This window comes from Halobacillus sp. Marseille-P3879, from assembly GCF_900240285.1.
In the GTDB taxonomy this organism is placed as follows: Bacteria; Bacillota; Bacilli; order Bacillales; family Halobacillaceae; genus Halobacillus_A.
In genome coordinates, this window is the sequence record NZ_OESS01000001.1 from 458023 (window position 1) to 515693 (window position 57671).

General features: G+C 41.8%; 51 protein-coding genes and 1 riboswitch (1 of these 52 running past the window's edge). Of the genes, 37 read left to right on the forward strand and 14 right to left on the reverse strand.

What is annotated here, in order from left to right; all coding sequences use genetic code 11:
• The 5 genes from treP to C1A12_RS02355 all read left to right on the forward strand — a co-directional run.
• A protein-coding gene (gene treP, locus C1A12_RS02335; RefSeq protein WP_101842240.1) for a PTS system trehalose-specific EIIBC component crosses the window boundary here: on the forward strand, nucleotides 1–1405 show its 3' portion. Its footprint begins 5 nt before the window's first position; 1405 of the gene's 1410 nt are visible here — the last part of the coding sequence; its start codon lies beyond the left edge, outside the window; the stop codon is at nucleotides 1403–1405.
• A 28-nt stretch (nucleotides 1406–1433) separates the two neighbouring features.
• Entirely contained in the window at nucleotides 1434–3119 is a 1686-nt protein-coding gene (treC, locus tag C1A12_RS02340) for an alpha,alpha-phosphotrehalase (RefSeq protein ID WP_101842241.1), read from the forward strand.
• Nucleotides 3120–3143: 24 nt separating this feature from the next.
• Nucleotides 3144–3857 carry a trehalose operon repressor gene (treR, locus tag C1A12_RS02345; RefSeq protein ID WP_101842242.1) on the forward strand — a complete coding sequence of 238 codons (714 nt, stop codon included), beginning with the start codon at nucleotides 3144–3146 and terminating at the stop codon, nucleotides 3855–3857.
• Nucleotides 3858–3975: 118 nt separating this feature from the next.
• Nucleotides 3976–4476, forward strand: a complete 501-nt coding sequence (locus C1A12_RS02350) for a hypothetical protein (protein ID WP_101842243.1) — start codon at nucleotides 3976–3978, stop codon at nucleotides 4474–4476.
• Nucleotides 4477–4733: 257 nt separating this feature from the next.
• Complete coding sequence (locus C1A12_RS02355) at nucleotides 4734–6137, forward strand: rhodanese-like domain-containing protein (RefSeq protein WP_101842244.1); 1404 nt, start codon at nucleotides 4734–4736, stop codon at nucleotides 6135–6137.
• Nucleotides 6138–6421: 284 nt separating this feature from the next.
• On the opposite strand, the gene C1A12_RS02360 is transcribed toward C1A12_RS02355, so the two are convergent.
• On the reverse strand, nucleotides 6422–7705 hold the full coding sequence (locus tag C1A12_RS02360; RefSeq protein ID WP_101842245.1) for a helix-turn-helix transcriptional regulator: 1284 nt from the start codon (nucleotides 7703–7705) through the stop codon (nucleotides 6422–6424).
• A gap of 337 nt (nucleotides 7706–8042) precedes the next feature.
• Between C1A12_RS02360 and C1A12_RS02365 the strand changes: the two genes are divergently transcribed.
• Nucleotides 8043–9992, forward strand: a complete 1950-nt coding sequence (locus tag C1A12_RS02365) for an aconitate hydratase (RefSeq protein WP_101842246.1) — start codon at nucleotides 8043–8045, stop codon at nucleotides 9990–9992.
• A 46-nt stretch (nucleotides 9993–10038) separates the two neighbouring features.
• On the opposite strand, the gene C1A12_RS02370 is transcribed toward C1A12_RS02365, so the two are convergent.
• From C1A12_RS02370 to C1A12_RS02380, 3 genes are all read right to left on the reverse strand, one after another.
• Nucleotides 10039–10992 (reverse strand): ring-cleaving dioxygenase, encoded by a 954-nt coding sequence (locus tag C1A12_RS02370; RefSeq protein ID WP_101842247.1) that lies wholly within the window; start codon nucleotides 10990–10992, stop codon nucleotides 10039–10041.
• 343 nt (nucleotides 10993–11335) lie between these two features.
• Nucleotides 11336–11491 (reverse strand): sporulation histidine kinase inhibitor Sda, encoded by a 156-nt coding sequence (sda, locus tag C1A12_RS02375; protein ID WP_101842248.1) that lies wholly within the window; start codon nucleotides 11489–11491, stop codon nucleotides 11336–11338.
• Nucleotides 11492–11509: 18 nt separating this feature from the next.
• Nucleotides 11510–12037 (reverse strand): helix-turn-helix domain-containing protein, encoded by a 528-nt coding sequence (locus C1A12_RS02380; protein WP_101842249.1) that lies wholly within the window; start codon nucleotides 12035–12037, stop codon nucleotides 11510–11512.
• Between the two features lie 276 nt (nucleotides 12038–12313).
• Here C1A12_RS02380 and C1A12_RS02385 point away from each other — a divergent pair, with 276 nt between their 5' ends.
• A complete protein-coding gene (locus C1A12_RS02385) occupies nucleotides 12314–12925 on the forward strand; it encodes a trimeric intracellular cation channel family protein (RefSeq protein ID WP_101842250.1) in 612 nt (203 codons plus the stop codon).
• A gap of 36 nt (nucleotides 12926–12961) precedes the next feature.
• On the opposite strand, the gene cysK is transcribed toward C1A12_RS02385, so the two are convergent.
• The 3 genes from cysK to C1A12_RS02400 all read right to left on the reverse strand — a co-directional run bounded on the left by cysK (nucleotide 12962) and on the right by C1A12_RS02400 (nucleotide 15591).
• The gene (gene cysK, locus C1A12_RS02390) at nucleotides 12962–13891 is read right to left on the reverse strand and encodes a cysteine synthase A (protein WP_101842251.1); all 930 of its coding nucleotides are present in this window, start codon (nucleotides 13889–13891) and stop codon (nucleotides 12962–12964) included.
• Between the two features lie 94 nt (nucleotides 13892–13985).
• Complete coding sequence (locus tag C1A12_RS02395) at nucleotides 13986–14639, reverse strand: YpmS family protein (protein WP_101842252.1); 654 nt, start codon at nucleotides 14637–14639, stop codon at nucleotides 13986–13988.
• A gap of 19 nt (nucleotides 14640–14658) precedes the next feature.
• Entirely contained in the window at nucleotides 14659–15591 is a 933-nt protein-coding gene (locus tag C1A12_RS02400; RefSeq protein WP_101842253.1) for an SGNH/GDSL hydrolase family protein, read from the reverse strand.
• Between the two features lie 231 nt (nucleotides 15592–15822).
• Here C1A12_RS02400 and C1A12_RS02405 point away from each other — a divergent pair, with 231 nt between their 5' ends.
• From C1A12_RS02405 to C1A12_RS02415, 3 genes are all read left to right on the forward strand, one after another.
• A complete protein-coding gene (locus tag C1A12_RS02405; protein WP_101842254.1) occupies nucleotides 15823–18081 on the forward strand; it encodes an ATP-dependent DNA helicase in 2259 nt (752 codons plus the stop codon).
• 460 nt (nucleotides 18082–18541) lie between these two features.
• A complete protein-coding gene (locus tag C1A12_RS02410; protein ID WP_101843258.1) occupies nucleotides 18542–19795 on the forward strand; it encodes an OFA family MFS transporter in 1254 nt (417 codons plus the stop codon).
• Nucleotides 19796–19890: 95 nt separating this feature from the next.
• Nucleotides 19891–20946 carry a sorbosone dehydrogenase family protein gene (locus tag C1A12_RS02415; RefSeq protein ID WP_101842255.1) on the forward strand — a complete coding sequence of 352 codons (1056 nt, stop codon included), beginning with the start codon at nucleotides 19891–19893 and terminating at the stop codon, nucleotides 20944–20946.
• 37 nt (nucleotides 20947–20983) lie between these two features.
• Here the strand turns inward: C1A12_RS02415 and C1A12_RS02420 are convergent, their stop codons facing one another.
• Nucleotides 20984–21382 (reverse strand): hypothetical protein, encoded by a 399-nt coding sequence (locus tag C1A12_RS02420; protein WP_101843259.1) that lies wholly within the window; start codon nucleotides 21380–21382, stop codon nucleotides 20984–20986.
• Nucleotides 21383–21545: 163 nt separating this feature from the next.
• On the opposite strand from C1A12_RS02420, the gene C1A12_RS02425 reads away from it, so the two are divergent.
• From C1A12_RS02425 to C1A12_RS02475, 11 genes are all read left to right on the forward strand, one after another.
• The gene (locus C1A12_RS02425) at nucleotides 21546–22646 is read left to right on the forward strand and encodes a Xaa-Pro peptidase family protein (protein WP_101842256.1); all 1101 of its coding nucleotides are present in this window, start codon (nucleotides 21546–21548) and stop codon (nucleotides 22644–22646) included.
• 236 nt (nucleotides 22647–22882) lie between these two features.
• Nucleotides 22883–23236: a flagellar basal body rod protein gene (locus C1A12_RS02430; protein WP_101842257.1), complete on the forward strand. Its 354-nt coding sequence runs from the start codon at nucleotides 22883–22885 to the stop codon at nucleotides 23234–23236.
• A 14-nt stretch (nucleotides 23237–23250) separates the two neighbouring features.
• Nucleotides 23251–23895, forward strand: coding sequence for a PspA/IM30 family protein (locus C1A12_RS02435; protein WP_101842258.1), 645 nt, complete (start codon nucleotides 23251–23253; stop codon nucleotides 23893–23895).
• Nucleotides 23896–23971: 76 nt separating this feature from the next.
• Nucleotides 23972–24688, forward strand: coding sequence for a cell wall-active antibiotics response protein LiaF (gene liaF, locus C1A12_RS02440; RefSeq protein ID WP_101842259.1), 717 nt, complete (start codon nucleotides 23972–23974; stop codon nucleotides 24686–24688).
• Entirely contained in the window at nucleotides 24685–25728 is a 1044-nt protein-coding gene (locus C1A12_RS02445) for a sensor histidine kinase (RefSeq protein WP_101842260.1), read from the forward strand. The genes liaF and C1A12_RS02445 overlap by 4 nt, the downstream gene beginning before the upstream one ends.
• The gene (locus C1A12_RS02450; RefSeq protein WP_101842261.1) at nucleotides 25725–26357 is read left to right on the forward strand and encodes a response regulator transcription factor; all 633 of its coding nucleotides are present in this window, start codon (nucleotides 25725–25727) and stop codon (nucleotides 26355–26357) included. The genes C1A12_RS02445 and C1A12_RS02450 overlap by 4 nt, the downstream gene beginning before the upstream one ends.
• A gap of 487 nt (nucleotides 26358–26844) precedes the next feature.
• Nucleotides 26845–27546 carry a ribose 5-phosphate isomerase A gene (rpiA, locus tag C1A12_RS02455; protein WP_101842262.1) on the forward strand — a complete coding sequence of 234 codons (702 nt, stop codon included), beginning with the start codon at nucleotides 26845–26847 and terminating at the stop codon, nucleotides 27544–27546.
• 84 nt (nucleotides 27547–27630) lie between these two features.
• Complete coding sequence (locus C1A12_RS02460) at nucleotides 27631–29157, forward strand: RQC-minor-2 family DNA-binding protein (RefSeq protein ID WP_101842263.1); 1527 nt, start codon at nucleotides 27631–27633, stop codon at nucleotides 29155–29157.
• A gap of 87 nt (nucleotides 29158–29244) precedes the next feature.
• Nucleotides 29245–29889 carry a DUF4166 domain-containing protein gene (locus C1A12_RS02465; protein ID WP_101842264.1) on the forward strand — a complete coding sequence of 215 codons (645 nt, stop codon included), beginning with the start codon at nucleotides 29245–29247 and terminating at the stop codon, nucleotides 29887–29889.
• A gap of 16 nt (nucleotides 29890–29905) precedes the next feature.
• A complete protein-coding gene (kynA, locus tag C1A12_RS02470; RefSeq protein ID WP_373420417.1) occupies nucleotides 29906–30742 on the forward strand; it encodes a tryptophan 2,3-dioxygenase in 837 nt (278 codons plus the stop codon).
• Nucleotides 30743–30834: 92 nt separating this feature from the next.
• On the forward strand, nucleotides 30835–31548 hold the full coding sequence (locus C1A12_RS02475) for a hypothetical protein (RefSeq protein WP_101842266.1): 714 nt from the start codon (nucleotides 30835–30837) through the stop codon (nucleotides 31546–31548).
• Nucleotides 31549–31638: 90 nt separating this feature from the next.
• On the opposite strand, the gene C1A12_RS02480 is transcribed toward C1A12_RS02475, so the two are convergent.
• Both C1A12_RS02480 and C1A12_RS02485 read right to left on the reverse strand, forming a co-directional pair.
• Nucleotides 31639–32616, reverse strand: coding sequence for a homoserine dehydrogenase (locus tag C1A12_RS02480; RefSeq protein WP_235001510.1), 978 nt, complete (start codon nucleotides 32614–32616; stop codon nucleotides 31639–31641).
• On the reverse strand, nucleotides 32606–33679 hold the full coding sequence (locus C1A12_RS02485) for a homoserine O-acetyltransferase (RefSeq protein ID WP_101842268.1): 1074 nt from the start codon (nucleotides 33677–33679) through the stop codon (nucleotides 32606–32608). Before C1A12_RS02485 ends, C1A12_RS02480 begins: the two co-directional genes overlap by 11 nt.
• Nucleotides 33680–33835: 156 nt before the next feature.
• Nucleotides 33836–33947, reverse strand: a riboswitch (SAM riboswitch).
• Nucleotides 33948–34102: 155 nt separating this feature from the next.
• On the opposite strand from C1A12_RS02485, the gene C1A12_RS02490 reads away from it, so the two are divergent.
• The 3 genes from C1A12_RS02490 (at nucleotide 34103) to C1A12_RS02500 (ending at nucleotide 36335) form a co-directional block, all read left to right on the forward strand.
• Nucleotides 34103–34300 (forward strand): DUF2188 domain-containing protein, encoded by a 198-nt coding sequence (locus tag C1A12_RS02490; RefSeq protein WP_101842269.1) that lies wholly within the window; start codon nucleotides 34103–34105, stop codon nucleotides 34298–34300.
• 330 nt (nucleotides 34301–34630) lie between these two features.
• Nucleotides 34631–35848, forward strand: coding sequence for an NAD(P)/FAD-dependent oxidoreductase (locus C1A12_RS02495; RefSeq protein ID WP_101842270.1), 1218 nt, complete (start codon nucleotides 34631–34633; stop codon nucleotides 35846–35848).
• Between the two features lie 16 nt (nucleotides 35849–35864).
• A complete protein-coding gene (locus C1A12_RS02500; protein WP_101843260.1) occupies nucleotides 35865–36335 on the forward strand; it encodes a hypothetical protein in 471 nt (156 codons plus the stop codon).
• A 10-nt stretch (nucleotides 36336–36345) separates the two neighbouring features.
• Here C1A12_RS02500 and C1A12_RS02505 read toward each other — a convergent pair whose 3' ends face one another.
• Nucleotides 36346–37191, reverse strand: coding sequence for a TetR/AcrR family transcriptional regulator (locus tag C1A12_RS02505; RefSeq protein ID WP_101842271.1), 846 nt, complete (start codon nucleotides 37189–37191; stop codon nucleotides 36346–36348).
• 115 nt (nucleotides 37192–37306) lie between these two features.
• On the opposite strand from C1A12_RS02505, the gene C1A12_RS02510 reads away from it, so the two are divergent.
• Together C1A12_RS02510 and C1A12_RS02515 are read left to right on the forward strand one after the other, a co-directional pair.
• Nucleotides 37307–40450 (forward strand): efflux RND transporter permease subunit, encoded by a 3144-nt coding sequence (locus tag C1A12_RS02510; protein ID WP_101842272.1) that lies wholly within the window; start codon nucleotides 37307–37309, stop codon nucleotides 40448–40450.
• A 210-nt stretch (nucleotides 40451–40660) separates the two neighbouring features.
• The gene (locus C1A12_RS02515) at nucleotides 40661–41602 is read left to right on the forward strand and encodes an NAD(P)/FAD-dependent oxidoreductase (RefSeq protein WP_101842273.1); all 942 of its coding nucleotides are present in this window, start codon (nucleotides 40661–40663) and stop codon (nucleotides 41600–41602) included.
• A gap of 108 nt (nucleotides 41603–41710) precedes the next feature.
• Here the strand turns inward: C1A12_RS02515 and rarD are convergent, their stop codons facing one another.
• Nucleotides 41711–42613: an EamA family transporter RarD gene (gene rarD, locus C1A12_RS02520; protein WP_101842274.1), complete on the reverse strand. Its 903-nt coding sequence runs from the start codon at nucleotides 42611–42613 to the stop codon at nucleotides 41711–41713.
• A 108-nt stretch (nucleotides 42614–42721) separates the two neighbouring features.
• Nucleotides 42722–44314, reverse strand: a complete 1593-nt coding sequence (locus C1A12_RS02525; protein ID WP_101842275.1) for an FAD-dependent oxidoreductase — start codon at nucleotides 44312–44314, stop codon at nucleotides 42722–42724.
• 321 nt (nucleotides 44315–44635) lie between these two features.
• Between C1A12_RS02525 and C1A12_RS21480 the strand changes: the two genes are divergently transcribed.
• The 7 genes from C1A12_RS21480 (at nucleotide 44636) to cls (ending at nucleotide 51836) form a co-directional block, all read left to right on the forward strand.
• Nucleotides 44636–44950, forward strand: a complete 315-nt coding sequence (locus C1A12_RS21480) for a MarR family winged helix-turn-helix transcriptional regulator (RefSeq protein ID WP_255408397.1) — start codon at nucleotides 44636–44638, stop codon at nucleotides 44948–44950.
• A complete protein-coding gene (locus C1A12_RS02535; RefSeq protein WP_101842277.1) occupies nucleotides 44947–46149 on the forward strand; it encodes an MFS transporter in 1203 nt (400 codons plus the stop codon). The genes C1A12_RS21480 and C1A12_RS02535 overlap by 4 nt, the downstream gene beginning before the upstream one ends.
• Nucleotides 46150–46271: 122 nt before the next feature.
• The gene (gene megL / locus C1A12_RS02540; protein ID WP_101842278.1) at nucleotides 46272–47447 is read left to right on the forward strand and encodes a methionine gamma-lyase; all 1176 of its coding nucleotides are present in this window, start codon (nucleotides 46272–46274) and stop codon (nucleotides 47445–47447) included.
• Nucleotides 47448–47567: 120 nt separating this feature from the next.
• The gene (locus tag C1A12_RS02545) at nucleotides 47568–48062 is read left to right on the forward strand and encodes a PTS glucose transporter subunit IIA (RefSeq protein ID WP_101842279.1); all 495 of its coding nucleotides are present in this window, start codon (nucleotides 47568–47570) and stop codon (nucleotides 48060–48062) included.
• Nucleotides 48063–48234: 172 nt separating this feature from the next.
• Nucleotides 48235–49701 (forward strand): sucrose-6-phosphate hydrolase, encoded by a 1467-nt coding sequence (locus C1A12_RS02550; RefSeq protein WP_101842280.1) that lies wholly within the window; start codon nucleotides 48235–48237, stop codon nucleotides 49699–49701.
• A gap of 46 nt (nucleotides 49702–49747) precedes the next feature.
• Nucleotides 49748–50287, forward strand: coding sequence for a transcription repressor NadR (locus C1A12_RS02555; RefSeq protein ID WP_306416992.1), 540 nt, complete (start codon nucleotides 49748–49750; stop codon nucleotides 50285–50287).
• A 106-nt stretch (nucleotides 50288–50393) separates the two neighbouring features.
• On the forward strand, nucleotides 50394–51836 hold the full coding sequence (cls, locus tag C1A12_RS02560; RefSeq protein WP_101842282.1) for a cardiolipin synthase: 1443 nt from the start codon (nucleotides 50394–50396) through the stop codon (nucleotides 51834–51836).
• Nucleotides 51837–52043: 207 nt separating this feature from the next.
• Here cls and C1A12_RS02565 read toward each other — a convergent pair whose 3' ends face one another.
• Entirely contained in the window at nucleotides 52044–53198 is a 1155-nt protein-coding gene (locus C1A12_RS02565) for a S1C family serine protease (protein WP_235001512.1), read from the reverse strand.
• Between the two features lie 183 nt (nucleotides 53199–53381).
• Between C1A12_RS02565 and C1A12_RS02570 the strand changes: the two genes are divergently transcribed.
• The 4 genes from C1A12_RS02570 to C1A12_RS02585 all read left to right on the forward strand — a co-directional run bounded on the left by C1A12_RS02570 (nucleotide 53382) and on the right by C1A12_RS02585 (nucleotide 57660).
• Nucleotides 53382–54077, forward strand: coding sequence for a response regulator transcription factor (locus C1A12_RS02570; RefSeq protein WP_101842284.1), 696 nt, complete (start codon nucleotides 53382–53384; stop codon nucleotides 54075–54077).
• Entirely contained in the window at nucleotides 54074–55420 is a 1347-nt protein-coding gene (locus tag C1A12_RS02575; protein WP_101842285.1) for a cell wall metabolism sensor histidine kinase WalK, read from the forward strand. Before C1A12_RS02570 ends, C1A12_RS02575 begins: the two co-directional genes overlap by 4 nt.
• Nucleotides 55421–55467: 47 nt before the next feature.
• Nucleotides 55468–55980 (forward strand): acyl-CoA thioesterase, encoded by a 513-nt coding sequence (locus C1A12_RS02580; protein ID WP_101842286.1) that lies wholly within the window; start codon nucleotides 55468–55470, stop codon nucleotides 55978–55980.
• A 264-nt stretch (nucleotides 55981–56244) separates the two neighbouring features.
• A complete protein-coding gene (locus C1A12_RS02585; RefSeq protein WP_101842287.1) occupies nucleotides 56245–57660 on the forward strand; it encodes a sodium:alanine symporter family protein in 1416 nt (471 codons plus the stop codon).
• Nucleotides 57661–57671: the final 11 nt, after the last annotated feature.

Consider the following 57671-nt stretch of genomic DNA (forward strand, 5'->3'; position numbering starts at 1 on the left):
TCACAAAAAACAAGCCGAGTTAATTTTAGAGGCAATTGGCGGCAAAGAAAATATCAATGCTGCAACTCACTGTGTAACACGACTACGGTTAGCATTGAACGATGAAGGGATCGTGGATGATCAAAAATTAAATGATATAGAAGCGGTCAAAGGATCTTTTTCCACAAATGGACAGTTTCAAATTGTGATCGGACAAGGAACTGTAGATAAAGTATATAAGGAATTAGTAGCCATTGCGGGGATTGGAGAGTCTTCTAAAGAGGAAGTAAAAGAAGCCTCTGCTAAAAAAATGAACCCGCTGCAACGAGGCATAAAAACGTTAGCTGACATTTTTATTCCAATATTACCTGCCATCGTTACAGCTGGTTTATTATTAGGTATTAACAACATTTTAACGGGACCGGGAATCTTCTTTGATGAAGAATCCATTATTGATGTTTACCCTCAGTGGGAAGGTATAGCCAATATGATCTTCATTATTGCCAATACCGCCTTTGCATTTCTTCCCGGGTTAATTGGCTGGTCAGCAGTTAAGCGTTTTGGTGGTAATCCGCTTCTTGGTATAGTGCTGGGTCTTGCTCTAGTTCACCCTGAACTCTTAAGTGCCTGGGAGTATGGTTCAGCCGTTGAAGAAGGCTCCGTCCCAGTTTGGAACTTATTTGGATGGGAAATTGATAAGATCGGCTATCAAGGTCAGGTGTTACCTGTCCTCGTCGCTGCCTGGGTGATGACGAAGATTGAACTCTTTATGCAGAAGCGTACCCCTGATGCCATTCAGCTCTTAGTCGTCGCTCCTGTAGCACTGCTTGTCACTGGTTTCCTAACGTTTATTCTAATTGGACCTGTCACCTTTGCAATTGGTAACTTTATAACAGATGGCTTAGTCGGTATCTTTGAGGCAGCTTCAGCTCTTGGAGGCTTCATTTACGGCGGTTTGTATGGAGTTATGGTTATTACAGGTATGCACCATACGTTCCTGGCTGTAGATATTCAGTTAATCGGAAGTACTGAAACAACTTTCTTATGGCCAATGCTGGCGTTATCAAATATTGCACAAGGTTCAGCCGCGTTTGCCATTATGCTTGCTTCACGTGATGAAAAGCTTAAAGGGCTGGGGCTGTCCTCTGGTATATCTGCCTGGTTAGGTGTAACGGAACCGGCATTATTCGGTGTGAACCTGCGATTTAAATATCCATTTGTAATTGCAATCTCTTCCTCAGCGATCGCCGGACTGTACATTTCCTCTCAAGGCGTACTGGCTAACTCAATTGGAGTCGGCGGTGTACCTGGAATATTTTCTATTGTAACGCAGTATTGGTTTGACTTTATTATTGGTATGGTTATCGTTATTGTTGTTCCAATTATAGCGACTTACCTTTATGCCAAACGTAAACGTGATGTATAAAGACTGATTAGAAATGGAGGAAGCTCATATGACCGCACAACCATGGTGGAAAAAAGCTGTCGTTTATCAGATTTATCCAAAAAGCTTTAATGATACAACAGGAAATGGTGTGGGCGACATCCAGGGTATCATTGAAAAATTAGATTATTTAAATACACTCGGGGTCGATGTGCTGTGGCTGACCCCGATGTATAAATCCCCTCAGAACGACAACGGGTATGACATTAGCGACTACTACGACATTCATGATGAATATGGAACGATGCAGGATTTCGAACGGCTTCTAGAAGAAACGCACAAGCGCGGAATGAAGTTGATTATGGATATTGTAATCAACCATACTTCTACAGAACATGAATGGTTCCAGGAATCAAGGAAATCAAAAGACAACCCTTACCGCGACTACTATATCTGGAAAGACCCTGTTAATGGAGGCCCTCCAAGCAACTGGCAGTCCAAGTTCGGAGGTAATGCCTGGGAGTATGATGAGAAAACAGACCAGTATTATTTACACTTATTCGATGTTACTCAAGCAGATCTCAATTGGGAAAATAAAGAAGTAAGAGAGAAGCTTTACGAAATGATGCGGTTCTGGGGAGAGAAAGGAGTAGACGGCTTCCGCCTGGATGTGATTAACCTTATCTCCAAGGATCAGGACTTTCCTGACGATGATGGTGCTGTGGCGCCGGGAGACGGACGTAAATTTTATACGGACGGACCCAAAGTTCATGATTATATGCAGGAGATGAATCGGGAAGTCTTCACTCCTTATGACTTAATGACGGTAGGGGAGATGTCATCTACAACCATCGAGCATTGTATCCGCTATACGGCTCCTGAACGTAATGAATTGAGCATGACTTTCAATTTTCATCATCTGAAAGTGGACTACCCCAATGGCGAAAAGTGGACAAAAGCGCCATTTGATTTTCAGGAACTCAAACAAATCCTATCAACGTGGCAGGAGAGAATGCATGAAGGAAGCGGATGGAATGCTTTGTTCTGGTGCAACCACGACCAGCCTCGTGTATTATCTAGGTTTGGGGATGATGAGAACTACCCTGAAGAATCAGGGAAAATGCTTGCCACTACCATTCATATGATGCAGGGGACTCCGTATATTTACCAGGGTGAAGAGTTCGGTATGACGAATCCTAAGTTTGAATCCATTTCTCAGTATCGGGACGTTGAATCTCTGAATGCCTTTCAGATAATGAAGGAAAAAGGTATGACTGAAGAGGAGATTATTGATATTTTAAAACAGAAGTCGCGCGATAATTCACGTACACCTGTCCAGTGGAGCGATGAGGAACAAGCCGGGTTTACAACGGGTATTCCATGGATCCCTGTTGCAAGCAACTACCCAGAAGTAAATGCGGAGAAAGTCATGAACGAGGAAAATTCAATTTTTACCCATTATCAGAAGCTGAATAGACTGCGTAAAACGCATGATATTATTACTCATGGAAACTACAAGTGGGTGGATCAAAGCGACGAGCGCGTCTTCGCTTATACAAGGGAATGGAACGGAGAAGCCCTGCTTGTCGTGAACAACTTCTACGGAGAAGAAACCACCTTTACTCTTCCTTCAGAAGTTGAGTTTCAAGGAGAGCCCGAAATTCTTATTAGTAACTACGATCAGCCAGAAGCCAATTATCAGAAACTGAACCTGCGGCCTTACGAATCCATCGTTTACCATTTTCACACAAAGTGATAGGATAGTAGCGGTGATAAAACAATGAAAAATAAATATCTCGTCATTTATAATGATTTAGTGCAAATGATACAGCAGGGAGAGTTCATAGCAGGAGACACATTGCCTTCTGAGCATGATCTCTCCCAGCAATTTTCTACATCAAGAGAAACCATCCGTAAATCCCTGAACCTTCTTTCGCAGAACGGCTATATTCAAAAAGTTCAGGGAAAAGGATCGGTAGTCTTAGATCAAAATAAATTTGAGTTCCCAGTTTCCGGCTTGACAAGCTTTAAAGAGCTTTCTGATCAGCTTGGTCAGGACTTTAAAACCCATGTCCATGAAGTGTTCGTTGAAACAGCGGATAACCAGCTGCGCTCCCGTTTGAACTGTGAAAGCAAAGTGAAGATATGGAAAATATCAAGGTCCAGGGAAATCAATGGTGAGCGGGTCATATTAGATAAAGATTTCATCCGCGAAGATATTGTTCCTAATTTAACGAAGTCGATTGCCAAGCATTCGATCTATGATTATATAGAGAATGAATTAGGGTTAGAAATCAGCTTTGCTAAAAAAGAAATTGTCGTTGAGCAGGTAACGGAGGAAGATCAGAAGTATTTAGATGTGGCCGAACATTCTCAAGTTGTCGTTATTCGAAGCTACGTCTATCTGGCTGACGCTACACTGTTTCAATTCACTGAATCAAGACACCGTCCGGATAAATTCCAATTTGTTGATTTCGCAAGACGAACTAAATAAAGCGCCTATGATTATTGATCATAGGCTTTTTGTATACAATAAGAGAATGGATATAAGTAGGGGAATTCAAGTGAACCTGTTACACTAGGGAAAAGAAATCAACAAGAGGTGGGACAGTATGTTTGTCATTGGAGCAACACAAAAACTGACGAAAGAATTAAACAAAGAATTAGAAGCAACCGAAGAATATGAAGATATAGCTGCGATTAATAAATGGCATGGCAATCTGATAACGATTAACCGAAGAAAATGTTTAATCCTTATGAACAATCAAACAGGTATTAATTTAATTTTATTCGGGCTGAGAAAACCTCAGTTTGAGAACTTGCATAATGTCATTAAAGGGTCACTTAAACAATTGCTGCAGCTTATAAAGGTCGAAGATGAAATCATTAATCAAATATTATCAGAAGCAGATCCTCTGGTTTATACGAAAACAGATAACCAGCAGATCCTTGGTATGATGAATCAAGTCCAATTATTAGTGGAAGAAGCAGCAGAAGGATTGAAATATGAAGAAATTGATGCGGCTGAAATCAATTATATCAGCAATGCTGAGCTTTTATTTAATCCAATAGGTAAGCCGCCTGTAGAGGCTCTTCGTGAATACTTTAAATAAAAGTTGGGACAAAACTGAATAAAGCATAAAAAATCCGAACGATTTTGTTGAAATCAGTTCGGATTTTTTATGTGCCCTGAAAGAATTCTTTATTATCATTTTATTGTTCGTTTTTAACATCTTTGCTTTACTTATTTTCCCACCTCTGTTTAATAGGTTTTGTGTAAACGGTAATGATAGAAGTAGTCTCCATTGGTTTACAATATTACCCTAAGGGGTATATAATCAAAGTATAAATTAATGCGGAGGGATCAAAAATGTTTTTTAAATCATATTTTGATGAAAACTTAGCACAAATGTCTTATCTTGTTGGATGTCAAAAGACAGGAGAAGCCCTGGTAATTGATCCTGCGAGAGACGTTACACCCTATTTAACAACTGCTGAAAAAGAAGGACTTAACATTACAAGTATTGCTGAAACTCATATTCATGCCGACTATTTATCCGGTTCAAGAGAGCTCGCTTCTCGGACAGCAGCAAAGCTGTATTTATCTGATGAAGGAAATAACGATTGGAAATATGGTTTCGCGGAAAATCATAATCATCAATTCCTGAAAGATGGGGAGCAGTTCTATGTAGGTAATGTGAAACTTGAAGTAATCCACACACCAGGGCATACGCCAGAAAGTCTGTCTTTTCTTTTAACAGATGAGGGTGGAGGATCGGATATCCCTATGGGTATATTTACTGGGGATTTTGTATTCGTCGGAGACGTGGGGAGGCCAGACTTGCTAGAGAAGGCTGCGGGTGAGGCCGGCACTGCGGAAGCGGGCGCTAAAGATATGTTTCAATCCCTGCAGCGATTTAAAGAACTGCCTGAGTATGTGCAAGTGTGGCCCGGTCACGGAGCTGGAAGTGCCTGTGGTAAATCACTGGGAGCAGTTCCAAGCTCAACTGTCGGATATGAAAAAGTAAACAATTGGGCATTAAACCACGACCAAGAAGCCCCATTTACTAGAGAACTCTTGGAAGGCCAGCCTGAATCACCCAATTATTTTGCCATGATGAAAAAATTAAATAAAGAAGGTCCCGCACTATTAAAAAATCAGGCTGTGGGCGAAATAGAGATAGAGAAAGTAAGAGAAGAAGTTCAACGAGGAAGTGCCGTAATTGATACACGCTCCAAAGAAGATTTTGCCCAAGGGCATCTGCCGGGAACAATAAACATTCCATTTAATAAAGCATTTGCCAATTGGGCTGGGTGGCTGATCAGTTATGACCAGGACATTATTATCATTAGCGATGAGTCGCACGTGGATGATATTCAACAAGCGTTACAATCCATCGGCCTTGATCAACTGACAGGTTATGTAAGGAAAGAAGCTGTTGCTCAGAAGGAAGATCTAGAAGCGTATGTAAGCATAACAGCCGATCAGTTAAATGAGAAATTTAAAGATCATGAAGACTATATTATCATTGATGTCCGGACTCAATCAGAATGGGATAAAGAGCATATGGAAGACGCAATTCACGTGATGGTGGGAACGCTCCCTGACCGCCTGGATGAGATACCAGAAGGCAAAACGCCGATTGTTCACTGTCAATCAGGAGTGCGTTCAGCTATCGCCACTAGCGTTTTACAGGCAAATGGCTATAAAGATGTCCTCAATTTAGAGGGTGGTTTTAGTGCCTGGAAAGAATACGGTGGAAAAACAGCATAAAATAAAAGAGAAGAATCGTCGTCCAGCAGCTGGATGACGATGTTTTTTTGCAAAAAAAGATCCTTACCACAAGGGCAAGGATAAAGAAATTTATAGGTATAGGATTAGGGGAGGTGTTAATTAAAACACGCAATAAGTAAAACTAAAAACTAATAAATACTAAACTAAAACTTAAGCTTCGATAACTAAGGGCCTTGGATGTTGATCTTCAGTAGTATCATAAACAACTGGTGCTGCAGCTGAGGCTAGCAACGTAGCTAAAGCTACTACAGCAAGAACTTTCTTCATAAGAGTATCCCTCCTAGTTGAGAATGTTTATTTAACAATTGAATTGCTAACCTAAGGTAAGATGAAGCTTTTTTATACATTCTCTGCTTCTCAAGTAAATCAGCAAGAAACATAGAATAACGCGTAATGTATATATGATCCTTTCGTTCTTGAAAATATGGAATCACTTCTGTTTCCAAAAATTCACTCAAAAGGGGATCATTGTTTATAACTTTCTTATAAAATGAAAAATGATAAGCATAAGGTTTTGAAGGAAAGGTTTCCAATTTCTTTTCACCAAAGCTCACCCAGTTCATGCATCCTTTTATGTCACCTAGTTTATAGTGCTCCATTATTAAACTATGAATTGTATTTAGCAGTTCCATATAATCGAAAGAAGAGGTGGATTCTTTATTATAATCTAAGCTTTTCTTAAAGTTAGAAATAGCTGCTTGGTGATTTTCTAATCTAGCTTCTAAGGTACCGATATTAATATAAACTAACCTTAATTGCACAGTGTCGTCCGTTTGAATAGCTATCTTTCTAGCTAAGTGATAGTTTTCTAAAGACTTAGGATAATTTTTTAAACGACTATAATTAATTCCTTGCACTATATGGCAATCAGCACTTTTAGATAAATCATATTGAGATTTATACATTTCCAAAGCTTGATCAGCATAAAAAATAGAGGCGGATACGTGAAATGCCTGACTTGTACTTAAAGCCAATAGATAATAAAGATCACTTGCTTCCCAGCTTTCAATATCAATAGAAAGACTGTAATTTTTAGCGTCCATTAATTCTTGAAATGAATCATTAAAATTCCCTTTATAATATTTAACTAGACCAGCGATCAAGTGGTAGTAAAATTTCATTTCATCATCAAGAGTATCTCTGTGTTGCTTTAAATTTTCCCAAGTTTTATAAGCCTCCGCTATCTCATTTTCTAGAAAAAGATAGCGAATGCGGAATAACTCAAAGAAGATATACAATTGATGGTTTTCCAGCGTGTTTCTCTGCTTGATTAGCTCATTCCGTATTTTTTTAGCCTCATCTTTACGTTTAAATACTATAGCCTCGTACCAAACTTTTAACTTTTCTTTGGTAGGATGATCAATAGTAGATTCGTTAAAATCTATTCCAAGCCTCTCGTAAAGCATTTCGAGTACTTCAATAGCTGGAACCGTCTGATCGTTTTCGATCTTCGAAAGATAGGCTGCCGAAATGATGCCGTCAGCAAGCTGGTTCTGGGTTAAACCTTGTTTAACCCGATGAAATCGAAGCGCTTTACCATATTCCATTTTCCACACACCTAGTTGATCAACTGTGGATTTGAAAGAATGCTGTCTTTCAAATCTATTTTCAGAATACACGTTCGATGAAAATATTTCAACTATATTTGGAGGTTTCCCAAGTCGGTCTTTTTTCATAGCTTAAGAGGGGTTAAAAAGGACCAACTTTCACAGATTGCTTTTTCAATATTTATGTTTAATTTTTGGAAATTGATAAACAATATCTAAGTATTTACACTAATATCCAAATTTGTCGTTAAAGAGGTATGAGTAAACACCCTGTTAAAAGGGTATAAATGGTATAGGGAAGATTATGACTGTAATAAGTAAAAAAGGAGGAAGAAGATTGGGGTATAATGTCACGCAAAAGTTAATTAAAGATCATTTAGTTAAAGGAGAAATGACTCCAGGTGCGGAAATTGGATTGAAAATTGATCAGACCCTGACCCAGGATGCGACAGGTACTATGGTCATGCTTGAACTTGAAGCCATGGGAATTGATCGTGCAAAAACAGAGGCTTCTGCCCAATATGTGGACCATAATCTAATACAGGAAGACAGTAAAAATCCTGATGATCACTTGTTCCTTGAAAGTGCTGCAAAACGCTTCGGACTTTATTTCAGCCGTCCGGGGAATGGTGTCAGTCATCCTGTGCACATGCAGAGGCTTGCTAAGCCGGGACAGACCCTGCTGGGGTCAGATAGTCATACTTGTGCCAACGGCTGCATGGGGATGCTTGCGATGGGAGCAGGTGGAATTGATGTAGCTATGGCGATTGCCGGGGAACCATTCTATGTAAAAATGCCTAAAATATGGGGCGTTAAGGTGACTGGTGAATTCCCGGAATGGGTAAGTGCTAAGGATGCTATTTTGGAAATGCTTCGACGCCATGGGGTAAAAGGCGGAGTTAATCATATCTTTGAATATTATGGACCAGGAATAAAAAATTTATCGGCTATGGACCGACATGTTATTGCTAATATGGGGGCGGAGCTTGGTGCAACAGCGACCGTTTTTCCATCCGATGAAGAGACTAAAAAATACATGAAGCTTCAAGGCAGGGAAGATGAATGGAAAGAGTTAATTGCTGATAACGATGCTTCTTATGATCGTCATGATGAAATCGATTTATCTTCTCTAGAGCCGATGATTGCTAAACCGTCCAGCCCGGGCAATGTTGTCCCGGTGAAAGAGATTGAAGGAGAAAACATTTACCAATCTTATATAGGTTCATCAGCCAATCCTGGCTATCGTGATTTCGCGGTGGCTTCGAAAATTGTGGAAGGACGCCACATTGCTTCTGGTTTATCGTTTGATTTAAACCCGACATCCAGACAAATGTTAATCGACCTTTCTGAGCAAGGCCATATCGCTAACTTTCTTCAAGCTGGAGCCCGTCTCCATCAGGCTGGATGTAATGGGTGTATTGGCATGGGACAGGCACCGGCTTCGGGAAGAAACAGTTTACGTACTACTCCACGTAATTTTCCGGGGCGGTCAGGAACTAAAGAGGACAGCGTCTTTTTATGCAGTCCGGAAACAGCTGCCGTGTCTGCCCTGACAGGTAAAATTACCGATCCTCGCAATGCGGGATTTGATTTCCCGAAGGTTGAGGAGCTTGAACAGCCTACAATTGACACTGACTTGCTGGATGCACCTCTGCCAAAAGAAGAAGCAGAAAAAGTAGAGCTGGTGAAAGGGCCTAATATTGCTTCTATCCCTAAGATGGATGAGCTTCCTGAGGAAATGGAGCTTCCAGTGTTGTTAAAAGTCGGTGACGATATTTCCACGGATGAGATACTGGCTGGCGGTGCAAGAGTACTTCCGTACCGAAGCAATCTCCCCGAAATCAGTAAGTTTACGTTCGAGATTGTTGACGATACGTATTATGATCGAGCGATGGAACAGAAGGAAAAAGGCGGGCACGTCATTATCGGTGGAACAAACTATGGACAAGGGTCAAGCCGTGAGCATGCAGCTTTAGCCCCAAGGTATATGGGACTGCGCGTGGCGATTGTTAAGGATTTTGCGAGAATTCACTGGCAGAATCTCGTGAACTTTGGAATACTGCCGTTGACTTTTTCAAATGATAAAGATTATGAAAAAGTAGAGCAGGGAGATACTTTAGTTTTTAAGGAACTCCGAAAAAATATTAAACGAGATGGCGGATTTGAAGTAGAATTGAAAGGAAAAAATGAAACGATACAATTAGAGCATGCTCTTTCTCCGAGACAACTCGAAATGATGGAAAAGGGTGGATTAATTAACTGGTTAAAAGACCGGTTGGATGCGTAATATAAAACTAACCCTGCGCTCATTCCATATCAGCGCAGGGTTAGTTTTATTCTTCAGACGTCTGAAGCGGCGTTAAGCGAGCTTCGATATCTTCTCTTTGATCTTCTAAGAATGGAGGAAGGGCAAGGCTTTCACCTAAATGTTCGACCTCTTCATCCGTAGCAAAACCTGGTCCATCCGTAGCCAGTTCAAATAGGATGTGATTCGGTTCTCTGAAATAAAGCGATTTAAAGTAAAAACGGTCGACAAGCCCAGAGTTTGGGAAACCAGCTTTCTGTATACGTTCGTGCCATTGTTTCAGTTCTTCTTCATCTTCCACCCTGAACGCTACGTGGTGGACGCTCCCTCGTCCAGGTTTTTCCCGTGATAAGTCTGTCCTTTCCTCAATATGAACTTCCGCTCCTGTTCCACCTTCTCCGGTTTCAAGGACCAATTTGCTGTTAACTATTCCAACTTCTTTAAACCCTAGAATATCTACGAGAACCTGCTTTGTAGGGACGGTGTTTGCCACGGTTAAATGCACCGGACCGAGCCCGGTAATTCCTCTTTCTTCAGGAATGCCGCTTTTATCCCAGGGGATACCCGCTTTAACTCCCACGTTGTTCTCATCAGAAACGAGGTTTAGTCGTTGTCCTTCTGGATCTCTAAATGGCAGGATCTTTCGGTTTTCCCATTCCTCAATAGGATCTTGATCGACTTTAAATTGTTTAAAACGCTCCTGCCAGAAACGAAGTGCTTGATCATTCTTGACGCGTAGTGAAGTAGTAGAAATACTATGGGTACCGGGGTACGTCTGCCCTGCGCGTGGGATTTCAAAGAAAGTTAAATCTGTGCCGGGACTTCCTTTTTCATCTGCGTAAAAAAGGTGGTACATAGAGGTATCATCCTGATTAACTGTTTTTTTAACTAAACGCATGCCTAGTACGTTTGTATAAAAGTCATAATTTCGTTTTGCATCAGCGGTTATTGCGGAGACGTGATGAATTCCTTTTATTTGCATCGTTACTCCTCCTCAGTATATGAAATCAACAATCTCGATTTCAAGATAATAATAACCAATTTCTGAGTAATTGTCAATTTTAAGGAATAAAAAAAGCGAACCTTTAGAGTTCGCTTTGAGATCTGGAATTCAGTTGCGCGTCATTAATTTATCACTTGAAGTCATGAAGCTTATGATAATAGGTTTAAAGTTATTGTAAGAAAAAGTGGTTCAGGCGGAATTCCTCGTCCTGATTGCACTTTGATATTTATTATAGAATGATTTCGTGTATCTTCAAGAAACCTAAAAAATGAATAGGAAAGAATCAGCCGATATTATAGCAATAACCACTTGCAGGCAAATTTTATAGGTTTGCTTTTTTACTCCGCTCTTCTTTTTCATTCTCTCTCTGCTGGATTTCTTTTTTAATCCATTTAATAAAATCATCATCTAAATCCAGTTCTACCGCTCTTCGATAAGTAATTAAAAGAATTCGAAGAGGGAGATGCTCTAGGTTCATTGGGAAGTCCCCCTTGCTCTAAGTTAGTAATTCAGTCGAAACGGTGGCCACACCGATTAATTTATTGACATCATTATATATAGGCTGAGCGAAAACATCATAAGTTATAACTCCATCAGACAATGGAAATGTAACATACTCGCGGACGGGAAGTTTTGTCTCAATAACCTTGCGTTTAATGGCCATTAAAGCTTTTGTGCCATCGTTATCATCAAGTTCAACGTCGGTTTTTCCAATGACCCGATCACTATTGAAATCAGGGTGAGGGTTAAACATCCAGGTATATCGTAAGTCTAAGTCGCAATGAGCGACGACTATCGGGGAATTCCTTAGTGCAAGTGTGAATGGTTCGCTAAGATGTTCAGAGAAAAATAGAAAGGTATTTATGTTTAAAAAGCTGGCAATTTGTGAGGCAACTGCCATGCTTGGATTCCTCGTTCCACTTTCGATTTGCGCATAATAGGCACGATCAATATGAGCGCCCTCTGCGATTTGCTGTTGAGTCAGTTTCTTTTCTTTTCTAAGTTGTATGAGCCATTCTCTCACTATTTATCACACCCAATATGTCTATTGTCCTACATAATATATTCGCAGTCCTGCCCTTAGTATCCTTGTGGCAGTTTGCAACAAAAATAAGTCCATGATTTTATATTCCCTTTTGCAAAAAAAATACTCATGATTAATTCCTGTTATAATAGGGTTTGTCCGACTTTTAATGATATACATAATCGTTTGCTGCTAATCAACAGTTGGTATTTCTGCTATGCTTATTCAGTCTTCTTATTTTAAATATATAGAGTGCGCGCTGGGGGGTGGCGAGAATTGGCTTTTGAACTATTAAATATTATAGCGGTCAGCGCTTTTGCATTTAGCGGAGCTATTGTGGCATTAAGCGAGAGATATGATATATTTGGCACGTTTATATTAGGGATCGCTACCGCTTTTGCAGGAGGAATTATAAGGAATATAGCTTTAGATGTTCCAGTGGTTCATGTTTGGGAACAAGGGTATTTTCTTTATGTTGCACTAATCACAATCAGCATCGTTTATTTTTTTCCTAAAGGCTGGGTCATGTTTTGGGACCGCTGGAACATTTACTTAGACGCGATAGGATTATCAGCATTTGCTCTTCAAGGAGCAGCGTTTGCGTTAGATCATGGTTTTCCGTTAGGAGGGGTTATTTTTGCAGCCATCTTAACAGGTGTTGGAGGCGGTGTGACAAGGGATGTACTTGCTCAAAGAAAACCAATGGTCCTTCATCAGGAGATTTATGCTGTTTGGGCAATGTTAGCCGGATTAGTGGCAGGTATCGGAATAGTTAATATTGAAAATGGAGTTCATTACTATACATTATTTTTCCTTATTATAACTTGTCGTGTCACATCTTACCATCTGGGCTGGCACTTAAGGTTTAGGGATTTATATCGAATTTAAAAACCGCGTGTTAACACGCGGTTTTGGTTTAAATGATTATTGGCGGAAAAGGTCTCCCGAAAGGTATCTCTCACCTGTGTCTGGAGCAATTACTATTACGATATCACCAGGTTTCTTCTGTTTTGCAGCTTCAATTCCTGCCCAGCATGCTGCTCCACCGGATGTTCCTAGAAGAAGTCCTTCTTCCCGTGCCAGCCTGCGAGTGATTTCATAGGCATCTTCATCACTGACTTGAAAAATCTCATCATACACATTTTGATTTAAAATGGAAGGAATAAAACCTGGACTTGTCCCGACTAATTTATGTTTACCTGGTTTACCACCTGAAAGTACAGGAGAGCCGGCTGGTTCAGCAACGTGTACAGTCATTTCTTTATAGTATTTCTTTAACTCCTCCGCTGTTCCAGTTACTGTTCCTCCAGTACCTGCTGTAGATACAAAAGCGGATAGAGGCTTACCTAACTCCTTAATTGCTTCCACAATCTCGGAAGCAGTAGTATGGCGATGAGCATCTGGATTAGCTGGATTCTCAAACTGCATTGGCATAAAAGATCCTTCAATTTCTTCTACAAGTTCTTTTGCTTTAGAGATGGCGCCCGGCATTTTATCATCTCCGGGGGTTAAGACGATATCGGCTCCATAAGCCTTCAATAAATTAATACGCTCCTGGGTCATTGTATCGGGCATAACAAGAATCGCCTTGTAACCTCTGGCGGCAGCATTCATAGCAATCCCGATTCCTGTATTCCCGCTGGTGGGCTCGATAATCGTGGATCCTTCTTTTAAATAGCCGTCCTTCTCTGCCTGAATAATCATATTATAAGCTGCACGATCCTTCACACTGCCGCTGGGATTATATTTCTCAAGTTTCAAATAAATATCAGCCCCGCCTTCAGGAGCTAAACGATTTAGTTTAACAAGTGGGGTATCACCTATTAAATCAGCAATATTGTCAACGACACGCATGATGTCACTTCCTTTACAATTTCTATATAAAAATTTTATCATATCGGTTTATTCTCACAGAAATACTCTGCTTAATGACGAGGGGTGTTAATTGCTATTCCGCTTTCTCTTCTAGTAAGTTGTGATCTGTCAATGAATCTGCGATGCTGAAGGATCGCTCCGGAAAGGCGATCTTAAAGGCCAGCTGATTAGCGTTGAGGTTAAAACGGTCGACTTCAATATCAATATTACTTTCGGTCTCCATTTGAGTAACAGCTACGTAGATATTTTCATCATTTGGATTAACGGTCACCCATTCAGGAAATTGATAATTTTCAGCTACAAACTCCATTACTTTTTTATTAGGGAGGGGGAGCTGCCCTAATGAAATGCGTTCTTGCTCAAGCACTAAATCTCCGTTCTCCTGAACCACCGGGGTGAGTTCCACTTTAATAGGAATCGTTTGCTCAAAAGCTCGTATATTTCCAGATAAAGTAACGTTTCTGTCCAGGGAAATGGAATAATCAAATACAGTTTGAGTTGAAAGTTCACTTAAATATTCATTTGCCAGCTGCTCCAAGTTTTCTTTAGTGGAAACTACAGTGAATTCAGCCTCGGAATCCTGCTTTTCACGATCCACATTTACGAGGGTATAGGAGCTGGGGAGAAAAATAAGAGACAGTATCCATACAATAACGGCCACGTTAATAATGGCTAATATAAAAAAAGACGTTTTCCAACGGTTGTTTAAAAACATACGCTTTAGCATAAGTGCATTCCCACCTGTGTTATTCCTCTATTTCGTCTCTAATATATTCTAACACGCGCTCGGCCATTTGTTTATAGCCTTCCTCATTCGGATGAAAGTGGTCTTCTTCCCATAAAAGTTCACTTTCATTATTTTCAAATACGTCTTCAATTGGGATGAAAGAAGCATTTGAATGATCTTCCACGACTTCTTCACTGACATTGTTCCATTCATTCATAATTTGAGACAGGGCAGGAATGTTATCAAAATATTGATTAAAAGGGTTATACAAACCAATTAAATAAATAGAAGCGTCGGGGTTTGCTGATTCTACTCTCGTTAGGATTTCATCAAGGTCTTCACGGTAATTCTCACGAGCTGGAGAAAAATCGTCATAGCTGAGACTTGTAAAGTTATCTTCGATGACCTGGACTACATTATTGGCTCCGATCGTAATAAGAACTAAATCCGCTTCTTCAACAGAAGAAGAAATTTCCTCAGACTCCATACGGGTCAGCAGCTGATCTGTTCGGTCTCCTTTTTTGCCGAAGTTGTCGATTGTAAAATTAGCTGTTTCATCATTATCATTAATGTTGTCTTCAAGGAGTCCTACATAACCGCCGTTTTCTGTCCCATCACCTACTCCTTGAGTAAGTGAATCTCCCATAGCTACAACTTCTAAATCATCACGAACGAAAAGGTTACGTGCACTATCGATCACACCGGAAAAGACCTCGCGCAGTTCTTCGCTAACAGTACCTTCCGCTTCAGGTGAATCTTCCGGCTCAGTTTCTTTCTCTTCTGATTCCTGTTCTTCCCTCGGCTGCTCATCACTTTCCATTTCTTCCTTCTGTGGTTCATTCTCTTTATTAGTTTGGTTGTCGTCGATAGGGTTACTAACAAATGTGAATATAATTAAAATCAAAAAGATGAATGAGCAGATAAGGAGAGCGAGCCATTTAGTTTTTTTCATCTATGATCACACCTGTTATTATTTAATAAGTTATTATATAGTATATGGACATTTGACTAGATCAGGGATAAAAAATACCTTATGACAGCCAATTTATCTTTTCAATTTTATCTGGGTATTTAATCCCTGTAACCTATATTATAGCACTTAAAACTATAAAATAGACATTCGAAGTAAACGGCTTAGAGGTGACGGTATAGCGGCAAGAAAACAAGTCAGGGGGTGTAGATTATGTCGGAGAAGATCAGCATTTCTGTACGAGATTTAATGGAGTATGTCTATCGAAAAGGAAGCATTGACGATCGGTTTCGTTCAAACACTTCAATGCTTGAAGGCACGGCCATTCATCAAGCTGTTCAGAAGGAGTATGAAGAAGATGATGAAAGTGAAGTGTACTTAAAACGAGAATACAAGATGGAAGATATAGAACTTTATATTCACGGCCGCTGCGATGGTCTGTTAAAAACCAATAAAGGAATCGTCATTGATGAGATTAAATCAACAGCTCTGGAACTTGAAGAGATTACAGAGGAAAGTTACCCGGTTTATTGGGCTCAAGCGAAGGGGTATGCTTATATTTATGCGAAAAATGAAGAATTAGACGAGATAAAAGTACAGCTTACCTACGTACAGAAAAGAACGAAAGAAAAGAAACGATTTAAATATGTGTTTACGGCACCACAACTTGATAACTTTATGAAAGAAACAGTAGCAGAATACATGTCGTATGCCAAGGTTCTCTCACACATAAAGAATGAAAAAGAAGAATCTATTCCTCAGTTGACCTTTCCTTTCCCTCACTATCGAAATGGTCAGCGTCATTTAGCCGGTGCGGTGTATCGAACTTCTCAGGAAAAAAGAAACCTGTTTGCACAGGCACCTACAGGTATTGGCAAGACGATCTCAACTCTTTTTCCGGCAATTAAATCGATGGAAGAGGGAGGGCAGGAACGGATCTTTTATTTAACTGCGAAGACTGTTACCAGATTGACAGCAGAAGAAAGCTTGGAATTGATGGAACAAAATGGATTGAAGCTGTGTTCTGTTACCTTAACAGCTAAAGATAAGATTTGTTTTAAAGAAGAAACGATCTGTCAACCGGACTATTGTGAATTTGCTGAAGGTTATTATGATCGAATTAATGGGGCAGTAGTTGATATAGCAAAGAATGAAACCCAGATTACAAGAAGAGTAATAGAAGAATATGCAAGAAAGCACCGTGTTTGTCCTTTTGAGTTCTCGTTAGATTTAACGGACGTGGTGGATGTAGTCATAGGGGACTATAATTATGTCTTTGATCCTCGTGTTGCTTTAAAACGTCTGATGCCAGAGGATAAGAAAAGGACAACTTTATTAATTGATGAAGCTCATAACCTGGTAGAACGGGCCCGGGACATGTATTCGGCCTCTATTGTGCGCAATTCTTTTTGGGAAGTAGAAGAAGAGTGGGCAGAACGAAATGAAAAGTTGTCTCGTTCGGCTCAAGCTGTTCGTAAGGATTTGCACGTATTGAAGAGTGATTTCGAAGCAACTATCGAAGAGATTCCCGGAAGTTTAGAAGAGAACCTGGAACGGTTTATTGACCAGGCCGACTCTTTTTTAAGGGAAGAACATACAGGAGAAGAAGTTGAGAATTTGTTGGATTGCTACTTCGCCAGTCAAAATTTTATAAAAATACTCGACTTATTGGACAGTCATTATAGAATTATAACTTCAAATGAAGGGGTTAAAATATACTGTGTGGATCCTTCTTATTTACTGAGAAAAGTAACAAAATCGTTTAGATCTAGTGTTTTCTTTTCAGCAACTCTGTCTCCATTTGGGTATTACAAAGACATGCTGGGCGGCCAGGAGACCGATTATATTCTTAAGCTTCCATCTCCTTATGACGCGCAACAAATAAAAGTAACAATTGCTCCGCTTTCGACACGTTTTAAAGACAGGGAACAAAATGCCGAGAAACTTGCGTCTTTATTGCACAATCAAGTTAAAAATCAAGAAGGTAACCATTTGTTTTTCTTCCCTTCATACCAGTATATGAACATGGTTTATCAAGCGTTTCGTATTTATTCAGACGTTGATACTGCAGTTCAGGAATTCGGGATGACGGAAGAAAGAAGAGATGATTTTCTGGCACAATTTATTCCGGGTGGATCTTTAGTTGGTTTTGCTGTACTTGGCGGCGTCTTTTCAGAAGGTGTCGATTTGAGAGGAGACCGTTTAAATGGAGTAGCTGTCATCGGGATTGGGTTAGCTCCTCGCAGCTTTGAAAAAGAACTGATAAAAGATTATTTTACCTCACTTGGGAAAAATGGCTACAAATATGCTTATGTTTACCCTGGCATGAATAAGGTGCTTCAGGCCGGTGGAAGATTAATCAGGTCAGAAAAGGACCATGGAGTTATCCAATTGATCGACGACAGATTTCTCCACCAAACTTATCAACAGCTTCTGCCGGAAGAGTGGCAGCAATTTACGATTGAGAAATAAATAATTTCCTGGGAAATAAAATTTAATTATGTCGAAAAGTTGCAATAAACGAGATTTGGACAAAACTGAATAAATCATAAAATAATCCGAACGATTTTGTTGAAATCAGTTCGGATTATTTACGTGTCAAGAAAGGGTTTTACCATCGCTCCGTTTAGTCACTTTTTCGAGAGTACAGTCTCAGCCCCCTTGAAAAAGCAAAGAGCGCTTTCCTTCGGGGGCTTCGTATCGCGTTGTTCCCGAAGGCGTCTTAAGCATTTTGACTAAGCTAATGGTCTGCCTTTATATTTTTCAGCTTTCATTGTTCGTTTTTTGCTGTCATTGTTGGACTTATGGATCAGCCTCGTTTTTTGGTATATGGAATGGTTAGAGAAATTAGAGTTTTACGTCATATATTTTAGGTAATGTTTTAACGGAATAGTCAAAAAATATAGGAGGATAGCATATGGCAGACGAAAAAATAAAAAATAGGTGGCTCATCGCATTAGGAGCTGTTGGAATACATATTTCAATTGGCTCTGTATATGCGTGGAGTAATTTTACCGGTCCATTGGGTGAGGAATTTGGATGGTCCTCACAAGAAGTGCAAATGACATTTAGTATAGCCATTCTGTTTTTAGGGTTATCGGCAGCTTTCTTAGGGTGGTTTGTTGAGAAATATGGACCGCGTGTAGCTGGAATTACAGCAGCAGTTTTCTTTGGTATCGGAGTGTTTGGTTCAGGCTTTGCTGTTCAATTAGAATCCTTATGGGCATTATATTTCTTTTATGGAGTATTAGGAGGAATTGGACTTGGAGTTGGATATATTGCCCCAGTTTCGACTTTAGTAAAATGGTTTCCGGACCGCAGGGGGCTTGCGACAGGTATGGCGATCATGGGTTTTGGATTTGCGGCCGCCGTTGCGAGTCCGGTGATGGACTGGTTAATTGGATCTGTGGGAATCGCAATGACTTTCTTTGTATTAGGGGTTAGTTATTTTGCGATAATGATATTGTCTTCCTTATACCTTTCCCGACCTCCTGAAGGGTGGACGCCAAAAGGGTATAACCCTGACGAAAAAACAGATGTGAAATCACAGGATCTGGCGAATTTACGTGCAAAAGAATCGCTGAAAACGATACGTTTCTATTATTTATGGATTATGCTTTTTATAAATATTACGTGCGGAATTGCGGTAATCTCAGCTGCTAAACCTCTCGCGGAAAATACGGTGGGTATGGGAACTGCCGCGGCAGCCACTCTCGTAGGTGTTATGGGAGTTTTTAATGGGCTCGGCCGCATTGGCTGGGCTTCTGCCTCAGATTATTTAGGAAGGTCTAACACTTATATTATCTTTTTTGTGTTACAAATCCCGTTGTTTATGCTGCTTCCTGTTACCACGTCAGTCACTCTTTTCGTTATCTTTTTCGGAGTGATTTATACATGTTACGGTGGCGGCTTTGCTACACTGCCTGCATTTATAGGAGACTTGTTCGGAACAAAAGAGCTGGGAGCTATTCATGGGTATATACTTACTGCATGGGCAGCAGCTGGTTTGGCGGGACCTCAGTTTGCAGCTATTATGAATGATATGACTGGCAGCTATGCGAACAGCATGATTTACTTTGGAATGTTGTTCATCGTGGCCTTGATTGTTGCCATTTTAACTAAGGTCGATATTCGAAAGAAACAAAAGAAAATGTCCCAATCACAGCCTGGCAGTGAAAATGCATAATGGAATCTTGAACTGGTCCTTCTGGGGCCGGTTTTTGTTTGGCACTCAATAAACTTGTACAATAGAGGTAACATGAATAAGTGGAGGCTTCGGAAATGAGGAGATTAGGATGGATGTGCTTATTATTGCTAGCGGCGTGTCAAACAAATGAAGATAGGTCCCAGCCTGACGAAGAAGGTGAAGTTCCGAATTCGAATAGGGGGATGATTGAGGTGGCTTCAGAGTTAGAAGCTCCCTGGGATATTGAAGAAGATGATGAATTGATCTATATAAGTGAACGCGAAGGTACTATTGCCCGAGTCTCAAGTGATAATCAAATCCAAAGACAACCGGTGGTTACCGACAAGGAAATTTCTCAAATCGGTGAAGGTGGCCTTCTTGGATTAAAGCTGGACCCTGACTTTGAAAACAATCAATTGGCTTATGCCTACCATACTTATGAAGAAGCAGGAGAAATAAAAAACAGAGTTGTACAGTTAAAATATAATGGAGAAGAATGGCACGAGGAGCTAAGTCTTCTTGATGATATTCCCGGGAGTAATTTTCATAACGGAGGAAGAATAGAAATTGGGCCGGACCAGTATTTGTACGTGACAACAGGAGACGCGCAGGATGAGTCTCTTGCTCAGGACGAAGACAGCTTAGCCGGCAAAATTCTAAGAATGGATATGGAAGGGAAAATTCCGGAAGATAATCCATTTGAGAACTCTTATGTTTACAGCTATGGGCATCGCAATCCTCAGGGTATGGATTGGGATCAAGATGAGAATTTATATGCGGCAGAGCATGGACCTACCAACCATGATGAAATAAATAAGATCGAAGCCGGTCATAATTATGGATGGCCTGAAATCGTAGGCGATGAATCCCGCAACGGCATGGAAACCCCCTTTTATCAAACAGGAAATAGCACGTGGGCGCCTTCAGGGCTGGTAGTGACGAATGAGCATATATATGCAGCGGCCTTAAGGGGAGAGGGTTTAATGAAGCTGGATTTGGACGGGAATAATCCCGAGCCCGTTACCGAAGACTTTGGAAGGATACGTGATGTAGAAGTCATAAATGAAGAGCTGTATTTTATTACTAATAATACGGATGGACGAGGCAATCCAGGTGAAGAGGATGACAAGTTAATGCGTTATAAACCATAAATAAGAGCAGGGCCAGTCATAAGCCCTGCTCTTGTTGTTACGTTTCAGAGATATATTTTCCTTGTACAAAAACTAAAATCGTAAAGCTAATAAAGGCGAACAGCAATATTGTACCACCTACTATAAAGAAGATTGTGTTAAAGACACCTAATCCTCCAAAAGGCTGTGTGAAGTAAAGCCACATGCCGACAGTTAAACCAAATACTCCGAAAAAAGAGCTCCAAACGTGAAAAGAAGCAAGCTTTGAAGTCTTTGGTATGGAGAAAACTTTATAAAAAATAGCAAACGAAAATAATGAGAGCCAACCTACTACTAGAATATGCGCGTGGACAGCGCTTAGTTGATAGCCGCCGCCTCCAGCCATATGTGAGCCCATAAAAGCTCCGATCAACGCGTAAATTGCTGAAACTCTGACAAAAAATCGAGTTCGATCCATCGAATGACCTCCGTAACAATTAGTTTCTTCCGTCATTATACAGAAAGTCCCCTTAAAAAAGTAATGATGTATGCAAAATGTCGGAAAAGGTTCATATTTCCTGTTCGGTTGGAATGGTCATATTTTTACTATATGATAATGGAAAGAAGGAAGGGGAGAGACTATGTTTAACAGATTGGAAAGGTTTTCTACATACTTAAAGCATCACTCGATTGACGCGGCGTTTATTAATTCACCGGAAAATGTGTTTTACCTAACTGGATTTCTCACTGATCCTCATGAACGGTTATTAGGGCTGATGGTGTTTCCCGACTCTGACCCTCTTGTTGTTTTGCCTGGAATGGAAGCGGGCCAGCTTAAAGATTCAGGATGGGAATTTGAGGTCATTGGATACGCTGATCATGAAGATCCGTGGGATTTAATGAAAGCCAGCTTAAGAAGCAGAGGGATTTCCACAGTTGGGAGAGCAGGAATTGAGAAGCAAATCCTTACGTATGGGCGTAGTGAATCTTTACTTCATTTATTTAAACAGCCGGAAGTCATTGATGTAGAAGGCGAGTTAAATGAAATGAGAGTGATAAAGGATGAACGTGAAATAAGCATAATGCGTGAAGCTGCTGAACTGGCTGATTCTGGAGTAGAAGCTGGTATGCACGCTTTAAAAGAAGGGGTTACTGAAATGGAAGTGTTAGCTGACATTGAATTTCAGCTGAAGAAAAAAGGTGTAGCTCAAATGTCTTTTTCTACAATGGTTTTATTTGGAGAAAAATCGGGACAGCCTCATGGGAATCCAGGGGAGAGGAAGCTCAAACGAGGAGATTTTGTTTTATTTGATCTTGGGGTGGTGTGGAAGGGCTATACGTCCGACATTACAAGAACATTTGCTTTTCAATCCATATCAGATGATCAGCGAAAAATGTATGAAACTGTCCGCGAAGCATTGCAGGCTTCTCTGACTTTAAGCAAACCAGGAACTCGAATCGGCGATCTCGATCAGGCCGCTAGAGATGTAATTGAAGAAGCTGGTTATGGAGACCTTTTCCCTCACCGGATTGGGCATGGATTAGGCATCAATGTTCATGAATTTCCTTCGATGAGCCATTTAAACGATGGGGTTTTAAAAGAAGGGATGACTTATACCATTGAGCCGGGAATTTATGACCCGCAAGTCGGCGGTGTACGACTGGAAGAAGACGTGCTCGTGACAAAAACCGGTTATGAAACCCTCACCCAAACCCCGACTGAGTTAAAAATTATCGAATAAGACAAACCTGCAGCCCAGTCGGCTGCAGGTTTTTTTACCCATTTTTCAGTTTTTTTCTTTTTTTTCTTGGTACCGGGTACACATGAACAATATTTCTGTACCTGGTACCACACAATTACACAATATACACATGTAAGCCTCTGGTCTTAGTGAAAGATATATCTCTGGCTCATTATGGTTGGCAGGTTTTGTCGGTATGATGAAGGTAAGTTATTGAGAAGGAGGGAAACGTGAAGATGAAGAAATTCTTGTTGTTTCTAGCTGGCCTTGTGGCGCTTGCTGTTTTACTTGCGAATCTGGGACCGATGATCCTGTTGGGAGTGAGTGTCTGGCTGCTTTATATTGTGTGTAAGCAGTTTATGAAGAGCGATTCCACAGCAGCAAAAATTGGCTGGATCATTGTCGGGCTAATTATATTAAGTGTAGCGGTTTCTAATATTTATGCTGTTATCGGTCTGGCTGCAGCTTATGGTATTTATTTAATCGCTAAAAACTGGACAAGCAGTAAAGGTGAGTCTGCGCCAGTAACGGCTTCGAATGATCCATTTACGAACTTCGAAAAACAATGGTCTGAATTACACAATTCTTAAAGGAGAGATCAACAATGGCTAACTTATTTACACGTTTAAAAGACACCATTTCTGCTGATTTTCATGATGCATTGGATCAAAAGGAGAAGAAAAATCCGATCGCAATGTTGAATCAGTATTTAAGGGAAAGTGAAAAAGAAACAGAAAAAGTACGTAAGCTTGTCGAACGTCAGTATCGTTTAAAGGACGAATTTGCGAGGGAGTATCAGCGTGCAGAGGATATGGCCGGGAAAAGGAAACATCAAGCTGAAATTGCACAAAATGCCGGCGAGGAGGCGATGGTGGAATTTGCTGTTAAAGAACAGCAGGAATATGAAGCCAGGGCTGAACGTCTAAAACAATCCCGCTTAGAAGCTATGGAACAGCTGGAAGTACTGGAACAAAAGTATGAAGAAATGAAACACAAGTTGAAAGACATGCATCTTAAGCGCATGGATCTGATGGGGAGAGAGAATATTGCAAGGGCTCATCATCGAATGAATCAGGTGATTGAAGATACAGCGGACAAGCCTTATTCAAGGTTTTCAGAAATGGACCGTTATATTGAAGATTTGGAATACAAAGTGAACAGCTCCTATTACCGAAATACGTTTGACAGTAAGGTGGCGCAGTTGGAGAAGGATATGAAGGATAAGGAGAATATTCCAGCTCAATCATAATCATGATATGATAGGAGGCGCAGAGAACTGCGCCTTTTTACATAATAAAAAAACCGGCTAAAAGGGGGGAATCGCTATGCTGAAAAGAATGTCTACAGATACCGTTAACATTATACTGCTGATTGGAGCGGTTCTCCTCGTTATGGAAGTTGTTTTCTTCAATGGCGGGTTGATTTTTTCGGTGGCGTTCTCAAGCGTTCTTATTTATTTAGGGTGGAGAAGATACAACAGACTTTGGGCAAAGATTATCTTCTGGATTGGGGCTGCCAGCTTATTCATTACGGTGATTAATATGATGGCTGTTCGGTTTCTGATCGTTGCTGCTCTAGTTATGCTGATCCTCCATTATTACCGTTCCAAAGATGACCCTGCGCGTATCGAACCTGTGGTTTTTGAGGATGTGGAACTCAACAGCAGCGAGCCGGTTCTCAAGCAGAAATTCTTTGGAAATGAAGCCACCCCCGATCGTGCGTATAAATGGTATGACATTAATATCCATGGAGGGTTTGGAGAACGGATTGTGGATTTAAGCAATACGGTACTGCCGAATGATGAAGCTGTTATTTCCATCAGGCATTTTGTGGGCAGTCTCTATATTTATGTTCCTTACGAAGTGGAAGTCTCCGTTCAACACAGTGCAGTATTAGGACGGGCCACCATTTTTCAATATAGAAATACAAAGTTGATGAATCAGACGATTAGTTATCAAACACCGAATTATTCAACTCGTAAACCTCGAGTGAAAATTGTGACCTCAATTGGTTCTGGAAATATTGAGGTGAAGAGAATATGAGCACGTGGAAAAGACAGCTGACCATAAGTGTGCTTATGTGTGTAATATTAGCTTGTGTGATTTTGAGTATGACATTGATCGCATTTCCACTGCAAAACTGGGGCGAACTGTGGACAACGAAGGTGATTGATCTGCCTTATGTCGTGTTTGTCTTTCTACTCGCTGTATCGATAGGCTTGTTTATTGGCGGAGGTCAGGCTTGGTTTACACGGCGGAAAATGAATTATATTGAGCATCAGCTGGAAGAGATTTCAAAAGGTCAATCGTTACTATATGAATTTGAACAGCATAAAGAGCTTTCTATTATTGAAGAAAAAATGAAGAAAATCGAGGATAAATTTTCATCTCAGGCAGAAATGGCTCAGCGCCTTGCTTCGGAACGCGCTCAGGAAAGAGAGAAGAGCCTGCAGGAAGTCGTTATTCAAGAAAGAAACCGATTAGCGAGAGAGCTGCATGATTCAGTTAGTCAGCAGCTTTTCGCAGCGTCTATGCTCATGTCTGCGGTCAATGAAAACCGTTCATTGGAAGAAGAAGCCGAGCTTAAACAGCAGCTGGCTATGGTCGAAAATATGATTCATCAATCTCAGCTCGAAATGAGAGCACTTCTGCTTCATTTACGACCTGTAGCATTAAAAGGAAAATCGTTATCAGAAGGGTCGGAAGAACTGCTGGCCGAGCTTACGCAAAAGGTACCTATGAAAGTGGATTGGACAGTGGAGCCGCTTTCTCTTGATAAGGGAATTGAAGATCAATTGTTCCGAATTCTTCAAGAAGCTGTATCCAACACCCTTCGCCACGCCAAAGCAGATGCTCTCCATGTTATGCTGATCGAACGAGATCTTCATATTATACTTCGCGTGGTGGATGACGGTGTAGGTTTCGACATCGAAGATTCCAAAACGAGTTCGTATGGATTGCAGAACATGAAGGAAAGAGCGATTGAAATTGGAGGTACACTCAAAGTAATAAGTCTCGAGGGTGAGGGTACGAGACTTGAGGTGAAGGTTCCTATTTTAACTAAAGGAGAGGAAATAAATTGATCAAAGTACTTTTTGCTGATGATCATGAAATGGTGCGGATTGGCGTATCTGCTTATCTTTCGTCTCAGGACGATATCGATGTCATCGCAGAGGCTGATGATGGGGCAGAAGCGGTTGAATTAGCATTAAAACACCGACCGGACATCATATTAATGGATCTCGTTATGAAAGAAATGGATGGAATAGAAGCTACCAAGCAGATTGTTGAGCAGTGGGATGAAGCAAAGATTATCATTGTGACAAGTTTTCTTGATGATGAAAAGGTATATCCTGCTCTTGAAGCCGGAGCCACGAGTTATATGCTGAAAACGTCGAAAGCTGAAGAAATTGCAAAAGCCATTCGTGAAACCTATAAAGGGCAGTCGATTCTGGAACCGGAAGTAACAGGTAAGATCATGAATAAAATGCGCACACCTCAAAACACCCCCCTTCACGAACAGTTGACAGCCCGGGAAAAAGAAATTTTAATGCTAATGGCAGAGGGGAAAACGAATCAGGAAATCTCGAACGAACTATACATTGCGCTTAAAACCGTAAAAGTTCACGTAAGCAATGTTTTAGGAAAGTTAGATGTCCAGGATCGTACTCAGGCAGTTATATATGCTTTCAAACATGATTTAATTGAATAAGGAAATCATGGCTGGATGCTTTCCGGGAGTGAAGAAGTCATTCGCCATTCGAGTGAAACCTAAATCAGCCTGCAAAAATATAAAAAGTGGTCTCCGTTATGCTTCATTCACGAATACCATTTTCTTGGAATCTAAACTATTTATGTACTACTGCCTAATCACAAGGATACCCCTGACGGTTATAAGTATTCTTTATAAAAAATCAAGTGGCCCCCGCCAGCAAGAACCTTGTGTGCGGGGGCCACTCTTATTTTTGTTTACCAGGTTATTGTCTCATCTTTATTTTTCCAACATGACAAACAGCAGGCCCAAAAACAGCACAATGTAGAATATTACCAGCTTCAAATAAAGTTTACGCATGCACTCACCTTCTCTAAGATGCTTCGGGACATAAACCTACTTCATCCTATGTTGGAAAAGGTTGTTCGATGAATCGAGCGCTTGTTTTCTTTAATTTAGGGAATAACAATAAGGAGAGGTGATAGCTATGAATTGGGATAACCCCTTATCTAATAAACTCTGCTGGTCTGGTGAAATAAAACAGAAAGCAGAAAAGGAAATATTAGCAGAAACCTTAAGCAATAAAGCTTCAAACGGCGATGTCATTGGGGCAGGTTCAGGATCTACTTCCCTTTTGGCGCTTGCTGCCATTGGCCGTCGGGTGAAAAATGAGTCTCTCAAAGTGGCTGCGATTCCTACTTCCCGAGAAGCTGAATTAAATTGCCGCTATTATGGACTTCGAGTGACCTCCCTTTTATCAGCTCGGCCTGATTGGGGATTTGATGGTGCAGATGAAGTGGATCCACAGCACAATTTGATAAAAGGGCGTGGGGGAGCGCTGTTTATGGAGAAGCTGGTGATGGCAAGCTCTCCAAAGACTTACATTTTAGCAGATGAACATAAGCTCGTAAGAAACCTGGGTGAAAAACATGCTGTACCGGTAGAAATTGACCCAAGAGCCCTTCATCTTGCAGAGACAAGGTTACAACAGGAATTTAACACAACAGCTTCTTCGTTAAGAATGGCGGAATCAAAAGACGGTCCAGTCATTACAGAAGCGGGAAATTTTATACTTGACGTTACCTTTAAAAACATTACTCACTCCATGGAAAAGGAGATAAAAGGGATTCCAGGAGTCATAGAAACAGGATTGTTCTTTGGTTATTCTGTGGAAATTTTAACTTCGTAAGCCCATTTATTCAATAATCATTGGTATGTTTTCATACTTTTTCTATAATAGTAATATATCCTTCCATCACAAAGGGGAATCACTATGGGACTTCCAGCAAGCCTGACGTACCACGATGAACGTTACCCGTATATTATTCTTACTCCAATTGGGAAGAAAAATAAGCAAATCCGTTCGATTGGCCACAAATTTGAAAGGGGTATTCTTTCAAGAGTAAACGAGGCCATTTCTGAGTATGTGGCTGAACAAAACATTAATATTAAACAGATTCAATCATTTCTAAATATAGAAGGGGAGGCTGTACTGCCAGTTTCATTCTTAAAGGATGATACGCTCCATCCTCATTTGTTAAAGCCGGAATTCTTCCTGTGGAAAAAGCATTCCGCTGAACACGGTTTACCTATTAAGGCAGAGTATAGATATGAAACCGACTTTACGAGGCTGTCTGCTGAGCAGCTGGACCGCCATATTCGTCAAGTCATTGATGACTATATGTTTGTAGCTGCTGTTAGTTTACAATCAAGGGGAGAATGGCTGAATAAAATTATAAACAGCTTTCATAAACATCCGATTGTGGCACTGATGCATGAAAAGAAAGAGACGATATCTTCGATTGAGACAATGAATCAGTCGGCTTTACTTTCATTATTGAAATATCCAGAAGACGTCGCTTCCTGGCGCAATCGTGCAGATATTGTGATGCGGCCTTTCAGGATGCTTCCTGAACAATGGACGATGGATAAAAGCAGCTGTTGTCCGCATGAAAAAGATCTTTATTTTATCTCCAACCAATCGATGATCCACTGTGTGTGTGACGCGTGTGATTTTAGGGTTTTCTACTTTACTTCAGGGGAAGAGATTCTTTTAGAGGAACAGTTCGATCCGGCATTGGCTCGAAAGCGTGTAGACACCCTCCACCGTAAATTTAACAAAGTAGCTGATCAAAACACGGAATTACTGCATCAAATACGCCAGCTTTCTTTTCTTAAAGAACGATTTCAGCCTTTTGTTCCTAAATTTGAAGAGGCATTGCAGCTGGCAGGACAGATTGAACGATATCAGGTTGACGAGCCATTGGTAGAGTCGTACCCTCTTCTGGTTATGTATAAAAAATTGTCCGACTCTAGATTACCAATCGGTTCATTTGAATCCAACCTTATTTGGCTTTCCAACGTAGAGCTGGCTGAGGTAGCCATGGTCAAAAGAGTTGATGGATGGCTGAAGACCCTTCCGGATGACATTGATCATGCTTTAAATCAGTTGATACAGCAGTTAAAGGAACTGCTGAAAGAAGTGACTTATCAGGATGATGATATTATTATCACCATTAAAGGAAGGTCATTGGATTATCATTCTGTGCAGCATGTGCTGGACCTTATCCATTACTATGGAACAGACTATCCGGCACACACACTGGTCCAGGTTCTGGCAGGTAAGTCTACAAACAAACTGCGCAGACTTAAGCTTCATGAGACGAGATGGTTTGGGCTGCTGGAGGAGTGGCCGGAAAAACACATTCAGCGATTATTTAATCAACTTGAGAAAAAAGGATGGCTTATGAAACAGCAAAAAGGATATTCCATTAGTCAATTTGCAGAAGAAGTCATGTAAGAAAAAGATTATTTCCTTCAGAGCTTTTAAAACGAGCTCTGTCTTACATAGAGATAGACTATGAGTATAATCAAGGAGGACTTCATAATGAAATCAATCTTTCACCGTGCGCTTGGTGAAAAATTCAACCACCTGCATCCACAACTGCAAAAAAAGTTCGGCTTGACCAGTAACCAAAAAGTGATGATCCTGGGTCAGGGAAGAATGACTGAAATTCGCGGCACCCCTGTATGGATGCGGCCTTTTTTAAACTTAGGGGCACGTGACCATTTAATTTTTGCGGAGAGGGGGAAGGATGTCCCCTTTACACTTGAAAATTATGCTTATGTTGATGACGAGGACCGGGAAGCTATAAGTTATGTGCGCCGGTTCTTTTTTCCGTATGCCATTAGAGGATTCGATGCAGCTATGCATTACGATGAAGAGCAGGATGCTATAGTGGATAGTTTAGGTAAGTCTGGTTCTGTGGTTACTGTCCTTGATGCTGAAGTAACTAAAGAAGGGGGGCTTCTGTTACAATCAAGGGAGGTTAACGTAAAGAATACTTGGAAAATGACAGAGCTGACTACTTCGTTATATGAGCATTATGATGAGAAAGAAGAGGCATTCAGGGTCCACGTTCATGTAGATCATCCATGCCTGGGAACGTTAATTATGTACGAAGGGCTTGTTCATACAGAGTTCCTGCCTATAACCAACTCCCACATACCAGAACGGGGGATATTATCCTGAGTAGAGGTGAATGACATTGACTAAAGAAGATGCAAAAGGAAACGAGCAGGTTCATACGGATTTTAAAGAGCGAATGACTTATGGAGAATACTTACAATTAGACCAGCTATTATCTGCTCAAAAACGTTTATCTGACCATCACGATGAAATGCTTTTTATCGTGATACACCAGGTAAGTGAATTATGGATGAAACTTATTCTGCATGAGTTGTGGGCTGCGGTTCATTCGATCCGAAAGGGAGAAATGCAGGAAGCTTTTAAGATGCTTTCCCGAGTGTCGAACATTCAATCCCAGATTATCCACGGATGGGATGTGTTGTCTACTTTAACGCCGGCAGAATATATTCAATTTAGAGATAAGCTGGGTCAGGCCTCCGGTTTTCAGTCGTATCAATACCGTATGGTAGAATTTGCCCTCGGCTACAAAACACCACACGTGTTAAAAATTTACGAAAAAGATCCAGTCCTGCATAAAGAGCTTAAGGAGGCTTATGAATCACCAAGTATTTATGACGCGGCGATTGAGAAGTTAATGGAGGCAGGGTTTCCTATTAATCCTCAATTAGTGGAACGTGACTATACCCAGATTTATGAGGCGGACCCTTCGGTCGAAGCTGCCTGGGCTAAAGTTTATAAAAATGTAGATGAGTACTGGAACCTCTATCAATTGGCTGAAAAGCTCGTGGATATTGAGGATTGGCTGCAGCAGTGGAGGTTCAGGCACATGAAAACAGTGGAGAGGATTATTGGCCATAAAACAGGTACAGGAGGGTCTTCTGGCGTTGGTTACTTAAAGAAAGTTCTCGATCACCGTTTTTTTCCAGAACTGTGGGAGGTAAGAACGAAAATTTAAAAAAATAAATTTTTATAACAAATGTATTAATTCATTGTTACATTTGTGTTACACTATAGGTTGAATAGATAGAGAATGATGAGGGAATCGACATGAATTCATTTAATATATATTTATCACTCCTTAGTGTAGTGTTGTTGACGGCTTGTTCGTTTTTTATGGCAGACGCGAATGGTTCTGAAGACTCCCGTTCAGCAGAACAGGAGCCATATGATATTGCTAGAAAAACAGAGACAAAAGATATAGAAGAATATCAAGTATCGGTCGAATATCCGCAAACACGCAATGATCAAATCGACCAGTCCATTATTGATTATGTGAATCAATCGAAGGATGCGTTCAAGAAGGAAAGCTATGAGTCAAAAATGGATAGCGATACTGATCAAAAGCATGCATTAGACATGAAATATGATGTGCTTCATGAGGACGAGCGTGTGTTTGTTGTTAAATTCACTGAAACCATTGATATGGGTGATGAGCAGCAGGAAAGGTTTACGGTACTAAATTTTGATAAATCCAGCGGAAAACGATTGGATTTAAAACATATTTTTACAGAAGATGATGAGTATATGAAGAAATTAACTCAATTAGCGAATGATCGGGTTGATGGCAGCTTTGAAAGAATAGCAGCAAATGAGAGTTTTAGCAATTTAGCACTTACAGGGGATCAGGTTGAAGTTTATCTTACACAAACGGAACAGCAAGAAGTGAAATCCGAAGCAGCTAAAATCAAAATTCCTAAAGCAGAACTCAAAGATCTGATGCGCCCGCGCTACGCCGAGATTCATCGTTCCTGGGTGGAGTAGATTAATAATAACGAAAGCCTAAGCGATTCATTAGAGGTTTCCTTACAAGGGAAACATCAAGAATCACTTAGGCTTTTTTTGTCGTTTCTATCATACAACTTGTTGGATCAGTGAGGGTTTAGCCTGCCAGATTTGGACAAAGTCTTCTATCATCGCACTGGCTGTTGGCAATTGCCCTGCACCTGGACCTCGTAAAGTGACAGAACCTACTAAATCCCCGGTTACGTCAATTGCATTATCTACGCCTCCGACGCCAAATAAACCGTGAGTGGACGGCAGCGACAGGGGTTCTACCTTTCCTTTTAGAACACCATCAATCACTTCCAGGGTAGCTACGTGACGAATTTTTTCTCCTTTTTCTTTTGCTCTATGGAGGTCTTCTTCGCTCAATTGAGAGATCCCTGTTAATGGTACCTCCGACCATTCAGGCTGTTTACCATACAGAAGCTGACATAGAATCATTAGCTTGTAAAAAGCGTCATGGCCTTCTATATCATTGGTTGGATCAGCTTCCGCATACCCTTTCTCTTGAGCTTCATAAAGAGCATCTGAGAAGGTTTTATCGTCTTCCTGCATCGCCGTTAAAATATAATTGCTCGTGCCGTTTAAAATCCCCTGTACCTTCGTAATATTATTGGTCTGCAGTAAGCTGGTTAATGTTCCGATAATCGGTATTCCTGCTGCAGTAGTAGCTTCGTAGCCTATTCCAACGCGTGAACCAGCCCGTTTTATAAGGTCGTTTCCGCGGGCAGCAAACATTACTTTATTAGCTGTGACGACATGGATGTTTTGGTCAAGCGCTTGATTAAGATAGGAAAAGCTCGGTTCCACTCCGACAGTAGCTTCAAAGATTACATCAGGGGCTTGGTGCAGAACGTCCTCAAAGCGGTCTGTGACCGTTACGTGGCCTGGTAAATTTCGGCTCTTATTCATGTCGTTAACGAGTACGCTCACTAAACGTACTTCTTCTCCGAGCAGGTTATGAAGCTTTTGATGTTTGTCCTGCAAAATGTGATGTATTCCCTGTCCGACGGTGCCGAAACCGAGAATGGCTGCTTTAATTGTCATGATGATTCACTGCTCCTTCTGTTAATTTTTGATGAATCCACGTCCCCCATCGGTTGAACTCCACTAAAAACCCATCATGACCATAGTCGGTTATTACATGATGATGTTCGCTATTGGGGGTGAGCTGGCTTATAGGTTCAATCAGTTCCTTGGGATAAAGCAAGTCATGCTGAAAGCTCATTGTATAAAGTGGTGCCTTATAAGCACTTACTGTTTCCTCTAAGGTCCCGCGATCTCTTGTAATATCGTGATGGTTCATCGCTTCCAATAAATAAAGATAGCTGTTTGCATCAAATCGCTCTTTTATTTTTTCTCCTTGATAATCCATATAAGATTGAATATCATACAGCGATTCGTTTTGGCTGCGGTCAAACCTTTTCTGAAATAAAGTGCCGCTTCGGTAAGTCACCATTCCGGCCATTCGAGCAATTTCAAAGCCGTGCAGCTGTTCGTTACGACTATAGTTTCCGTTCGAAAAAGCGGGGTCATCCTGAATGGCACGAGCCCCAATATGATTAAAAGCAATACCGTGATCACTTAAGAAGGGAGTGGCAGCAAGAACATAAAGCTGCTTCATAAAATCAGGGTAAAGAAGCCCCCATTCATATGTCTGCATTCCTCCAAGAGACCCGCCGACTACCGCATGGACTTCGTTTATCCCAAGCAGTCGCAAGGCTTTAAATTGAGAGTGGACCATATCGCGAATGCTGACTTGAGGAAAGGTGAGACGGTATGGTTCCCCTGTAACAGGATTCGGGCTCGCCGGTCCGGTTGATCCATGGCATCCTCCGAGAACATTAAAAGTAATCACTTGAAAAGCTCTGGTATCGATAGGACATCCTTCTCCTGCAAGGCCGTTCCACCATCCTGGGTTTTCCTGTGTTCCTATCGCGTATTGATTGCCGGTAAGGGCATGACAAATAAGAATAACAGGCGCATCTTCAGGACCGTAACGTTCATAAGCTAATGAAACATCGGGGATTGTCTCCCCGGACTCGAGGGTAAAGCTTCCAATTGAGATACGAGAATGGATTCTTTGATTGGTTATGTTTTCTATAGACATGTACAGAGCCCTCCTTACATAGATTGGCGGTACCGAACGAAAGCTAGAGGCGCCTTGATGACTACCAGACAAGCAGAGGTTAGTTGAAATTAAAGCTTCCGCACAATATAAAAACCCTCTTCTTAAATAAGAAGAGGGCAGTTCGTTAGGTTCCTCCTCTTATCTGTCAGATCATCAATGATCTGTAGGAATTAGCACCTTTTCAAGCCGCTGCTTGAAGGTTGCCGGGCGTCACAGGGCCTAGTCCCTCTGCCACTCTAGATAAGAGTTATTTAATTGGTCGTTCATAAAAGGTATGTATCGAATTATAGAATGAGACAGCTTTAATGTCAAACTATTTGTAAAAGTAGCCGGGAACGTTTGAAAGCCCGTATTGTTGGGAAAGTACGTAATCAAGACCCATAGTAAAGGAGAGTTTAAATCATGAAGGAATACAGTGTAGCACCAAATAAAGACGTAACAGGCTGGATTGTAAAAATTGAGGATGTGGCTCCTACTGATGAATATGATGAACGAGATACTGCGGTTGCCAAAGCTAAAGAATTAGCTCAGGAAAATAAACCGAGTCGTATTTTAATTCTAGATCAAAACCATGAAATAGAAGACGAAATCAAATATTAAGAAAAAAGCTCCCTTGATGGGAGTTGCAGGCTGTCGGATAATTTCTCGGCAGCCTTATTTATTAGCTTTTTACCTCCGTTGTTTTTATTTGAACTCCGCTGTTGAAATCCATCTCGGTTTTGAGCAGCGATCAGGTACCCAGGAAGCCTCCTCACTCGGTCACTTCATCCGGAAATGGAATCCTTATTAGTCGAAAAACAAACAAGATTCTACCCATCTGAAGTATAAAAAAGTCTTCTCTGCAAGAATCCCTTAAAGTGAGTTTTTAATGGATTATAATTCATAAAAGCGGTACTCTGAAGGTAATAAAGTTAAGGGTGTGCGAGTCGTATGAAGAGAGAGGCAGATGTAATAATAGTAGGGGCAAGAGTAGCGGGATCGAGCCTTGCTATTTTACTAGGCAGAATGGGGAAAAAAGTAATAATCCTTGATAAAGCTTCATTTCCCAGTGATACTCTTTCTACTCACTATTTATCCCATCTTGAATATGTCAAACAACTAGGGGTATTAGGAGCAGTAGAAGCCTCTGGATTAAGGAAAATTACACGCATGCGTACTTACATTAAGGATAGTTTTATTGAAGGGCCGCGTGCGTCCTACACCTTGATACCAAGGCGTAAACATTTTGATCAAATCCTGTTGGATAAGGCAGTAAGCTATCCAGGGGTAGAGCTTAGGCCCGGAAGTCAGGTTGTCTCCCTTATTAAAGATACCCGGCATGTTGAAGGGGTAAGAGTCAGGGATCGCCATCGTGTAAGTGAGTATAATATGTACGCCCCCCTGGTTATCGGAGCAGATGGTAAGCATTCGATGGTTGCCAGCTGGGCAGGTGCCAAAACGTACGGTGAACATTCACCGGTAAGACCGGTTTTTTACGGCTACTTCCATAATGTTTCGCCTTTATTAGAACCGACCACAGAAATTTTTCTCAATGACGGACGCATAGGTTTTTTATTTCCAATGGAGAAGGGTGTAGACTGTTTAGGCCTTGAAGTGCTTCCGGATGAATTTATAGAAATTGCTAAAAAGCCAAAGAAGTTTGAAGAAATCTATCGAAGTTTTTATGGTATGGACAGCCGATTGGAGCGTTCATCTCTACAGGGTGAGATTAGGGGCACTACCGGCATGCCGAATTTCTTTAGAGAAGCGGGCGGCAGTGGATGGGCCTTACTAGGGGATGCTGGCCACAGTAAGGATCCAAGCACCGGATTAGGTATGAACGATGCCTTTCTGCAGTCTTTTCTTCTCGCGGAAATTATTAAGGATTGGGATAATGGGGGCTCATGGAGTCAGCTTATTCAAGATTTTCAAAAACGAAGGGATAAACAACTCGAGCCAGGATATCGATTAACGATGGACTATATTCAGTCAAGAAGGCAGCTGACCCCTAATGAAGAGGCGCTTTTTCAGGCAATGGCAGCTAATCCAATGGTGTGGAACAAAATCGTCCCATCCTTGCCTGACCTGTTGAAGCGGCACTCTCAAGCTATTCCGGAACTCTATGGATCTGTGGAGCATGAAGCGAGAAGTTTTGGCTTTGAATATTGATGAAAGTGGGGGTTCTATGAACTGGACAAAAGAAGCAGCGTTTGCCAAACTACAGGAAATTTATACGGACAAAGTGATGCAGGACGAGAAGCGGAGAGTTTTTCAGCAGGTATACCGGCATTTATACGAGAACTTAGATAATTTGGCTGTTAAGTCAGGTATGAAAGAAGAAGCAGAGAAGCAGCTTCGTTTCTTCAAGGAATACACTTTTATGCCCGGGGATAACTTATTTCAATCCATGCGTTACGTTTTCTTACTGGCCAGGGGAGAGAAGGAGAAAGATCCCATAGAAACAGAGCTGCACCTCAATCGAATTTATCGTTCTCTTTTCCAGCCAGCTGGGCTGAAAAATCCTTATATCCCTGATTCTTTCTGGTCAACGACGTTAGGGGTAGCCTGCCTCGTAGCGCAGGAAGGAGTTGAATCCGTCTATCCTGTACTAGATGAAATAGTAGAAGATGAACAGCAAGCCGGCCCCGATTCCTGAGGCCGGCTTGTTATATTTGAAAGAAAGTACGTATTTGTCCCGTAATCCCTTTAAACAGGTCGTTCTCTTCCAGATTAGAAAGCATACCTTTTATAACGGCAGACCTGGGTTCTGTTTTTTGTATTTCTTCAAGAAGAACGGTGATCGTTACTTCGATGTCTCCTTCAGCCTTTTCCTTTACTTCTTCTAGTGTGCGGACGATATTATCAAGTTGATTGTAATGAAAGTCATTTGGAATCACTGTATTCATCAACTCGTCAGTTATGACCGGTTGGTCACAAGTTCGGTTAAAGCCCTCTACCAAATAATCAGCTCGCTTAAGAATAGATTCACACAATTTCTCTATATCAAAATCCACGCCTTCCAAAATAATCAAATCCATATAGGCCTTAAACATTCCCTGCATTAATAAAGTCACTTCCCATATGGTATGATCGATCTTCTTCCCGTAAATGGCGAGGAGGCTTCTTTTATAAAAAAAGTATGACTGAAATCTCATATGGCGGACAAACGCCTCTATGTCTTCATTAAACGGTATAGCCTGCTCGCGAATCTGCATAATTATAAAATCGCGGTGTTTAATGATCTCCTGATAGGTAACGGTTAGTTGTTTTATGAACTTTGTTCGTGGATCTAAATCCATGGCCTGGATCTCATCGGTTTTTTGCTCTATTTCTTTGGAATAATGGGTGAAAATGGCAAGCAGCAGCTCATCCTTCGACTTAAAATGAAGGTAGAATGCTCCCTTGGATATAGAGCATTCATTTGCGATTTCCTGCACGGATGTAGTACTGAACCCTTTTTGCGCGAACAGTTTTATCGCTTGTTCAATGATTATGATCTTTTTATCTTCCATAGTATAAACTCCTTCATTTTTTATCCTAGTTTGCAGTTTATCCTTGACTTATGACTGATTGGTCATTTATATTGTAATTTGAGTTGACCAACTAGTCAAATGAGAGGTGGAACAAATGAAATCAATTATTAATTTTTCAATGAATAATAAATTTGCGATATGGTTTATGACCATTATTATAACCATAGCAGGTTTATATGCAGGATTAAATATGAAACTGGAAACAATTCCTGACATTGAACCTCCTGTAATTACCGTGACGACTACATATCCGGGGGCTACACCGGAGGAAGTAGCAGATGAAATATCAGAACCACTGGAGAAACAGATTCAAAACTTAAGCGGAGTAGGAACAGTAAGCTCGACATCCTATCAGAATGCTTCGAACGTCCAGGTGGAATACTCATACGATAAGAGCTTAGACGAAGCAGAAGATGAATTAAGTGAAGCCATAGCGGAAGTAGAATTACCGGATGAAGTGGAGAGCCCTGACGTTTCCCGGTTAGACTTTAACGCTTTTCCTGTTGTTAGTTTGAGCGCGGTCAGTGAAGATCAGTCTCTGGAAGAATTAACGAGTACGCTTGAAGATGATGTGATCCCTTCTTTAGAAGGGCTGGAAGGTGTAGCTGATGTTCAGGTTTCAGGACAGCAGCTGGAAGAAGTTACGCTCGATTTCAATGATGAGGCATTAGCTGAATATGGGCTAGATGAAGATACGATAATTGAAATGATTCAAGGATCTGATGTTTCCATGCCTCTTGGTTTATATACTTTTGATGACACTGAAAAATCAGTGCTTGTAGATGGAGATCTGGGAAGCATTGAAGAACTTGAAAACTTGCAAATCCCTGCTGTACCCGCCCAAAGCCAGGACCAGTCAGACAGCCAAATGCCACAAGAAGGAATGGAGCAGGGGGGAACATCGGCACAAATGCCGGAAGGAGCACAAAGACAAAATGAAGATATTCCTACGGTTGCCTTAGAGGAGCTTGCAGACATCGAATTGACCGGTCAGGCAGAATCGATTTCCCGTACGAACGGGGAAGATTCCGTTTCCCTGCAGATTGTGAAGTCTCAGGAAGCCAATACCGTGGATGTAGTTAATCTAGTAAAAGATGAAACAGCGGAATTTAAAGACGAATTAAATGGAGTAGACTTTGTTTATTCTTTTGATCAGGGTGAACCAATAGAAGAATCGGTCAGCACAATGCTGAATAAAGCATTATTCGGCGGTTTGTTTGCTATTGTAGTCATTCTGTTGTTCCTGCGTAATATTAAAACAACGCTCATTTCTGTCATTTCGATCCCATTATCTTTATTAATGGCCATACTGGTGTTAAATCAAATGGGCATTACATTAAATATCATGACTCTGGGGGCTATGACGGTAGCCATTGGACGGGTAGTAGATGATTCCATTGTAGTCGTTGAAAACATTTACCGGCGAATGTCGCTGCCTGGCGAAGAATTGAAAGGAAAAGCACTAATCCACTCGGCAACGAGGGAGATGTTTATGCCGATTTTATCTTCCACCATCGTTACTATTGCTGTGTTCTTGCCGCTTGGGTTAGTGGAAGGAGTGGTAGGGCAGGTCTTTCTTCCATTTGCCTTAACCGTGGTGTTTGCCTTGATCGCATCATTAATTGTGGCAGTAACAATTGTGCCTATGATGTCTCATTCGTTATTAAAGCCTGATAAAATAAAACATCATCAGGAAGAAAAAGAAAATGGCAAATTAGCGAAATGGTATAAGTCGTTATTAACACGCACGTTAAATCATAAAATTATTGCATCTGTGCTGGCGGTTGGCATTTTAGTTGGAAGTATTGCGCTGCTGCCATTAGTCGGAGTCAGTTTCCTCCCTTCAGAGGATCAAAAAATGGTGATGGCCACTTATAATCCTGAACCAGGGCAAACTACTGAAGATGTTGAAGAATTAGCGATAGAGGCTCAAGAATATTTTGAAGGCCGTAAAGGTGCAAATACTATTCAGTACTCCGTAGGTGGAGAAAACCCGATGAGTCCCGGGGCTTCAAATCAAGCGGCCTTCAATGTGGAATATGACGAGGACACAGAGAATTTTGAAGATGAATCTGAACAGGTCATCAAAGATTTACAAAGCATAACGGACCAAGGAGAATGGGCTTCCCAGGACTTTTCATCGACAGGTTCAAGCAGTGAAGTAGAGTTATTAGTTTATGGTGATAACCTGGAGGAGATCAAGCCCGTCGTAGAAGAAGTTGAAGGCATCCTTACTGAAAGAGATGATCTGGCTAATGTAGATTCAAGTGTGGCAGAATCCTATGAGGAATACCAGCTTGTTATCGATCATGATCGTTTAAGCGAGTTAGGATTAACAGCAGGGCAAGTTGGAATGGAATTAAATCAAAACCCTCAGCGATCGGTTATTACTACGGTACAGCAGGATTCTAAAGAACTTAATGTGTATACTGATGCTGAGGATGAAGAATATCAGGCGATCGAAGACTTAACGAGCAAGGAGATTGAAACGGCCACCGGTGAGACGATCGAAATTAGTGAAGTGGTCGATGTTGAAGAGGGAACTACAGCAGATACGGTAACTCGCCGTGATGGGCAGGTCTATGCTAGTGTAAGTGCCTCCGTTACGTCGGAAGATATCGGAGCCGTTTCTTCAGAAATTCAGGAAGAAATCGATGAATTAGAAGTGCCTTCGGGTATGGAAATCTCACTTGGCGGAGTAACGGAGGACATTGAAGAATCCTTTACACAGCTTGGATTAGCGATGCTTGCAGCAATTGCTATAGTGTATCTCGTACTTGTGATATTCTTTGGAGGGGCTCTTGCTCCATTTGCGATATTGTTCTCCCTGCCGTTTACAGTAATTGGAGCTGTAGTTGGATTACTAATCAGTGGAGAGACGTTAAGTATATCGGCGATGATCGGCGGTTTAATGCTTATTGGAATTGTGGTCACGAATGCGATCGTACTTATTGACCGCGTGATTCACAAAGAAAATGAAGGCTATTCGACGAGGGAAGCCTTGCTTGACGCTGGTGCAACAAGGCTGCGTCCGATTTTAATGACAGCCCTTGCGACAATTGGAGCTTTACTGCCTTTAGCTCTTGGCTTTGAAGGTGGCTCAATTATTAGTAAAGGACTTGGTGTAACGGTCATTGGCGGACTTGCAAGCTCGACCCTGCTTACTCTGTTAATTGTTCCATTAGTTTATGAAATATTAAGTAAATGGAGAAAGAAAGAAGCAGGGTCTGCTGATTAATTTAATCGAACCCGTTTTTGTGGTGGAGGTTCACAGCTTGCGGAGAAACCCTTGTTTTCTCTGCAAGCTTTTTTGTATCTCCTGCCGCTTCTTTTGACTAAAAAAGATGGTTCTCCATTCCATGGTGAGGGGAAAAGAGTTAGGACACACGTCTTAACTTTTGGAATAAAAGAGCAAGCTCGGATTTAATGATTAGAAAGGGGAGAGCAAATGGATCATTTTGATATTACTATTATCGGCGCTGGTTTAACGGGGATTACTGCGGCTTCACGACTCCAGAAAAATGGAAAAAAAGTGCTCCTTATCGATAAAGGGAATAATGTAGGAGGTCGTCTTGCTACGAGTTGTCTAGCAAAGGGCAGGGCAGATCATGGAGCACAGTTTTTTACTGTTCGTACGAAAGACCTGCAGCAGGAAGTTGATAATTGGCTTGAAAAAGGATGGATCAAACACTGGTTTGGAGATGATTATCCCCGCTATACATCTGTAAATGGTATGAACAGTTTAGCGGTTAATTTAGCGGATGGACTTCCAACTAAACTTAACACGAGCGTATCCCATTGGAGGAAAGAAGAAGGGAAATACAGGGTAGCTGCTGAAGGTCAATCCGGCTGGTTGACTGAGAAAGTGATCCTCACTACTCCCGGTCCCCAGGCGGCAGAAATATTACAGAACAGCGGCATTGATGCAAAGGCTCTGCAGGAAATCACATTTCAGCCTACTTACGTGGGGATGTTCCGTTTTAACCACCCGACAGCTCTTCCGAACTCCGGTCATGTTGATCAGGACCTGCCTGCCGGCGTCGAGCGGTTGGTTGATCATTATAAAAAAGGCATTTCTAATGAAGTGGTTGTCAGTATTTATATGACTGCCGACTGGTCTGCTGAACATTTTGGAAAGAGCGACGTTCTCGTTCGAATGAAAAAAAGTGTCCAGGGATATTTTGATTTTGAAGATCTGCAGTCACAACAATTAAAAACATGGCGTTATGCACAGGCCGTCAATACTTATCCTGGATCATATGCAGCCTTGACGAATTCTGTGTTGGTCGCAGGGGATGCCTTTTTACGTCACGATGATGCGGCCGGGCGTACTCGTTTTGAAAGTGCTTTTCTTTCAGGAATTGATGTAGCAGAAGCCGCCATCGTATGATTAAATAAAGTAGTTTTATTGGTATTCCCGGAATCTGGGAAAAGGGCAGGAGAGCCCCGTGCTGTACATCTATATCCACATAAAGGAAACTTTTAAAGTGATTTTTACTCAGTTACCAGGTGCTTCATATTTCCTTAGTCGTTTGAAACGGGAAAACGTGTAAACAGCTAACCCAGACCAAATGAGTATAAATGACACGGCATGGACATCTGTAAATGGCTCTTCATACAAAAACACCCCAAGGATAAGCATGATGGTCGGTGCGAAGTATTGAAGAAATCCTACTAATGAAAGCGGTATGCGTTTAGCGCCGGCAGCAAAAAGAAGGAGCGGAATGGCTGTAGCTATTCCGGCTCCAAATACGAGCACAGTGTTCCACGATATCCAATTGACCTGCTCGTAGGAGCGTGTAATCCCTGTCAGGTAAATAAGAGCCAGTGGAGAAACGATTAACGTTTCGATCATGAGCCCAAACATAGCATTTAAGGGAACTAATTTCTTCAGTAAGCCATACATGCCGAAGCTGAAAGCTAATAGTAAGGCGATCCATGGAACAGAACCAAAGTGTACCGTCATATAAATCACACCGCTTGCGGCAAGCAGAAATGCGATCCACTGTGGCCTCGTGAACGTTTCTTTCAAGACAATCATTCCCAGCATTATGCTGACTAGAGGATTAATGTAATAGCCTAAACTGGCTTCTACAACATGATTATTATTGACACCCCATATGTAAGTAAGCCAGTTCAGGCTGATCATTAACGACGCTAAAGTTATTCCGATCAAGCTGCGTTTCTTCTGCCATACCTGCTTGGCTTCTACAACAAATTCACGACGTTTTCGAAGGAACAGAATCACTATAGTCATAAATACAGCAGACCAAATAATGCGGTGAGCTAATATTTCAAATGGCGGGATGTGCTGCATTAACTTCCAGTAAATAGGGAGAAAACCCCACAATACGTAGGCGCCGCTTGTATATATTATTCCTAACCTTTGCTCCTCTTCCATAAGTCAAAACCCTCTCCCGAACCCGAATACTAATGCTATTTTAGCCAACTAAAGGAAAGTTGGAAAGGATTTGAACTTAAAAAAAGTAAAGACGCATCATCTGCGCCTTTACTGTTGATCAGAATGTTCATTGAATTCTTCATCCTCGTTAGGAAGATGGCGTACTTCATCCGTGTCACTATAAGCGATTTTCTTCAGCGGTTTCTTAGCAGGACCTTCTAAGACTTCTCCATCAAACGAGAAGCGGGAACCGTGGCAAGGGCAATCCCAGCTGTGCTCTCCACTGTTCCATTCTACTTCACATCCCATGTGTGTACATGTTGTATCCAGCACATGCAGTTCACCATGTTCATCCTTATAAGCGCCTGCGCGTTCACCCTTCCACTGAATGACCGCACCTTCGCCTTTTAATAAAGCTTCGGGACGAGTACCGACCAGCTCTATTTTTCCTTCCATCAAATGGGCGGCAACATTGGTATTATTCTTCAAAAATTCTTTCATGCTTGGATCCGCTTTAAAACGCGAAGGGATAAACACTGGTTTATAAAGGGAATCTCTGCCCATTACGTAGTCAGTCAACAGTTCTCCCGCAACGCGACTGTTAGTCATTCCCCATTTTCTAAATCCTGTTGCGAGGAAAATGTGTTTGCTGTCTTTTCGTATCGGCCCGATGTATGGAACTTTATCTAAAGTCGTCAAATCCTGAGCCGACCATTGAAAAAGCTTCGACTTAATGCCAAAGGTCCGGCTGGCAAACTCTTCAAGTGCATGATAGTGAAAAAGGTTGTCTCCGCCTTCACCGGTCCGGTGACTTTCGCCGCCAATGAGAAGGATTTCTTTACCCTCATATTCAACTGAACGGACGGAACGTTTAGGTTCATCGATGGACAGGTACATGCCGCCTTCCCATTTATGTTCAGGTTCAATGGCGATTACATAGGAGCGTTCCGCGTACATTCGGCTGAAATAAAAACCTCTGCCATCATGGAATGGGAAGTGCGTACAAATTACTAAGTCATCACACGTAACCGAAACATCTTGATCGGTCTCTACTTCTATACGGTTTTTCTCTTGTACTTTTAAGGCAGTTGTATTCTCATAAATGGTACCGCCTAAATTAAGAAACTCCTCAATAAGTGCCGATAAATAAAGTAGAGGGTGGAACTGAGCTTGGTTTGTCATAGCTAAAGCCGAGGAAGCTTCTGCATCAAATGGCACATGGGTTTCCATCGGCTGAGGGATTTCCAGTCGTTCATAAGCCTCGCGTTCTTTTTCTATTTTTCTTGTGCCTTCTTTCGTAGTAGCATACAGGTAAGCATCCTGTCTGGACCACTCACAATAAATGTCTAACTCTTGCACTGTATTTTCAATAGAGGTAATGGCGTCTGACTGCGCTTTATAATACAGGGCGGCATGGTCTTCACCAAAGTGATCCATCAGCTCATGATAGATTAAACCGTGCTGTGCTGTAACTTTGGCGGTAGTGTGTCCAGTCGTCCCGTTTAATAAACAACCGGCCTCAATAAGAGCAACTTTTTTCCCTTCCTTTGCAAGCAGAAAGGCAGTTGTAATACCCGTGATTCCCCCACCTATAACAGCGACTTCTGTATCTTGTGGTTCAGTTAACTTTTCGAAGGAAGGAAGATCTGCTGTTCTTTTCCATAACGGTTCAGGGTGCGTCCAATCCAATTTTTTATCCATGCTTAACCTCCTAATGGTCGCTTTTTTTCAGTTTGTCCTAAGCAGGAAAAATCATGTAAGTGAATTGAACAACGGTTTTTTTCTCCTCACGGGCCGTTCCGCGGGTGGAAATATAGAGATACAAATGATATATTAGAAGAAGTGCTTGCAGTCGCAAGCTTTTTTTTATGATATTCATTACCTAGGTAACGATAGGAGGAGAAGCACGTGTCATTGGTTTTTCATCATATTCTACAGCTGTCGCGGGAGGTTAATACGTATTTAAATGAGGCATTGAAGAAGGAAGATATTTATATGTCGCACTGAGCTGTCATTTTTCAACTGCATGAAAACGGACAGTTAACTCAAACACAGTTAAAGGATCGTTTAAATATAGAAGCACCACCTTTATCCCGTACCGTAGCTCGTTTGGAAGAGCTCGGATATATAGAAAAATATGTGAGTGAAGATAAAAGGACGAATAATATTAAACTTTCTGAAGAGGGAGAAGCGAATTATCCAAAATGGCAGGCTTTAATTCAAACGGCAGAAAATTCATTGCTTCAGGAACTTGGAGAGAAGCGGAAAACTGAATTGGATGACCATGTATTAACGCTGTCGGCTGTCATCCGGAAAATAAAGGGGGGAGACAAATGAAATCTCGAGCTAAATTGTGGACGTGGGATTTTATAAACGTGTGGATTAGTAATTTCTTTGTTTTTCTGGTGTTTTACTTACTGTTTGTGACGATGCCTGTTTATATTATGGAGGATATTGAGGCAGGTCAAGGAGCAGCCGGACTTGTAATTACGGTATTTCTTTTAGCGGCTATCTTAATACGTCCTTTAACTGGACACTGGGTCGAGACGGTTGGCCGGATGCCTGTATTACTTATAGCCTTATCCATTTTTGGTATAAGCTCCATCCTTTATGTGACAACAGACTCATTAATTGCAATACTGCTGATTCGGTTTCTTCACGGCGTTGGATTTGGCATGGGCACCACAGTTTTAGGAGCCTTAGCAGCTGATGTTGTTCCTAGTCAGCGCAAAGGAGAAGGGATGGGCTACTTCGCAATGTCGATGAATTTCGCCATGGTCATTGGCCCGTTTCTTGGTTTAACCCTTATTCAATCCTTTAGTTATTCTATTATGTTTATCAGCTGTATCGCAGCCGCCGCTATTGCTTTTCTCACAGGAGTTACGATTAAAGCTCCTCAGGCCAAGCCTTTATCAAAAGGAGAAAGAGAAAGCATCATTCCTAAGCTGGACGGCCTTTTTGAAAAGTCGGTCATCCCGATCGCGGTTACTGGAGCTATCGTAGCACTTGCCTATGCAGGGGTGCTTTCTTTTGTTTCTGTTTATGCGAAGGATCTAGGGCTGGAAGAAGCGTCCAGTTACTTTTTTGTTGTTTATGCCGTTGTGCTGCTGGTTTCACGACCTTTTACCGGCCGGTGGTTTGACCGGTATGGGGAAAATGTAATTGTTATTCCTTCCATTATCACATTCGGTATCGGTCTCATCGTTTTAAGTCTTGCTGAAAATTCACTGATGCTCCTGATTGCTGGAGGTTTAATAGGACTAGGCTGGGGCACAATGGTGCCTAGTATGCAGACGATCGCTCTGCAAAAAGTACCGGAACGAGCGGGTTCCGCTACCGCTACATTTTTCACGATCTTTGATACGGGCGTTGGGTTTGGTTCATACGTAGTGGGGGTAGCAGCCTCAGGAATCGGATTGTCTTCTCTTTACTTTCAAAGCTCTTTCTTTGTCTTTGCTGCTGTCTTCCTATATGTATGGCTTCACGGTCGGAAAACAAAAGCAGACCCTCATTCTCAAATGGAGTACTCTTCTTAATTGGAGGAGTGCTCTTTTTTAATTAGGGGGAGAGAACGTACAGAAAATAATTAAAGCAGGTGAAATTCGAACGCTTACCAATAGGACAAGCTGCATATCTTGTAAGGAAAGGAGGAAGGTTGATGAGGAAGCAACGGGAAACTCAATATATTCATGGCAGGGGATCTACTCAGGCATTCTACCGTAGTTTATCTATGCCTATTTTCCAAACGTCCACATTTTCATTTGCCACAGGTGAAGAAGGAGCAAGACGATTTGCTGGTGAAGAGCAGGGTTATATCTATTCCAGGCTTTCCAATCCCACTGTCCAAGCTCTTGAAGACAAAGCGGCGGAAGCGGAAGGAGGAGAAAAGGGGCTAGCTTTTGCTTCAGGAATGTCTGCTGCCTCTGCTGTTCTGACGTCGTTAACCAAAGCCGGAGATCACATTCTCTGTTCAAATGGGATATACGGATGCACTTATGGCTTATTACGCCTATTACAAGAGAAATACAACATTACTCATGATTTTTCAGATATGCGGAGTATTGAGGAAATTGCTGAGAATATTAAGCCTAATACTACCTGTCTCTTTATTGAGACTCCGATCAATCCGACGATGAGAGTCATTGATCTAGAGATGGCAGCGGCATTGGCTCATCAGCATAATATCACTGTAGTCGTTGATAATACGTTTTCTTCCCCCTATCTTCAGCAGCCTTTAAGTTTTGGTTGTGATATAGTGATTCATAGTGCAACCAAATACTTAAATGGTCATGGAGATGTTATTGGAGGAATAGCAGTAGGTCGACAGGATTATATAAATGAACTAGCCGCCACGGTTCGTAAGGATATGGGTGGAACCATGGCGCCGTTTGATGCATGGCTGCTCCTCAGGGGTTTAAAAACACTCCATGTTCGAATGGACCGGCACTGTTATAATGCGGAACAACTGGTAAAACAGTTAAAGCAGCATCCCCATGTAGAGGAAGTATTTTATCCAACCGACTCATCACACCCTGATCACACCATAGCAGCCAAACAAATGAAAAAGGGCGGCGGTGTCATTACCTTTAAGATAAAAGGACATAAAGAAGACGCCATGACAATGATGAATCATTTGAATTTAGTGAAAATTGCTGTTAGTCTTGGAGACGCTGAAACGTTGATTCAGCACCCTGCAACGATGACACATTCTACGATCCCTCAAATTGAACGAGAGAGAATGGGAGTAGATGACGGCATGGTTCGGCTATCAGTTGGCTTAGAAGCCTGGGAAGATATATGGAATGATTTAGAACAGTCGATGGATCGGCTTTAAGAAGGCTGGATGATAACTCCAGCCCTACATATGATAAGGTTTACAGATATCGAATAAGGGAATTTGACTGGTATCAATAACTTTTAATAAATTACCTGCATCGAAAGGAAGAGGATAGTCATGTTAAAGAAGCTGTTTGGAAAAAAGAGTGTAGAAGAAAACATTGTGGCACCAGTAAGTGGTAAGGTTGTTTCTCTTGACGAGGTCCCAGACCCGGTGTTCAGCCAGCGTATGATGGGGGATGGAGTTGCGATTGAGCCTTCTGAGGGAAAAGTAGTAAGTCCTGTGGATGGTGAAGTTGTTCAATTGTTTCCAACAAACCACGCCGTTGGGATCAAAACAAAGTCGGGTATAGAAGTCCTCGTCCATATCGGACTGGAAACCGTAGCAATGGAAGGAGAAGGCTTTGAAGGTCACGTTACTACAGGAGATAAGGTAAAAGCCGGAGACCACCTTATTACCTTTGACACTGATTTAGTAAACGAGAAGGCAAAAAGCACCATCACTCCAATGGTAATTACAAATTATGACGACATTGTAGAGCAATTCAATCCGTCATACGATGATGCAGCAAACGCAGGGGAAACGACAGTCATTTCTCTGCAAACAAAATAATTTCACTAAAAGAGCCTAACGTGAGGATTACGTTAGGTTCTTTTACAACGTACGTGGCTGCTTATCAGCTGCCATTATGACTTTTCCATAGCCAAAGCGCAATCCATAGGCTGAATAAGGAGGTCCCTGTTCGAAAACTGGACAGTTTTTTAACTAAAAGGAGGATGAGCACGTGAATACAAGAGAAGAGGAATTACGAACGGCAGCAACGACTGAAATTGTTAAGCATACAGACAAAGTTCAATCTGATCCATACAGGCTTTCTTTTCACCACATGCCTCCTGTCGGTCTGCTCAACGACCCGAATGGACTCGTTCACTGGAAGGGTGAATACCATGTTTTTTACCAATGGATGCCGTTTAAGACCGGCCACGGGGAGAAGTTTTGGGGACACTACATAAGTGATGATCTGGTTAACTGGAAACATGAGAGAATCGCACTTACGCCGTCGGAATGGTACGACAAAGACGGCTGTTATTCTGGAAGTGCCATCATACACAACGACCAGCTTTACCTTTTTTATACAGGCAATGTCTTTAATGAAGAAGGGGAACAAGAGGAATATCAATGCCTGGCCGTTTCCGAAGATGGTGTTAACTTTGAGAAAAAGGGTCCGGTTATCTATGTTCCCGAAGGGTTTACGAGCAACTTTCGCGACCCTAAAGTGTGGAAGGGCGAGGAGCACTGGTATTTAGTAGTTGGAGCACAGAACAGATACAAGCAAGGCAAAGTACTCCTTTATCGTTCATCCAACCTCCACAAGTGGGAGCTGCTCGGAGCCGTAGCAGGATCGAATGAAAACAGACTAGGGGATTTCGGTTATATGTGGGAGTGTCCGGATTTATTTAACCTTGATGGACAGGATATTTTAGTTGTTTCACCGCAAGGACTGCAGCCGGACGGAATGAAATATAACAATACTTATCAGAGCGGATATTTTGCCGGACGCCTAAGAAGTGAAGAAGCAAGCTTTGAGCATGGTGAATTTCAAGAATTGGATCGTGGTTTTGAATTCTACGCACCCCAGACTTTTTTTGATGGGAAAGGCCGCCGGATCATGTATGGCTGGATGGGTGTGCCTGATCAGAATGAACCTTCTCACCCGACAGTTGCAAATCAGTGGATTCACGCGTTGACTATACCACGCATATTAAGCTGGGACGGGAGCCGTCTCCTTCAGCAGCCCGTTCCGGAGCTTGAAACAATGAGGGAAGCTGTGTTGCTGCATTCAGAGATTATGATTACGAATGACCAGAAGGCCGTTCGCGGAGTGGAAGGCCGACCTGTTGAGCTGCGGATCGAGTTTGAAGCCATTGAGGAGCAATTCGCGCTTGAAATCTTTCATTATGCTTCGCTCAGCTATAAGAAAAGTGATGGGATTCTTACTTTGTCACGTCCCCAGCTTGATGATAAAAGTAAAACCGAATTCCGCAGAACAAAGCTTAAGGAAGAACTAAAAGAACTTAGGATCTTTATTGACCATTCTTCTCTTGAGATCTTTGTGAACAGAGGAAGTGAAGTGTTTACAAGTCGTATTTTTCCACAGCCGGAAGATGATGATATTCTGTTTACTTCACTTGGCAGCTCTGTTTTTTCCGTTGAACAATGGAAGCTGAGCGGGTATCATACTCAGTTCTGATCATTTGTGGTAAGATAGGGTAATCAAAATTGAAGAAGGGGTATAGATGATGAATCATTCAAAGCTTAAAGCTAAGGAGCGAAGAGAACAAATTCTAACTTATTTAAAACAAAGTAAAGACCCGATCAAGGGCCATTCCTTAGCTGAAACTATGAATGTCACCAGGCAAGTCATCGTAGGGGACATTTCACTTCTTAAAGCCAGCGGCGAGCCGATAGTGGCGACAAGCCAGGGTTATGTGTACATGAGTAACGCCAAAAATCAATTTCCCTATGAAGAAGTCATTGTGTGCCAGCATCGGCCGGATCAAGCAGAGGAAGAGTTGAACGTTCTCGTGGATCACGGGGTTCATGTTAAGGATGTTATCGTAGAACACCCTGTGTATGGGGACCTGACAGCGAACCTTGGAATTTCCAATAGGCGGGATGTGACACGGCTTGTGGAACAACTGAGTTCTACAGGAGCCAGTTTCCTTTCCGAGCTGACAGGAGGGGTTCATACGCATACGGTCGCCGCTCATCATCGGGAAGCTTTAGAAGAGGCAAAGCTTGAGCTGGCAAGGAAAGGGATATTGGTGCAGCCTTAGATAGTAAGCAAAGAGGAGGTGGCTGCACCTTCTCTTTTTCCTTATTTTGCACGTATGCTATGATGAGAGAAATAATAGTCGTTAAGAAAAGGAAGGTGATCCCGAGTTGAATATTATTCCTTATGTATTTAGTACGATCATTGTTTTAAACGTACTATTAGCACTCGCGATCATTTTCCTTGAGCGCCGTGATGCAAGTTCTACCTGGGCATGGCTGATGGTTCTTTTATTCATCCCGGTTGTCGGCTTTTTCCTTTATCTGATCTTCGGACGCCGGCTGAGCAATAAAGAAATCTTCATTTGGGATAAGAAGAGCCGGTTAGGCCTGCTTACTGCCGTACAGGATCAGCTTCGGGCCATTAAGGATCGCAGCTTAACAGTTCAGCATGAAGATATTGTTCAATACGAGGATCTTATCTTCATGCATTTAAAAAACAACGATGCGCTTCTCACACAGGATAATGAGGTTGAGGTGTTCACAGATGGTCAGAAAAAGTTTCATGCCTTGCTGGAGGATATAGAAGGGGCAACAGACCATATTCACCTTCTATATTATATTGTACGTGACGATCAGTTAGGGGAACGGCTGGCAGAAGTGCTGATACGTAAAGCAAGAGAAAATGTTGAAGTGAAGCTTTTATATGACGATATGGGCTCCCGGACATTGAGCCGCCGATTTATTAAGAAAATCGAAGCAGCAGGAGGGAAGGTGGAATCCTTTTTCCCTCCGCTTATTCCAAAGCTTAATATGAAAATTAACTATCGTAATCACCGTAAGCTGGCAATTATTGACGGAAAGATTGGATATATTGGCGGGTTTAATATCGGTGATGAGTACCTGGGCTTTAACAAAAGGTTCGGTTATTGGCGTGATACTCACCTGAGAGTAGAGGGAGGAGCGGTTAATAACATGCAGACCCGCTTTATTCTTGATTGGAATCAGGCCTCCCGGGAGGATATTCATTACCATGAACGATATTATAAGGCCGAAGCTCAGGGTGACGTTGCGATGCAGGTGGTTTCAAGCGGACCTGACTCGGAATGGGAGCAAATCAAGCATGGATATATTAAGATGATTCTTTCAGCTAAAGAATATGTTTATATCCAGACCCCGTATTTTATTCCAGATGATAGTTTGCTAGATGCACTGCGTATTGCCGTTCTATCAGGAGTAGACGTACGGATTATGATTCCGAAGATGCCTGATCACCCATTTGTATATTGGGCCACCTTTTCTAACATAGGAGATTTATTAAATGCAGGGGCCACGGTGTATATCTACCAGAAAGGGTTTCTCCATGCCAAGACGATTGTAGTGGACGGAAATATTGCTTCTGTAGGGACGGCAAACATTGATGTGCGTAGTTTCCGGTTGAATTTTGAAGTGAACGCCTTTTTATATCACCCGGATATTGCGCATGAATTAGCCGACCGTTTTCATGAGGATATTATTGATTCAACTGAACTGACATATAAGCTATATAAAAAGCGTTCACTGTGGATCCGCTTTAAAGAAGCAGTAGCCAGACTGCTTTCACCCATATTATAAAAAAGCTGTCTCTAACAAAAGAGACAGCTTTGATGGGAATGAAATCTGTTGTACCGGGTACAGAGAGAAAAAAGAAAAATAGATTTGTGTACCGGGTACACTATAATCAACTATCTGTACCCGGTACACAGAGAAAAAAGAAAAAAAGTGCTCTTTAAAGCCTGGGCTTTAAAAGAGCACTAATAAAAGAGAGGTTATATTAAAAAACTATTGGGAGGAAAGCTTGAGCGAAGCTTCCGTTTGTTCGCCGTTTCGATAAACGGTCACATTAATGGTATCTCCAGGCTCTACATCTCTGTAGAGATACTGGCGAAGGCTCATAAGTGAGTCAACTTCTTCGTCGTCAATTTGGGTAATGACATCGTATTTCTCAAGACCACCTTCTGCTGCTGGAGAGCCTTCTTCCACCCCGCCGACTAGTACACCCTGCTGTACGTCTTCAGGTAAGTTCAATTCCCCTTCCAGAACGGAACTTGGAAGCTGGCTGACGTCCTGTAGCTGTATGCCCATGTAAGGGCGTTCTACTTCTCCAGCTGTCTCGAGGTCATCGATGATAGGTTTGGCTGTATCCATAGGTATGGAGAAACCGATGCCTTCTACTTCTGCTTGGGCAATTTTCATAGAATTAATCCCTATGACTTCACCCTGTAGATTGATCAGCGCACCCCCACTATTGCCGGGATTTATAGCAGCGTCGGTTTGGAGCACTTCAGTTTCCCAGTCTGGCTGCTGGTCCCCGTTAATGTCCACTGGTATGTTACGATTCAGACCGCTGATAATCCCTTGCGTGGCTGATCCGGCGAATTCCATGCCGAGCGGGTTACCTATGGCTATGGCTGTTTGACCAACCTCTACATTTTCGGCTGATCCTAGCTCAGCAACCTCGTCTACATGTTCACCATCTATCTGTAAAACGGCTAGATCTGTTAATGGGTCACTTCCTTTAAGTTCGGCTTCCACTTTTGTACCATCGTGTAATATTACTTCAAGGGAGGAGGCATTTTCAACAACGTGATGGTTTGTTGCAACAAAAGCTTGACCGTCATCCTCTTTGTAGATGACCCCAGATCCAGTGCCGGCTTCTTGGCTGCCTTGTAGGCTCTCCTGACTGTTGCTGATCCCGACAACAGATTCAGAAGCTTTATTGATAGCCTGCGTAACTTCACTTTGGTCTTCACCAAGGTTCAATTCATCAGCTTGTGCAGAGGGTTCGTTTGTCTCAACATTGATAGTAATTCCTTTCCATTGAAACACTGCCGTTATTAAAAACGCAGCCACAATAGCTCCTAAAACGCCATAAGCAAAACCAGACCGTTTACGCTTTCTTCTTAATGACTTTTCTTCTTCATTCATGTGTTCCATGACCCCTTTCTCATAAGCTGATCAATGGCATGATTTCAATGGGCTTTCCTCTGTACAATTCTTATTGTAAGCAGGAGATATGGCATGACTTCGGAGTAATTGTGGAAAAAGTATGTAATGGAGCTCGTTTGGTGTAAAATATGCGAAAATGGTTATAGAATCCTAAATGTAAGGAGGAATTGTATGAACCGAACAATAGGTGTGGTAGAGGATGACCCAAATATTCGTGACATTGTCACTGCTTATTTAAATAAAGAAGGGTATCAGGTAGAAGCTTTAGACACTGCAGAAAAAGCTTGGGAATATTTTCAGCACTCTCCGCCTGATTTATGGGTGCTGGATATCATGCTGCCGGGGATCGACGGTTATGAATTTTGTAAAAGAATTCGGCAGACTTCTGAAGTTCCGATTATAATTATTTCCGCTAAAGACGAGGAAGTAGACAAAATCCTCGGTCTTGAATTAGGCGGTGATGATTATCTAACCAAGCCGTTCAGTCCAAGGGAACTGGTAGCCCGGGTTAAGCGCCAGCTTAAAAGGTGGACAGTCATGAAACCAGAAGCAAAAGAAGAAACGGCTGCTGTTATTGAAGCTGGTCCTTTGGCCTTAAATGAAACGGAGCGGAGTGCATATTTTCGTGGAAAAGAAGTAGAAGTCACGACAAAAGAATACGATTTATTAAAAATCCTTGCTGAGCACGAAAATCGGGCTTACAGCCGGGAAGAGCTGCTTATTAAAGTGTGGGGAGAAGACTATTTTGGCAGTGATCGTGCCGTCGACGATCTCGTAAAAAGAATACGTAAGAAAATGAAAGACTTACCATTAGAAACAGTGTGGGGACATGGTTATCGTCTCCGCAGCAGCCGTGATTCGTCATGAAGCTGCAGTACCAGTTAAATGCAGCTTTTGCTGCCGTGATTCTTATTGTTATGACAATCACGGTTTTCTTTATTTACTCTTTAATCATGGATATGCTGATACAAGACGAGCGAGCTCAGCTTGAGGAACGGGCGGAACTTTTAAAGCAGATTACAGAAGAACAGGATGCTTCTGTGAGGCTGCCGCAGTTGACTCAGCTTGTGCAGGATCAGAATTACCCGCTGCTTCTTTTTGATTTAAACCGGGAAGAAGTATTGTTCAGTACATTGCCGGCAGAAACAGCGGTCGACTGGCTTGATCGGTATGAAGAAGAACTATATGATGAAGAAGTTTGGGAAAGCCAGGGAGAAAGCTACGTCGTGTATAATATCGGGGTAGCCCCAAACAGCTCGCAGCGAATTCTAGTCATGGTCACTCCTCTTGACGACTTACAAATTGTACAAAATGCATTCGCACAGCGTATGATTCGTATTATCATTATCGGGTTGCTGCTTGCTCTGGCAGTAAGTTATTTTATGACCAACCGATTAGTGACCCCTCTTAGTCACTTGCAGAAAGAAGTAAAGAAGATTGAAAAACGTAAATTTAATCAGGTACAGCCTGTGAAATCAAGCGGTGAAATAAAAGAGGTAGAGCGAAGTGTACGTCACATGGCAGAGGAATTGGAACGTTATATCAATTCACAAAAACAATTCTTCCAAAACGCTTCTCATGAATTAAAAACACCCCTCATGTCCATCCAGGGCTATGCAGAAGGAATTCGGGATGGAATTTTCGAAGGAGAAGAGGCCGAACGAGGTTTGGATGTCATGGTAAGTGAGACGGAGCGTCTTAAGAAAATTGTTAATGAGATGATTCTGTTGGCAAAGCTTGACAGTAGTGAAGATGTGTATCAGCCAGAAACCGTGAACGTAGCAGAGGTCGTTATTCAGGCAAAGGATCGGCTTTTTCCATTAGCGAATGAAAAAGGGGTGGACCTGCATTACAGTGGAGAGAATACTTTTTATAGTTTTGTGGATCGAGAACGAATTCTGCAGGCTTTTATTAATATCATAGGAAACGCAGTAAGGCATGCCCACAAAAAAGTACGGATTGATACTCATGTTTCCGGAGAGCGTATCGCTGTTAAAGTTATTGATGATGGAGATGGGATACCAGAAGAGTTGCTGCCACAGTTGTTTCAGAGATTCATTAAAGGCAAACAAGGAGAAACCGGGCTGGGTCTCGCTATTTCACGAGCCATCATTGAACGGAGCGGTGGAACGATTAAGGCTGAGAATAATAATGGAAACGGAGCGACTTTCGAAATCCAATTGAGTAAAAGGTTTGAAGATAGACAATGATGGTATACTAAACAGGGAACGATTCCACAGGAAAGAGAGGAATACAAATGGACGCCAAACCTTGTATTGATTCACTAGCAGTCAAAAATTCACACGTGCTTCCGCCAGATACAAACAGTCATGGAACGTTGTTCGGAGGGAAGTTGATGGCCTATATTGACGATGTTGCGGCAATTGCTTCAGTACGTCACTGCCGCAGACCTGTTGTTACAGCTTCAACAGATTCAGTAGACTTTCTTCACCCTGTATTTGAAGGAGATACAATTTGTTTAGAAGGATTTGTCACCTGGACACATAATACATCCATGGAAGTGTTCGTTAAAGCAGTTACGGAAAACCTGCTGACCGGCGAACGTAAATTATGTACAACTGCTTTTCTATCGATGGTGGCAGTTGATGAAAATAATCAGCCGGTTACCGTACCTAGTGTATACCCTGAATCAGACGAAGAAAAATGGCTGCACGAAGGTGCGCCAAAGCGCCATGAACACCGGAAAGCCAGAAGAAAAGAATCAAAAGAACTGGCTGAAATGTTCGGAACCAATCTCCCCTGGAAGTAAGAGGGGGAGAACTGATAAAGACTTTCCTGCTAACAACCTCCGTGGAAGGCTGGTGCTCAGCTTTCCACGGAGGTTGTGTTCGTTTTTAAGCCTTGGACTTATTCCTTTCTCTAAGACTATATTCCTGTATTTCTGATTAAAGTGTTTTCACCTCGTGGTTTTATTGATAAAGTATTTTTATGTGTGGGAAGTCCGTTTCATTAATGGTAGAAGAGGGAAGTGAAGATTGATTGTCGTTTATTACAATATTTGGAGGTGTAAGGTGTGGAAAGCGTTATTGGTTTTTTAAATGCAATTATTTGGGAGTATGTTCTCGTTATCGTACTGCTTGGTCTTGGGTTATACTTTAGTATAAGGTTGAAGTTTGCTCAGTTTACGTACATACCGGAAATGTTTCGTGTGTTATTTGATAAAAGGGCGGTTTCTGCTAAAGGAAAAAAAGGGACATCCCCGTTTCAGGCGTTTGCGATTAGTACAGCTTCGCGTGTTGGAACAGGAAACTTAGCAGGCGTTGCTGCTGCTATTTCGATAGGGGGACCCGGCGCTATTTTTTGGATGTGGATGGTTGCTGTGTTAGGAGGAGCTTCAAGTTTTATTGAAAGCACCCTGGCTCAGGTATACAAGGTGCCTGAGAAAAATCAGTATCGTGGTGGTCCGGCATATTACATGGAAAAAGGTTTAAAAAACCGCACCCTTGGGATTGTTTTTGCGATTACCATCATATTCACATACGGTCTCGTGTTTAGTTCAGTTCAATCTAACACGATTCGGCTTGCCTTTGAAGAATCCTTTGATATAGGCAGATGGGGCATGGGTATTTTGCTGACCGTCATTGTAGCCCTTGTGATATTCGGTGGTTTAAAACGCATTGCCCAGGTGACACAATTTATTATTCCGATTATGGCCGTTTTTTATATTATTCTAGCGTTGTTCGTCTTTTTCGATAATATTTCTCAAGTACCAGAAATGTTTTCTATGATATTTCAAAGTGCCTTTGGTTTTAGAGAATTTGCAGGAGGAACCTTTGGAGGAATGATTCTAATCGGGATTCAGCGCGGACTGTTTTCAAATGAGGCCGGAATGGGTAGTGCTCCAAACGCGGCTGCCACCTCTGAAGTTACTCACCCTGTAAAGCAGGGGTTGATCCAGACGTTGGGTGTATTTACAGATACACTGCTTATCTGCAGCGCCACAGCCGTGATCATCCTTTTCTCTAATGAATATACAAATACCGAATTGGAAGGGATTCAAATTACCCAATTGGCATTTGAAACCCAGCTGGGGACCTGGGCTGCCATTTTTATTGCAGTAGCGATTTTCCTATTTGCGTTCAGCTCGATTATCGGTAATTATTATTATGGAGAAACGAATCTGGAATTTATTAAACAGAGCTCCGGTAACATTTTAGTGTACAGACTTGCTGTATTAGCAATGGTTCTATTTGGGGCTGTCGCTGAATTTGGTCTCGTCTGGTCACTTGCTGATTTGACGATGGGAATCATGGCTTTAATTAACTTATTCGCGATCTTCATGCTTTCTAAAGTAGCTTATGCGGCGATTAAGGATTACACCCGTCAACGTAAGAATGGAAAAGATCCTGTGTTTTATCAGGATCATCTTCCCGGCGTAGAAGGTATGGAGTACTGGCGCCGTGATCAATCTTCACAAAAAGAATCCTGACTCAAAGAGCT

Bases quoted from the DNA above. Each gene is read 5' to 3' on its own strand.
- C1A12_RS02435 (WP_101842258.1), top strand. From the start codon at position 23,251: ATGGCTAACTTATTTACACGTTTAAAAGACACCATTTCTGCTGATTTT.
- C1A12_RS02420 (WP_101843259.1), bottom strand. From the start codon at position 21,382: ATGGATCGAACTCGATTTTTTGTCAGAGTTTCAGCAATTTACGCGTTG.
- C1A12_RS02525 (WP_101842275.1), bottom strand. From the start codon at position 44,314: ATGGATAAAAAATTGGATTGGACGCACCCTGAACCGTTATGGAAAAGA.
- C1A12_RS02515 (WP_101842273.1), top strand. From the start codon at position 40,661: ATGGATCATTTTGATATTACTATTATCGGCGCTGGTTTAACGGGGATT.
- rpiA (WP_101842262.1), top strand. From the start codon at position 26,845: ATGAATTGGGATAACCCCTTATCTAATAAACTCTGCTGGTCTGGTGAA.
- cysK (WP_101842251.1), bottom strand. From the start codon at position 13,891: ATGCGTGTCGTTGACAATATTGCTGATTTAATAGGTGATACCCCACTT.
- C1A12_RS02535 (WP_101842277.1), top strand. From the start codon at position 44,947: ATGAAATCTCGAGCTAAATTGTGGACGTGGGATTTTATAAACGTGTGG.
- C1A12_RS02465 (WP_101842264.1), top strand. From the start codon at position 29,245: ATGAAATCAATCTTTCACCGTGCGCTTGGTGAAAAATTCAACCACCTG.
- C1A12_RS02430 (WP_101842257.1), top strand. From the start codon at position 22,883: ATGAAGAAATTCTTGTTGTTTCTAGCTGGCCTTGTGGCGCTTGCTGTT.
- C1A12_RS02415 (WP_101842255.1), top strand. From the start codon at position 19,891: ATGAGGAGATTAGGATGGATGTGCTTATTATTGCTAGCGGCGTGTCAA.
- C1A12_RS02580 (WP_101842286.1), top strand. From the start codon at position 55,468: ATGGACGCCAAACCTTGTATTGATTCACTAGCAGTCAAAAATTCACAC.
- liaF (WP_101842259.1), top strand. From the start codon at position 23,972: ATGCTGAAAAGAATGTCTACAGATACCGTTAACATTATACTGCTGATT.
- C1A12_RS02480 (WP_235001510.1), bottom strand. From the start codon at position 32,616: ATGACAATTAAAGCAGCCATTCTCGGTTTCGGCACCGTCGGACAGGGA.
- rarD (WP_101842274.1), bottom strand. From the start codon at position 42,613: ATGGAAGAGGAGCAAAGGTTAGGAATAATATATACAAGCGGCGCCTAC.
- C1A12_RS02395 (WP_101842252.1), bottom strand. From the start codon at position 14,639: ATGCTAAAGCGTATGTTTTTAAACAACCGTTGGAAAACGTCTTTTTTT.
- C1A12_RS02575 (WP_101842285.1), top strand. From the start codon at position 54,074: ATGAAGCTGCAGTACCAGTTAAATGCAGCTTTTGCTGCCGTGATTCTT.
- megL (WP_101842278.1), top strand. From the start codon at position 46,272: ATGAGGAAGCAACGGGAAACTCAATATATTCATGGCAGGGGATCTACT.
- C1A12_RS02370 (WP_101842247.1), bottom strand. From the start codon at position 10,992: ATGCAAATAAAAGGAATTCATCACGTCTCCGCAATAACCGCTGATGCA.
- C1A12_RS02400 (WP_101842253.1), bottom strand. From the start codon at position 15,591: ATGAAAAAAACTAAATGGCTCGCTCTCCTTATCTGCTCATTCATCTTT.
- C1A12_RS02545 (WP_101842279.1), top strand. From the start codon at position 47,568: ATGTTAAAGAAGCTGTTTGGAAAAAAGAGTGTAGAAGAAAACATTGTG.
- treC (WP_101842241.1), top strand. From the start codon at position 1,434: ATGACCGCACAACCATGGTGGAAAAAAGCTGTCGTTTATCAGATTTAT.
- C1A12_RS02555 (WP_306416992.1), top strand. From the start codon at position 49,748: ATGATGAATCATTCAAAGCTTAAAGCTAAGGAGCGAAGAGAACAAATT.
- C1A12_RS02500 (WP_101843260.1), top strand. From the start codon at position 35,865: ATGAACTGGACAAAAGAAGCAGCGTTTGCCAAACTACAGGAAATTTAT.
- C1A12_RS02360 (WP_101842245.1), bottom strand. From the start codon at position 7,705: ATGGAATATGGTAAAGCGCTTCGATTTCATCGGGTTAAACAAGGTTTA.
- C1A12_RS02405 (WP_101842254.1), top strand. From the start codon at position 15,823: ATGTCGGAGAAGATCAGCATTTCTGTACGAGATTTAATGGAGTATGTC.
- C1A12_RS02495 (WP_101842270.1), top strand. From the start codon at position 34,631: ATGAAGAGAGAGGCAGATGTAATAATAGTAGGGGCAAGAGTAGCGGGA.
- C1A12_RS02490 (WP_101842269.1), top strand. From the start codon at position 34,103: ATGAAGGAATACAGTGTAGCACCAAATAAAGACGTAACAGGCTGGATT.
- treR (WP_101842242.1), top strand. From the start codon at position 3,144: ATGAAAAATAAATATCTCGTCATTTATAATGATTTAGTGCAAATGATA.
- C1A12_RS02475 (WP_101842266.1), top strand. From the start codon at position 30,835: ATGAATTCATTTAATATATATTTATCACTCCTTAGTGTAGTGTTGTTG.
- C1A12_RS02460 (WP_101842263.1), top strand. From the start codon at position 27,631: ATGGGACTTCCAGCAAGCCTGACGTACCACGATGAACGTTACCCGTAT.
- C1A12_RS02570 (WP_101842284.1), top strand. From the start codon at position 53,382: ATGAACCGAACAATAGGTGTGGTAGAGGATGACCCAAATATTCGTGAC.
- C1A12_RS02425 (WP_101842256.1), top strand. From the start codon at position 21,546: ATGTTTAACAGATTGGAAAGGTTTTCTACATACTTAAAGCATCACTCG.
- C1A12_RS02485 (WP_101842268.1), bottom strand. From the start codon at position 33,679: ATGTCTATAGAAAACATAACCAATCAAAGAATCCATTCTCGTATCTCA.
- C1A12_RS02350 (WP_101842243.1), top strand. From the start codon at position 3,976: ATGTTTGTCATTGGAGCAACACAAAAACTGACGAAAGAATTAAACAAA.
- C1A12_RS02355 (WP_101842244.1), top strand. From the start codon at position 4,734: ATGTTTTTTAAATCATATTTTGATGAAAACTTAGCACAAATGTCTTAT.
- C1A12_RS02445 (WP_101842260.1), top strand. From the start codon at position 24,685: ATGAGCACGTGGAAAAGACAGCTGACCATAAGTGTGCTTATGTGTGTA.
- C1A12_RS02510 (WP_101842272.1), top strand. From the start codon at position 37,307: ATGAAATCAATTATTAATTTTTCAATGAATAATAAATTTGCGATATGG.
- sda (WP_101842248.1), bottom strand. From the start codon at position 11,491: ATGAACCTAGAGCATCTCCCTCTTCGAATTCTTTTAATTACTTATCGA.
- C1A12_RS02505 (WP_101842271.1), bottom strand. From the start codon at position 37,191: ATGGAAGATAAAAAGATCATAATCATTGAACAAGCGATAAAACTGTTC.
- C1A12_RS02565 (WP_235001512.1), bottom strand. From the start codon at position 53,198: ATGGAACACATGAATGAAGAAGAAAAGTCATTAAGAAGAAAGCGTAAA.